This is a genomic window from Flavobacterium cheongpyeongense (genome assembly GCF_003202435.1).
GTDB lineage: Bacteria > Bacteroidota > Bacteroidia > Flavobacteriales > Flavobacteriaceae > Flavobacterium > Flavobacterium cheongpyeongense.
Genome location: NZ_QJHK01000001.1, coordinates 403,701 through 461,371, shown reverse-complemented (window position 1 = coordinate 461,371; position 57,671 = coordinate 403,701). Strand labels below are relative to the sequence as shown.

The 57,671-nt window shown below is 34.5% G+C and carries 45 protein-coding genes, 1 tRNA gene and 1 other RNA gene (2 of these 47 cut by a window edge); 22 read left to right on the top strand and 25 right to left on the bottom strand.

Annotated elements, in window-relative coordinates; genetic code table 11:
• The 4 genes from DMB65_RS01960 to DMB65_RS01945 form a co-directional block, all read right to left on the bottom strand.
• Window positions 1-1,052 carry the 5' portion of a glycoside hydrolase family 30 protein gene (locus DMB65_RS01960; protein WP_110305054.1) on the bottom strand. It extends 427 nt beyond the left edge of the window, so only the first 1,052 of its 1,479 coding nucleotides appear in the window; its start codon is at window positions 1,050-1,052; its stop codon lies beyond the left edge, outside the window.
• Window positions 1,053-1,593: 541 nt separating this feature from the next.
• Window positions 1,594-4,698, bottom strand: coding sequence for an efflux RND transporter permease subunit (locus DMB65_RS01955; protein ID WP_110305053.1), 3,105 nt, complete (start codon window positions 4,696-4,698; stop codon window positions 1,594-1,596).
• A 10-nt stretch (window positions 4,699-4,708) separates the two neighbouring features.
• Window positions 4,709-5,704: an efflux RND transporter periplasmic adaptor subunit gene (locus DMB65_RS01950; RefSeq protein WP_230470573.1), complete on the bottom strand. Its 996-nt coding sequence runs from the start codon at window positions 5,702-5,704 to the stop codon at window positions 4,709-4,711.
• A 69-nt stretch (window positions 5,705-5,773) separates the two neighbouring features.
• Window positions 5,774-7,099 carry a TolC family protein gene (locus DMB65_RS01945; protein ID WP_110304978.1) on the bottom strand — a complete coding sequence of 442 codons (1,326 nt, stop codon included), beginning with the start codon at window positions 7,097-7,099 and terminating at the stop codon, window positions 5,774-5,776.
• A 153-nt stretch (window positions 7,100-7,252) separates the two neighbouring features.
• Here DMB65_RS01945 and DMB65_RS22570 point away from each other — a divergent pair, with 153 nt between their 5' ends.
• Window positions 7,253-7,381, top strand: a complete 129-nt coding sequence (locus DMB65_RS22570; RefSeq protein ID WP_262511955.1) for a hypothetical protein — start codon at window positions 7,253-7,255, stop codon at window positions 7,379-7,381.
• Between the two features lie 603 nt (window positions 7,382-7,984).
• On the opposite strand, the gene ssrA is transcribed toward DMB65_RS22570, so the two are convergent.
• Both ssrA and DMB65_RS01935 read right to left on the bottom strand, forming a co-directional pair.
• Window positions 7,985-8,381: a transfer-messenger RNA gene (ssrA, locus tag DMB65_RS01940) on the bottom strand.
• Window positions 8,382-8,584: 203 nt separating this feature from the next.
• Window positions 8,585-9,787, bottom strand: coding sequence for a serine hydrolase domain-containing protein (locus DMB65_RS01935; protein ID WP_110304977.1), 1,203 nt, complete (start codon window positions 9,785-9,787; stop codon window positions 8,585-8,587).
• Window positions 9,788-10,027: 240 nt separating this feature from the next.
• Here DMB65_RS01935 and DMB65_RS01930 point away from each other — a divergent pair, with 240 nt between their 5' ends.
• Entirely contained in the window at window positions 10,028-11,230 is a 1,203-nt protein-coding gene (locus DMB65_RS01930) for an NAD(P)-dependent oxidoreductase (RefSeq protein WP_110304976.1), read from the top strand.
• A gap of 145 nt (window positions 11,231-11,375) precedes the next feature.
• Here DMB65_RS01930 and fumC read toward each other — a convergent pair whose 3' ends face one another.
• From fumC to mnmD, 3 genes are all read right to left on the bottom strand, one after another.
• On the bottom strand, window positions 11,376-12,761 hold the full coding sequence (gene fumC / locus DMB65_RS01925; RefSeq protein WP_110304975.1) for a class II fumarate hydratase: 1,386 nt from the start codon (window positions 12,759-12,761) through the stop codon (window positions 11,376-11,378).
• Between the two features lie 763 nt (window positions 12,762-13,524).
• The gene (locus tag DMB65_RS01915) at window positions 13,525-13,722 is read right to left on the bottom strand and encodes a hypothetical protein (RefSeq protein ID WP_031457182.1); all 198 of its coding nucleotides are present in this window, start codon (window positions 13,720-13,722) and stop codon (window positions 13,525-13,527) included.
• A 153-nt stretch (window positions 13,723-13,875) separates the two neighbouring features.
• Window positions 13,876-14,556, bottom strand: a complete 681-nt coding sequence (gene mnmD, locus DMB65_RS01910; RefSeq protein WP_110304973.1) for a tRNA (5-methylaminomethyl-2-thiouridine)(34)-methyltransferase MnmD — start codon at window positions 14,554-14,556, stop codon at window positions 13,876-13,878.
• Window positions 14,557-14,862: 306 nt separating this feature from the next.
• Between mnmD and DMB65_RS01905 the strand changes: the two genes are divergently transcribed.
• On the top strand, window positions 14,863-15,933 hold the full coding sequence (locus DMB65_RS01905) for a branched-chain amino acid aminotransferase (protein WP_110304972.1): 1,071 nt from the start codon (window positions 14,863-14,865) through the stop codon (window positions 15,931-15,933).
• A gap of 48 nt (window positions 15,934-15,981) precedes the next feature.
• Here the strand turns inward: DMB65_RS01905 and DMB65_RS01900 are convergent, their stop codons facing one another.
• Window positions 15,982-16,362, bottom strand: a complete 381-nt coding sequence (locus DMB65_RS01900) for a pyrophosphohydrolase domain-containing protein (protein ID WP_110304971.1) — start codon at window positions 16,360-16,362, stop codon at window positions 15,982-15,984.
• An 81-nt stretch (window positions 16,363-16,443) separates the two neighbouring features.
• Here DMB65_RS01900 and DMB65_RS22345 point away from each other — a divergent pair, with 81 nt between their 5' ends.
• The 5 genes from DMB65_RS22345 (at window position 16,444) to DMB65_RS01875 (ending at window position 19,474) form a co-directional block, all read left to right on the top strand.
• Window positions 16,444-16,632 (top strand): hypothetical protein, encoded by a 189-nt coding sequence (locus tag DMB65_RS22345; protein ID WP_110304970.1) that lies wholly within the window; start codon window positions 16,444-16,446, stop codon window positions 16,630-16,632.
• A 144-nt stretch (window positions 16,633-16,776) separates the two neighbouring features.
• The gene (locus tag DMB65_RS01890; protein ID WP_230470572.1) at window positions 16,777-17,943 is read left to right on the top strand and encodes an SRPBCC family protein; all 1,167 of its coding nucleotides are present in this window, start codon (window positions 16,777-16,779) and stop codon (window positions 17,941-17,943) included.
• A 67-nt stretch (window positions 17,944-18,010) separates the two neighbouring features.
• Window positions 18,011-18,553, top strand: coding sequence for an RNA polymerase sigma factor (locus tag DMB65_RS01885; protein ID WP_110304969.1), 543 nt, complete (start codon window positions 18,011-18,013; stop codon window positions 18,551-18,553).
• 33 nt (window positions 18,554-18,586) lie between these two features.
• Entirely contained in the window at window positions 18,587-18,997 is a 411-nt protein-coding gene (locus DMB65_RS01880) for a hypothetical protein (RefSeq protein WP_110304968.1), read from the top strand.
• Window positions 18,998-19,015: 18 nt separating this feature from the next.
• Window positions 19,016-19,474 (top strand): sensor of ECF-type sigma factor, encoded by a 459-nt coding sequence (locus tag DMB65_RS01875; protein ID WP_110304967.1) that lies wholly within the window; start codon window positions 19,016-19,018, stop codon window positions 19,472-19,474.
• Between the two features lie 108 nt (window positions 19,475-19,582).
• Here DMB65_RS01875 and DMB65_RS01870 read toward each other — a convergent pair whose 3' ends face one another.
• Window positions 19,583-20,641 carry a WD40/YVTN/BNR-like repeat-containing protein gene (locus DMB65_RS01870; protein WP_110304966.1) on the bottom strand — a complete coding sequence of 353 codons (1,059 nt, stop codon included), beginning with the start codon at window positions 20,639-20,641 and terminating at the stop codon, window positions 19,583-19,585.
• A gap of 119 nt (window positions 20,642-20,760) precedes the next feature.
• Between DMB65_RS01870 and DMB65_RS01865 the strand changes: the two genes are divergently transcribed.
• The 3 genes from DMB65_RS01865 to DMB65_RS01855 all read left to right on the top strand — a co-directional run bounded on the left by DMB65_RS01865 (window position 20,761) and on the right by DMB65_RS01855 (window position 25,461).
• The gene (locus DMB65_RS01865) at window positions 20,761-22,011 is read left to right on the top strand and encodes a hypothetical protein (RefSeq protein ID WP_110304965.1); all 1,251 of its coding nucleotides are present in this window, start codon (window positions 20,761-20,763) and stop codon (window positions 22,009-22,011) included.
• A gap of 124 nt (window positions 22,012-22,135) precedes the next feature.
• Window positions 22,136-24,100 carry a KUP/HAK/KT family potassium transporter gene (locus tag DMB65_RS01860; RefSeq protein ID WP_110304964.1) on the top strand — a complete coding sequence of 655 codons (1,965 nt, stop codon included), beginning with the start codon at window positions 22,136-22,138 and terminating at the stop codon, window positions 24,098-24,100.
• Window positions 24,101-24,246: 146 nt separating this feature from the next.
• Window positions 24,247-25,461, top strand: coding sequence for an RsmB/NOP family class I SAM-dependent RNA methyltransferase (locus DMB65_RS01855; protein ID WP_110304963.1), 1,215 nt, complete (start codon window positions 24,247-24,249; stop codon window positions 25,459-25,461).
• Window positions 25,462-25,540: 79 nt separating this feature from the next.
• On the opposite strand, the gene DMB65_RS01850 is transcribed toward DMB65_RS01855, so the two are convergent.
• Window positions 25,541-26,581, bottom strand: a complete 1,041-nt coding sequence (locus DMB65_RS01850; RefSeq protein WP_110304962.1) for an AMP-binding protein — start codon at window positions 26,579-26,581, stop codon at window positions 25,541-25,543.
• A gap of 1 nt (window position 26,582) precedes the next feature.
• The gene (locus DMB65_RS01845; protein ID WP_110304961.1) at window positions 26,583-27,515 is read right to left on the bottom strand and encodes a CPBP family intramembrane glutamic endopeptidase; all 933 of its coding nucleotides are present in this window, start codon (window positions 27,513-27,515) and stop codon (window positions 26,583-26,585) included.
• 118 nt (window positions 27,516-27,633) lie between these two features.
• On the opposite strand from DMB65_RS01845, the gene DMB65_RS01840 reads away from it, so the two are divergent.
• A complete protein-coding gene (locus DMB65_RS01840) occupies window positions 27,634-27,978 on the top strand; it encodes an arsenate reductase family protein (protein ID WP_110304960.1) in 345 nt (114 codons plus the stop codon).
• 93 nt (window positions 27,979-28,071) lie between these two features.
• Entirely contained in the window at window positions 28,072-30,600 is a 2,529-nt protein-coding gene (locus DMB65_RS01835) for an outer membrane beta-barrel family protein (protein WP_110305052.1), read from the top strand.
• A 353-nt stretch (window positions 30,601-30,953) separates the two neighbouring features.
• On the opposite strand, the gene DMB65_RS01830 is transcribed toward DMB65_RS01835, so the two are convergent.
• The 4 genes from DMB65_RS01830 to DMB65_RS01810 form a co-directional block, all read right to left on the bottom strand.
• Window positions 30,954-31,027 (bottom strand) — tRNA-His (locus DMB65_RS01830).
• Between the two features lie 88 nt (window positions 31,028-31,115).
• The gene (gene bshB1, locus DMB65_RS01825) at window positions 31,116-31,832 is read right to left on the bottom strand and encodes a bacillithiol biosynthesis deacetylase BshB1 (RefSeq protein ID WP_110304959.1); all 717 of its coding nucleotides are present in this window, start codon (window positions 31,830-31,832) and stop codon (window positions 31,116-31,118) included.
• A gap of 183 nt (window positions 31,833-32,015) precedes the next feature.
• Window positions 32,016-33,092, bottom strand: coding sequence for a chorismate-binding protein (locus tag DMB65_RS01815; protein ID WP_110305051.1), 1,077 nt, complete (start codon window positions 33,090-33,092; stop codon window positions 32,016-32,018).
• Window positions 33,093-33,097: 5 nt separating this feature from the next.
• On the bottom strand, window positions 33,098-33,529 hold the full coding sequence (locus DMB65_RS01810; RefSeq protein WP_110304958.1) for a PaaI family thioesterase: 432 nt from the start codon (window positions 33,527-33,529) through the stop codon (window positions 33,098-33,100).
• A gap of 126 nt (window positions 33,530-33,655) precedes the next feature.
• Between DMB65_RS01810 and DMB65_RS01805 the strand changes: the two genes are divergently transcribed.
• From DMB65_RS01805 to DMB65_RS01790, 4 genes are all read left to right on the top strand, one after another.
• Complete coding sequence (locus DMB65_RS01805; protein WP_110304957.1) at window positions 33,656-35,167, top strand: hypothetical protein; 1,512 nt, start codon at window positions 33,656-33,658, stop codon at window positions 35,165-35,167.
• A 365-nt stretch (window positions 35,168-35,532) separates the two neighbouring features.
• Window positions 35,533-37,377, top strand: coding sequence for an endonuclease (locus tag DMB65_RS01800; protein ID WP_110304956.1), 1,845 nt, complete (start codon window positions 35,533-35,535; stop codon window positions 37,375-37,377).
• A gap of 306 nt (window positions 37,378-37,683) precedes the next feature.
• Complete coding sequence (gene purL / locus DMB65_RS01795; RefSeq protein WP_110304955.1) at window positions 37,684-41,337, top strand: phosphoribosylformylglycinamidine synthase; 3,654 nt, start codon at window positions 37,684-37,686, stop codon at window positions 41,335-41,337.
• 214 nt (window positions 41,338-41,551) lie between these two features.
• Window positions 41,552-41,983, top strand: a complete 432-nt coding sequence (locus tag DMB65_RS01790) for a hypothetical protein (RefSeq protein ID WP_110304954.1) — start codon at window positions 41,552-41,554, stop codon at window positions 41,981-41,983.
• Between the two features lie 180 nt (window positions 41,984-42,163).
• Here the strand turns inward: DMB65_RS01790 and DMB65_RS01785 are convergent, their stop codons facing one another.
• The 5 genes from DMB65_RS01785 to DMB65_RS01765 form a co-directional block, all read right to left on the bottom strand.
• Window positions 42,164-42,430 (bottom strand): hypothetical protein, encoded by a 267-nt coding sequence (locus DMB65_RS01785; RefSeq protein ID WP_110304953.1) that lies wholly within the window; start codon window positions 42,428-42,430, stop codon window positions 42,164-42,166.
• A gap of 12 nt (window positions 42,431-42,442) precedes the next feature.
• Window positions 42,443-49,072 carry an RHS repeat-associated core domain-containing protein gene (locus DMB65_RS01780; RefSeq protein ID WP_110304952.1) on the bottom strand — a complete coding sequence of 2,210 codons (6,630 nt, stop codon included), beginning with the start codon at window positions 49,070-49,072 and terminating at the stop codon, window positions 42,443-42,445.
• 9 nt (window positions 49,073-49,081) lie between these two features.
• The gene (locus DMB65_RS01775) at window positions 49,082-49,534 is read right to left on the bottom strand and encodes a T9SS type A sorting domain-containing protein (protein ID WP_110304951.1); all 453 of its coding nucleotides are present in this window, start codon (window positions 49,532-49,534) and stop codon (window positions 49,082-49,084) included.
• 252 nt (window positions 49,535-49,786) lie between these two features.
• Window positions 49,787-50,266 (bottom strand): hypothetical protein, encoded by a 480-nt coding sequence (locus tag DMB65_RS01770; protein WP_110305050.1) that lies wholly within the window; start codon window positions 50,264-50,266, stop codon window positions 49,787-49,789.
• 106 nt (window positions 50,267-50,372) lie between these two features.
• A complete protein-coding gene (locus DMB65_RS01765) occupies window positions 50,373-51,635 on the bottom strand; it encodes an aminotransferase class I/II-fold pyridoxal phosphate-dependent enzyme (RefSeq protein ID WP_110304950.1) in 1,263 nt (420 codons plus the stop codon).
• 284 nt (window positions 51,636-51,919) lie between these two features.
• On the opposite strand from DMB65_RS01765, the gene DMB65_RS01760 reads away from it, so the two are divergent.
• Window positions 51,920-52,717 (top strand): NYN domain-containing protein, encoded by a 798-nt coding sequence (locus DMB65_RS01760; RefSeq protein ID WP_110304949.1) that lies wholly within the window; start codon window positions 51,920-51,922, stop codon window positions 52,715-52,717.
• Window positions 52,718-52,752: 35 nt separating this feature from the next.
• Window positions 52,753-54,264, top strand: a complete 1,512-nt coding sequence (locus DMB65_RS01755; protein ID WP_110304948.1) for an FMN-binding glutamate synthase family protein — start codon at window positions 52,753-52,755, stop codon at window positions 54,262-54,264.
• Between the two features lie 67 nt (window positions 54,265-54,331).
• On the opposite strand, the gene DMB65_RS01750 is transcribed toward DMB65_RS01755, so the two are convergent.
• The 3 genes from DMB65_RS01750 to DMB65_RS01740 form a co-directional block, all read right to left on the bottom strand.
• Complete coding sequence (locus tag DMB65_RS01750; protein WP_110304947.1) at window positions 54,332-54,769, bottom strand: hypothetical protein; 438 nt, start codon at window positions 54,767-54,769, stop codon at window positions 54,332-54,334.
• A 231-nt stretch (window positions 54,770-55,000) separates the two neighbouring features.
• Window positions 55,001-55,402, bottom strand: coding sequence for a hypothetical protein (locus DMB65_RS01745; protein ID WP_110304946.1), 402 nt, complete (start codon window positions 55,400-55,402; stop codon window positions 55,001-55,003).
• Window positions 55,403-55,440: 38 nt separating this feature from the next.
• The gene (locus tag DMB65_RS01740) at window positions 55,441-55,890 is read right to left on the bottom strand and encodes a YhcH/YjgK/YiaL family protein (protein WP_110304945.1); all 450 of its coding nucleotides are present in this window, start codon (window positions 55,888-55,890) and stop codon (window positions 55,441-55,443) included.
• A gap of 145 nt (window positions 55,891-56,035) precedes the next feature.
• Between DMB65_RS01740 and DMB65_RS01735 the strand changes: the two genes are divergently transcribed.
• From DMB65_RS01735 to DMB65_RS01725, 3 genes are all read left to right on the top strand, one after another.
• Window positions 56,036-56,440 carry a ribosomal maturation YjgA family protein gene (locus DMB65_RS01735; protein ID WP_110304944.1) on the top strand — a complete coding sequence of 135 codons (405 nt, stop codon included), beginning with the start codon at window positions 56,036-56,038 and terminating at the stop codon, window positions 56,438-56,440.
• Window positions 56,406-56,984: a non-canonical purine NTP diphosphatase gene (locus tag DMB65_RS01730; protein WP_110304943.1), complete on the top strand. Its 579-nt coding sequence runs from the start codon at window positions 56,406-56,408 to the stop codon at window positions 56,982-56,984. Before DMB65_RS01735 ends, DMB65_RS01730 begins: the two co-directional genes overlap by 35 nt.
• A gap of 194 nt (window positions 56,985-57,178) precedes the next feature.
• A protein-coding gene (locus tag DMB65_RS01725) for a DEAD/DEAH box helicase (protein WP_110304942.1) crosses the window boundary here: on the top strand, window positions 57,179-57,671 show its 5' portion. It continues 1,406 nt past the right edge of the window; 493 of the gene's 1,899 nt are visible here — the first part of the coding sequence; its start codon is at window positions 57,179-57,181; its stop codon lies off the right edge, out of view.

The following is a 57,671-nucleotide window of genomic DNA, read 5'->3' as shown; positions in this document are numbered from 1 at the left end:
CCCCAGCCGCACTCGCTTTCTGTCTGCACATAATTGTACTGGGGATACTTTTCCCGAATGCGAGGAAGTATATTTCCACCTTCCCATTGGAAACCAATCCCTTTTATTGTTTTAGACATTCGCGGGTCAGAAAGAATTTCATCAATCACGTCATATCTATCGGTATTAATTGTTCCAAGATAGAGAGAAACTTCTGGATGCTTCTCTTTTAACGCAGGTGCAAGATATTCGGTATTAAAACGGATAGTCCCTTCTGCTGTCCATGCACAGCCTGGATAAACAGTATAGCTGTAAGCTTCGTTTTGGTACATTACCGTATTGATTGGAATCTTTTGCTCACGGTAAGCATCAATAAACTTACAGAAATAATCAGCATAAGCTTTTAAGTATCTGGGATCTTGTATAAAATAATCATTTACAGTGAACTGATTAGGAAAAACCTTTACGTCTTTTTCCTTATTATCTTCATAAAGTGCAACATCCGAGAGAGGTGACATAGTATTGAATTGCTTATCGCTGCGAACGGAATAGTAATGGTTTATTTTCATCCAAGATGGAGGAGACCATGGTGAAATCCAGAAAGTCATGTTTGGATTATAATTTTGAGCTGCTTTGATATAGGGAATCAGGGTAGTCTTGTCCCGGTCAATATTAAAGTTTTTGAGTTGAAAATCACCGTCTACCTCATCTGAACTGTACCAGTTTCGTGAATAGTCATTAGCATTCATCGAGAAGCGCCCCAAATTGAATCGAAGATCACCATCTTGGGAAAAAAGCTGTTTTAAAACCGATTCTCTTTGTGATTGTGGAAGCAGATTAAGCGCATCCCAGCCCAACTCATTGAAACAGGTTCCCCATGCCTTAAAAGTAAGGAGTTCTTTTTCGCTTTCAACCACAATATCTGGTTTACCTTCAGTCTTTTTTTTTAATGCTATTTTTTTCTCCTGCCAATAATTTCCTTCATTACTTTTAATCCATTTCACCGTTTGGGAATATGATGCATTACTTAAGGTAAAAAATAAGCCAATTATTAAATTTTGATATGTTTTCATAGTTCTTTTTAGCTGAAATGGTTTTTCATAATAATCATAAAACAAATAATAAGTGTCAAATCTACAATTATTTTTTAATTTTCAAATTTAATTCTCCATAAATTGTAGCTAATTATTTATAAATCGAATTATTCTAATATTTCTTTCACTATTTGTTACATAAATATTTCTTCCTGTTTTTTGAAAATTTATTTCGTTGGTTTCTGTGATGATGTCGAAAAGTTTTTTTCAATTCCCAATTTTTGAAAATTCACTGTTCAGTTTTTTTATTTATCCTTTCATATACAAATTCAGTATAGCAAATTTTATTTAGAATGTCGTTTTTATAGTTCTTCATTAAAGGTTATCCAATATTTTTGTATGATTTCAAAATTGTCAGTTTGAGAGCCAGTCAATTCTGTCACAAGTCCACAAGTTTGTATTTTTTGTTCTATTATTGTCATTCAGGTTCGTCTTGTTGCAATGACCGCTAAAAATATAGTATGACGAACATAATGTTTAGTTTTTTACAATACAAAAACAAATTTGTGAGATTTTAAGTTTAGACATTCTTTTTTCTATTTCCAGTTGTCTTCATCAAAAGGCTATCAATAATAAGATACATGCTGGGCACTACAAACAGTGTTAGAATCATAGAACTTGTTAATCCTCCAATAATTACCCACGCCATTCCGTTTTTAATTTCAGATGCAGCTCCACCTGCAATTGCAATGGGCAGCATACCTAAGATCATAGCGAGAGTAGTCATCAATATAGGACGAAGCCTTTCCTTACCTGCTGCTACTAGTGCTTCTATAACACTGTGCCCTTCCGCTTTAAGATTATTGGTAAAATCTACGATAAGTATCGCATTTTTTGAAACCAAACCTAAGAGCATAATCATCCCAATAATAGTAAAGATATTCAGGGTTTCCATCGTAAGTGCGAGTGCCAAAAATGCCCCAACCAATGCTACAGGTATCGAAAAGAGCACTACAAATGGATATACTGCGTTTTCATATAATGCAACCATAATCAGGTACACCAACAGGATAGCCGTAATAAGTGCCAGTCCGAGACTGCCGAAAGCATCTCCCTGATTTTTTGAGTCACCAAGATATTCTATGCTAATGCCTTCAGGAATCTTAATAGATTTTGTTCTTTCCTTGATTTCATCCGTGACGGTTCCGGTCGGACGACCAGCTACATTGGCTTGTACAGTAATAGCCCCCATACGATCAATACGCTGCAGCGTGGTTTCCCCAAGACTTTCGATAACATCAGCAAACTGGCTCAGCACTATTGTCTGTCCTTCAGAATTTATAAAAGATAAATTCTTTACATTTTTAATATCCGAACGATTAAATTTATCCAAACCAACTAGAATATTATACTCATTACCTTCCTGCTTAAATTGGTTTTTATCGCTTCCATTAAATGAGTTTTGAAGTGCAGCTCCTATCATACTGGCGTTCAATCCAAGTAAACTCATCTTTTCCCTGTTTAGTTTAATGTCCACTTCAGGTTTTTTGTCCTTAACGGATAGTTTTACGAATTGTGTTCCCGGTATTTCAGCCACTACTTTTTTATAAGCTTCTGAGACCTGGCGAACATCATTAAGATTCAACCCTTTAACAGCTATTTGTATTGGAGCGCTACTGACATTTCCGGTAATAGATGTAGAGGAAGTAGAAAACTTAGCACCGGTAATGGCAGTACTTAGCTTTCCCTGGATGAACGTTCCATATTCTTCGGCAGTCATATTTCTTTTTTTCTTATCTACCAATGTCACTGTCAATTCAGCCAGATTGGAATTACTATTAGTTCCCGATACACTACCGCTTACAAACCCGATACTTGAAAATACTTTTTCAACTTCCGGCTGATTTAAAAGAATCTTTTCAGCCTGTTGTACCAGTAAATTGGTCTTATAGACAGTTGCCGTAGGCTCCAGTTCCATATTCAGTATCAAATCACTCTGATCTGCTTTTGGAATAAATGCTGCGCCGATAAATCCTGTCGGAACCAAAGCAATTGCTCCGATAATCAAAAAGATAGTCAGGGACAACAGCCATCTTTTTTTATGAAGTACCTTTTGCAGCATTTTTCCATAATCTTCTTTCATGGTATCAATAAATTTCTCAAATCCGAGGTTAATTTTCCCCCAAAGTGAATCTCCTTTTAAATGTTCCAGTTTACCAAAACGACTTGCCAATAAAGGAGTGACAGTAAAGGATACAAAAAGGCTCATAAGGGTTGATATAACTACCACAAGTGAGAACTCCCGAAGTATAGAACCTATCATTCCGCCGGCCAATGCTAGTGGAAGGAAAACCACCACATCTACTAATGTAATTGAAAGTGCAGTAAAACCAATTTCGTTACGTCCTTCAAGAGCTGCCTTGCGTTTGTCAGAACCCATTTCCATGTGACGGTATATATTTTCCAAAACCACAATGGAGTCATCTACCAATATACCAACTACTAATGATAGCGCCATCAGTGTCATTAGGTTTAATGAGAACCCAAGCAGATACATGGCAATGAAAGTAGGTATAATAGATGCAGGCAGCGCTACCAATACAAACATAGAACTCCTGAAACTATGCAGGAATGCCAGCATAACTATTCCAACAATAATAATAGCAAGCATTAAATCAAACATTACGGAATTAGCTGCATGAAGGGTATATAAACTCTGGTCAGTAGATATATTGAATTTTAGGTTGTTTGTTTTGTACTGGTCTTCGATGTTTTGAAATACTTTTTTTACTTGTTTACTTACATCAACAGCATTCGCATCACTTTGTTTGATAATCTGTACCCCAATGGATGGAATACCGTCAATATGATTAATAGCTGTTGTCTTTGCTGTTGCATCTACCACTTCGGCAATATCCTTCAAATAGATAACACCCTGTTCCGGATTTTGAAATATTATAAGATTACGCAGCTGATCCAATGACTTTACATTAGCATCATAGCGAATGGAAAGCCGTTGGTTTTGTGTTTCGATACTTCCCGCTGGAAAGGAAAGATTAGCATTATTGATTGCCTGGGTAATTTGTGTAATGGAAAAATTGTAAGCAAATAGTTTGTCCTGATTGATGTTGATATGTATTTCACGTTCGTCACCACCAATAATATACACCTGACCAACACCAGCAACATTCTGCAATATTGGCTTTAGCTGTTTATCGACAAGATCGTACAGATTTCGAGGGGCCATATTAGCTGTCAAGCCTGCTTTGATTACTGGGGTTTCCTCTAAGTTTATCTTGTTTACCATAGGCTTTTCTACATCTTCAGGAAGCATGTTCTGTCCTTGGTCGGCTTTACGCTGTACATCGCGTTCTGCTTTGTCAATATCAGTGCCACTCTTAAAGGCTATTGTAATAATAGAAACTCCTTCCTGAGAAGTAGAATTGATTTTATCCAGTCCTTCTACAGAAGAAAAAAGATCTTCCAATTTCTTGGTTACCGTAGTTTGTACTTCTGCTGCCGAAGCTCCGGGATATATGGTACTCACGGAAACAGTAGGGACTTCGATTTTTGGGAGTAAGTTATAGTTCAGGCTTAAGTAGGACTGAATCCCGAAAAGAATCAGTACGGTAAATATAACTATAAGTAATAATGGTCTTTTTATGGCTATCCCTGTTATTGACATATTCTGTTCTTTATTTTGAAACATTAATTAAAGTACCATCCTTCAAATTGATCTGTCCGGATGTAATGACCACATTTCCTGCTTGTAAACCTTCTGTCACTTGTATATTTTTACCGTACTCCTTACCAACCTTTATGCTTCGTAATAAAGCTTTGTCTTTCTGAACCATATATACAGAAGCATTCTGGGTACTTTCGTTCAGTGCCTCACGTGGAATCAGAAGGATTTTTTGAGCTGTTTTTCTTGAAAAATTGGCATAAACGAAGGTGCCCGAACGTAAAGGTGCATCCTTTTCATTGGCGGCCGTAATCTCTACCTGATAATTATGGGCCTGATTTGCCTGAGGGCTGATAAATGTAACTGTACCGAGAATTGATTTATCGGGATACACATCAGTTGTCAGCTTAATTTTTTGACCAAGAGCAATCTGATACACTTCTGCTTCTGTAAAATATACCTGTACTTTTAATTGAGAAAGATTTACGATGGAAGCAATTTCCCCTCCGGCAGTAACATACATACCTTCTTCAATCGCTTTAGTTCCAATAATGCCGCTTGTCGGTGCTTTGATACTGGCGTCAGCTATCTGTCTTCTTAATTGCTGAGAAAGATTCACAGCATCATTATAGTTCTGACGAATCTCATTGACTTTTTCTTGTGTGGCTGCATTGCCTTCAAGCAGATCAGTGTAGGTCTGAAGGTCACGTTTGAGTTTTGAAGCATTAGACTCCGATTTTTGCAGATCGAGCTTTATTAATCGCGTATCGATTATGGCTAATGTCTGCCCTTGATAAACATGATCTCCAAGATTAAACAGCAAACGTTGTACATTTCCGCTGCTTGTCGATACAATTTTTGCTTCTTTAAATGGAGCCAGTTTACCGGTTTTAATCAGTCCTGCCTCTTGTATTTCTTCCTTAACTATGGCTGCCGTTACAGGTATATGAATATTTTCAATCTGTGCCGGTTGATTCTTCTGATCAATCTTCTCTTTGTTTGCTGCCAATTTAAAGGTAATTAAACCTATGATGCCAATACAAACCAGGGTTATTATATATTTTTTTTTCATTGCTGTTTAAAGTGAATTATAAAAGGTTTTCAATGTACCCGCTGCTTTTTCTAGATCAATTCGGGCTTGGTAATAATTGTATAATGAGTTGAGATAACTGCTTTGAGCCTCTTTGAGCGAGTTCTGTGTATTGAGCCAGTCAGTAAGATTTGTGATTCCTTTCTGGAATTGCAGATCAGTAATATTAAGTACAGATTCTGCTAATGTTACATTCCTTTTATCGTTCTCTACATTGATTTGTGCCTGTAAAACTTTGGTATTGGCATTTTCATAATCTACCTTATACCGAGCTTCCATTATTTTCAAATTTTCCTCGGCGTTGATCCTGCTGATTTTTGCCTGTTTATACTGTGCATTTCGTTTATAGAAATCGAGTATCGGAATACTTAGCTTTAAACCCACAGCCGAATATGGCAGTAACTCCTCATAAGCCCCATTTAGATTATCTCCAAAACCAACAGCACCATAGCGGAAATATCCGGTAAGTTTGGGATATGCTTCAGCCCTGATACGTGACTGATTAATCTCAAGGACTTTTATATTAAGCTCAGAAAGTTTGTAGTTTATCTTTGAGGCAGGTGTAAATGTATCTGAATTATCTTTGATTGTGGGTGATGCCATTTCGGTAGAAATATCTACTGCAAGAGGATCGCTAATGGGATAACCCATTTCATATTTAAGTTCATTTTCTGCTAATTGCAGATTACTTCTCGCAACCCTTATTTGTGAAATAGTATTGTTGTAGTCCACACTTACCTTGTCCAGATCCTTTTGAAGTACGACCCCCTTGCTAACCTGTAAACTGTATATATTTATTTGCTTTTCATAAGTTACTTTGTTGTACTCCAATACTTCCAGTTGCTGGTTATAAACAAATATCTGGAAGTAATCCATGCTGATATTGTAAATAATTGCTTCCTGACTTTGTTCTATATTGAGCTCTGCCTGCTGTTTGTTGTACTTATTAGCTTTTAATCCCGTTATGAGCGAATGGTCATAGATTACCTGATCCAATTGTCCTACGAAATTGGAATTGTATTTCTGTGTCAAGGATACCCTCATTTCATCAGGTCCAAAAATCCCGGCAGGAATTACACTTTGTTGTAATTTCAGGTTATTATCAAGTGTTGAAGTCAGGCTGACACGTGGCAAATAATCGGCAAGTACTTCTTTGGCCCTGGCATCAGCAGCCAGTTTTTCGTTGGTATAGATTGTATTATTACGATTATTTTTTAAACCATATTCTATACACTGTTTTAATGTCCAATTTTCCTGAGCATTAGTTTTTAACCAAAAGCTAAAAAGGAATAGTATAACGATCTTTTTACCCATATAAAATTTGATTACTTATTAACTTCCTGAATGGAAACTATATATTATATTGGGCTAAAGTAGCCCATAGGGTAATTGTTGTTTTTTTTATTATACAAACTCCACTGGTTTTTATACAAAACGCAGGACAAAAACTAAGAATGCGTTTGTAAAATGTATAAATTTGTAAGTATTAAAGACAATCCAATGAATGAAATAGGATCCCTAACGGCTGTAGAACCTTTACTTGATTACTTCAAAAAAAGAGGTTATGCATTAAATGACAGAAGTTATATACTTTAATGTACCATTTAGAAATTTCATAATTAAGTCTTATAAATATTTAATTGCCATTGATTTTAGTTAGTAATTTTAAGTTGAAAAAAGAAATTCAAATGCTTTTTACAGCAGGTACATTCAAGTATATAATTATCTAAATGACAACTAACTAATTATTTATTTAATGATTCTTAATTTAAAAATGATCTTTCTTTAACTACCAATTTAACAAGTAAATAATTTCAATTTGATTCAACACGACTGTTATGAAATCAAAACCTGGAAAATCTTCAAAAAAGAAGGGCAAAAAAAATGACTGCAACTGAAAAGGAAAAGGCTCTTTGCTTTGATTGTTCGAATTATTGTCGAAAATACTCTAAAAGAAGTATATGGAGAGAAGCAAGAAAATAAAAATGATAATCGAACTTAATTTTATTTAATAATAACTGCATGAATTTCAGTATGTTGAAGTGTTCGATTCTCACTGACTATTAACTTTTTTAATAAAATTTGAATGCTTTTTTTTATAAAAATGCATCAAAATTTTGAATCACAAAAAAAAACATAAATCAATGACTATCAATATATTAATAAATAAAAAAGGAAGATGTTTGACACCTTCCTTTTTTGTGGAGTCGCCGGGAATCGAACCCGGGTCCAAACAAGCAACTAAAGAGCTTTCTACACGTTTATTCCCTGATTGGGTTTTCGATGTTAAGCCAGGTCAGGAACAACCACTCAACACTTATCTTCTTAATTTTCAAAATCCACCCGAAGCTCATGGAAATCTAGGTTTATTTTTACGGTTCCCCTAAACTGAACGCCACAAACCAAGGCTTTCAAGGAGAATCCAGCTTCCCTACCTTGTAGGGACGTGGCTAATCGTACTATAATTCAGATTATGCAGCTAAAGCGTAGTTATTTTCGCCGTGTAAAAGTGTGAGATCTTATATTTACGAGCAAGGTCTCAATGCTCGACGTGCTTACTTTTCAATTCGACTTGCTGTCAAAACCAGTCGACCCCAAAAATTAGTTTGCAAATTTATACTATTTACAGTTAGTTTTAATTAAAATTTTCAGAAAAATTAGAAAGCCAAAAGTCGAAAGTTGTAAAGTTTTTAAAGTCAAACGGTTGCTTCTTTTTGTTTTCCGCAATTGGTATATTTAAAAGGAACAAAGTCAATATTTACAATTTCTTTATGACTTTCGACTTTGTGACTTATTAAATTACTCTTCATCTTTAAACTGAAATGGATAGTCTCCAAAAATCGGAGCCAGTTTGCGGACTGCATATGTATTTCTTGTCATTTTGTTTGATAAAGCAATTATTGTCACCCCTTCTTTCATAAGTGTGATATAAGACGATGTGTTTCCATGCCACCAACCGTTATGAAAATAAAAATTTTGTCCGGTTTCCCAATTGACCATCCTGATTCCAAGACCATAATTTTTAGTACCTTTTCGCTCATTGCTCTGTCCGGTATAAACCTCTTTTAATAAAGCAGGCTTTAAAAAATCAGGTGCATTTCTGGCTCTGTCAAATTTTAAAAGATCCCGAACTGTTGAAAAAATATTTTTATCTCCATAAACGTTATCCAGATAATCAAAACCAATTTCTACACCATTCCTTTTATAAGAAGGAACAATCTTCTTCCTGTCTTTATCATCATCAAAAACATAGGTATGAGTCATGCCAAGAGGTTTGAAAATCATTTGAGACATTGCCTCTTTGTAGGATAGTCCGGTTATTTTTTCAATAATAAGCGCCAACATCGCATAATTGGTATTGCAATAAGCAAAGCGGGTACCTACCCTTGACTCCAAACCTACATTTTTAGTAGCCAGAATATCTAAAATATCTTGGTTTGTAAGCTGATTGTGCCTGTCCCAAACCGATTTATCCCTGTCTGTAAAATAAGCATAATTTCGCATTCCGCTTCGATGGCACAATAACATTCGAACCGTACATTCTTCGTATGGAAAAGTTTTTAAAATAGTATTTACTTTTTGATCCAGACCAATCTTACCTAAATTGATTAATTTTAAAACTGCAGTTGCAGTCAGTACTTTGCTTACAGAAGCAATTTGCACAGGGGTATCAGCCGTAATTTTGGTGTCTTTATTTTTATTAGCAAAACCACTATACCTTTCAAAAATAACCTGTCCGTTTTTGGCAACCAGAAAACTTCCGTTCATGCTGTTATTGGACCAGTTTTTATTGTAAAAATGATTGATTCTGCCTTTCACAGAATTAACATAGGCTGTTGTTATTTTTTTTTCAGGTCCCATCGGAATCATTCTTCCCAATGTATCTTTTTCTTTTACAACATCATCCTGACTGTTCTTTTTATCTTTTCCACAGGAACTTAAAACTAAAATTGAGAAAAGTATTTGTGGTATATTTGTTTTTTTAAGGAAACTCATTTTCATTTATTCTTTAAAAACAAATATATAGAATTCAAGATTTATGGCTGAATATTTTTTCGAAGAAAATTCTTAGCATCAACATCTGATTGACATTTTTTTTTGCCAGCTTATTGTACATCAGAGCTTAACGATTACTAATCTTTAAAATTAAGAAAACAGCAAGAAAAATTTAACTATATTTGTTATATTTAAAACAAAATACATTAAAAAAGTTATATTAAAAAGTACTAAAAATCCATTATAATGAAGTTCGGAATTATCAAAGAAAGAAAAAATCCCCCTGACAGACGTGTTGTCTTTGCCCCTGATGCATTAGCAAAACTCAAACAACTCCACCCTGAAGCCTATATAAGTGTTGAAAGTTCAGATATTAGAATTTTTTCTGACCAGCAATACAAAAGCATCGGTATCAGTGTTACTGATGATATTTCGGACTGTGATGTCTTCTTTGGGGTAAAAGAAGTTCCAGTTGCTGATTTGCTTCCGGACAAGTCTTATTTCTTTTTTTCGCATACGATAAAAAAACAGCCTCACAACAGAGAACTTTTACAGGCCATTTTAGAAAAAAACATCACTTTATATGATCATGAAACCATAGTTGATGAACATAACCGGAGGTTAATCGGGTTTGGGAAATATGCCGGAATGGTTGGGGTTTATAACGGAATTCGCGCTTTCGGAATAAAATTCGAGTTATTTAAACTTCCAAAAGCAGAAACTCTATCAGGAAAAGATGCCCTGATCATGCATTTGAAAAGAATAACACTGCCTCCTTTAAAATTTGTAATTACCGGAACCGGAAAAGTCGGCAGCGGTGCTCAGGAAATTTTAAAAGCGATCAAAGTAAAAGAAATCACAATTGAAAATTACCTGACTAAAAATTATACTCAATCAGTTTACGTGCAACTGGATGCTTTAGAATATAATAAAAGAATTGATGGTCAAATTCTTGATTTTACAGATTTCACTCAACATCCTGAAGACTATACCTCTGATTTTGAAAAATTTACTAAAGTCAGCGACATTTATATTGCCGGACATTTTTACGCAAATAATGCCCCTATGATTCTTACACAGCAAATGCTGAATGCTAAAGATTGTAAAATAAGGGTTGTAGCGGATATTTCATGTGATATAAACGGACCAATTGCAAGTACACTGCGTTCCTCAACTATTGCAGAGCCTATTTATGGTTACCTGCCATCAGAAAATAAAGAAGTTGACATTTTTCACCCAGCTGCAATTGTAGTAATGGCAGTTGACAATTTGCCTTGTGAAATTCCAAAAGATGCCAGCGAAGGATTTGGAGAACAATTTATAGAACATGTAATTCCTGCCTTCTTCAACAAAGATAAAGACGGAATCCTGCAACGTGCTAAGATTACCGAAGATGGAAAATTAACCGAGCGTTTTAGCTATTTACAGGAGTATGTCGATGGAAAATAATTTTAAGCTGAACTGTAAGCCAAACAATGAATCCTGCAATCTAAGCTCGCCGGATTCATTGTTTGGTAAGATAAAGAAGTATACATTTTTGAGACTTCATACCAATTTAAACTAACTTCCTAACTTATACCATTTATATCCATAATCAAACCATTTCTTCAGGCTTAACCCATGCATCAAAATCTTCTGCTGTGACATAACCTAAACGAGCAGCCTCCTCTTTTAAAGTCGTACCGTTCTTGTGGGCCTTTTGAGCAATTTCAGCCGCTTTATAATATCCTATTTTGGTATTTAAAGCTGTTACCAGCATCAATGAATTATCTACCAATTCTTTGATTCGTTTGTAATTGGGTTCGATTCCTTTAGCACAATGTTCGTCAAACGAAACGCAGGCATCCCCCAATAACCTTGCAGATTGTAAAAAGTTGGCAGCCATAACTGGTTTAAAAACATTTAATTCATAATGTCCCTGCATTCCTCCTACCGCAATTGCCACATCGTTTCCTATTACCTGAGCACAAACCATTGTTAAGGCTTCACATTGCGTTGGATTTACTTTTCCGGGCATGATAGAAGAACCCGGTTCATTTTCGGGAATATGAATTTCTCCAATTCCCGAGCGGGGTCCTGATGCCAACATTCTAACATCGTTGGCAATTTTATTTAGAGAAACAGCCAATTGTTTTAAAGCGCCATGTGATTCGACAATCGCATCATGAGCTGCTAGTGCTTCAAATTTATTTTCAGCAGTTACAAAAGGATGATTGGTAAATTGGGCAATATATTCAGCAACTTTTACATCATAGCCTTTTGGGGTGTTTAGCCCCGTACCCACTGCAGTTCCTCCTAAAGCGATTTCAGATAAATGAGGTAATGTGTTTTTTAGTGCTTTTAATCCATACGCTAATTGAGCCGCATATCCTGAAATTTCCTGTCCTAATGTTAAAGGCGTAGCATCCATAAGATGTGTACGTCCAATTTTTACAACGTCTTTAAATTCGGTTGCCTTCACTGATAAAGTTGCATATAGGTTTTCAATTCCGGGAATGGTAGTTTCGACAACCATTTTGTAAGCCGCAATATGCATTCCGGTTGGGAAGGTATCGTTTGATGATTGTGATTTGTTGACATCGTCATTGGCTTTGATAAATTGCTCGCCTTCTCCAATTTTAAAACCTTTAAGAACCTGTGCGCGATTGGCAATAACTTCGTTTACGTTCATATTGCTTTGTGTACCAGAGCCTGTCTGCCAGATTACTAGCGGAAACTGATCGTTTAATTTCCCTTCTAAGATTTCGTCACAAACTGCTGCAATCGCATCCCGTTTTTCGATTGGCAAAACACCTAAATCATGATTGGCATAAGCAGCGGCCTTTTTTAGATAGGCAAAACCTTCAATAATTTCTTTTGGCATCGAACCAGAATCCCCTATTTTGAAGTTATTTCTGGAACGTTCTGTTTGTGCGCCCCAATATTTATCGGCCGGTACCTGGACTTCTCCCATAGTATCTTTCTCTATTCTGTATTTCATTTCCTTAGCGATTAGTTCTTGATCCTTAGTTATAAACATTTAAGCATAGTACTGATAATTATGCTATTATTTTTCTGTGTTATTTTTCTGTGTTATTTTTCTGTGTTCTATATTTTTTTGAAAATGAATGCCCTAGCCCTGATCGAAGCGGCATCCTTTTTTTTCTCGTTTTTTTAACGAGACAAAAAAGATATAGCGGAGAGCAGGAAATAGCTCCTTAAAAAACTCATTTTCTTTTATTTGAATGACAACCTTTTTTATAAAGATGGCCACGATCAAAAAAAAGCATTATTTAAAATGAGTATAAATATAAAGATAATCGACCTTTTATGAAAATTGATTTAGTTTTTATTGGCAACGAAAAATATAAAACCTACATTTGTACTTACATTCAAAAATTCCGGAAAACATGTTTGAATTTTCACAGTACTTAGGTTTTTTACTTTTCTTGACCATACTAACTATAGGGTTTTGGTTGATGTTTTTCTTAGTTGGTTTCGTATCATATTGGGTTACGGGTGCTAGCTGGGAAATGTTCAAAGAGAAAAGAGCAAAGAAAAGACAAGAACAACAATCAATTTAATTGTAGATTGATTTTATAAAAGGACCCGTGAAAACGAGTCCTTTTTTTTTTTGGTAAAAATGTACCATATGTTAATTGTAATAAAAAATCCTTTTCTCACTATTGAGATTTCTTTTAATAGTGAAACTAAAAACATTGTTAGAAAAAAAAGCTGCCCTTTTAGGACAGCCTCTTCACTTTTTATACTTTAACTAATAGTAAACATTCTTTTAATTCAGGTTTTTCGACTATGAAGTTTAATAACCATTCCTGTAATTGTTCCATTTCGTAAGGTAACAGTGTTTTAATAGCTTTTTCTAATTCTTTACAAAAAAGCACCGGATCGAAACTTACTCTTTCAAGTATTGATTTCGTGTAATCAAACATCATTTTAGACATAATAAAATAAGATTTTGGGGGGTTATCTCTATTTTTGAACTCATGTCAAATTTAAACAAATATCGCATATAAAAGACCTTTTTAACTTATTTTTTTTAAAATATTAGCAACGAATACGTTTTCTTAATACACAAAAGCCAATATAGATTTATTCTAAATAGATTGTTGTGTGATTTCTTTTACAGCTCTGAACATTTCTCTTTTACCTGGAGGACCTGCTAGTTTTTCAACTTTAAATCCAACTTCAATCATGCTTCTTTTAACGACTCCTCTTGCGGCATAAGTTACTAAAACACCATTTGTTTTTAAACTGTTGTACATTTTCTGAAAAATTTCGGTACTCCATAACTCAGGTTGAACCCTATATCCAAAGGCATCAAAGTAAATCAAATCAAAAACTTCAAAATCATCTATTTCATCAAAAAATTGTTTTCTCTTGGTTAACGAAAAATTAGAACTGATTTCAGTTTTTTGGTTCCATTCGCATTCATGCATTTTTTTAAAGATATTTTCAAATGCATGAGCCTCTAACTCTGCTACGTAATTCATAGCTAGTACTTCTTGCGGATGAACAGGGTAGGCTTCTACGCCGGCGTAGTCAATATATTGTTGTTTTTGATTTGCTTCAAGGAAAGTTATAAAGGCATTTAAACCGGTTCCAAAACCAATTTCGAGAATGCTTACGGGACTGTCTTTAAATAAAGAAAGACCGTTTTTTATAAAAACGTGTTTTGCTTCCTGAATTGCACCGTGTTTTGAATGATAGCACTCATTCCATTCCTGCAAATGAATAGTAGTTGATCCGTCTGACGTTTTAATAATTTCTCTTTTCATTGAATTTTGAATTTTGCAATGTGTTTTACCCTTTTCTGAGGATGTTGCATGCCAAATTTAATCAAAACAAATGCGTAAAGCCTTAAAAAGTCAAGGTTTTTTCATAAAATCCATATAAAAACAAGTCAAAATTTTAAGTTTATTGTAAGATAAATAAATCGCAGTTAAATGTACTAATTAATGCTTTTTTGATAAGGAAATTATATAAAATTGCTTAATTTTGCATTCAATAAATTCTATTTTATATCATATTATCACTTTAAGAATCTTCTTTTAGGATGAAAATTAAGTAAAACTTACATTATTATGAGTACAACTCAAGCAGGCAAAATTGAAATCAGAAAGGCCACTTCTTCTAAAATAAGCAGTGTAGACTTTGAAAACTTAAGCTTTGGTGCTGTATTTACAGACCATTTATTTGAATGTGATTTTAAAAATGGGGAATGGCAAACACCGGTCATTAAGCCGTATGCACCTATTTTAATGGATCCTTCGTCTAAAGTCTTTCATTATGGTCAGGCAATTTTTGAAGGAATGAAAGCTTACAAAGACGATAATAATGATGTTTGGCTATTCAGACCTGATGAAAACTACAAGCGGTTCAATAATTCGGCTGTACGTATGGCAATGCCTGAAGTACCTGAAGCAATTTTTATGGATGGTTTGAATGAATTATTGAAAATTGATAAAGACTGGATTCAAAGAGGAAACGGCAGCAGTATGTATATTCGTCCTTTTATGATTGCCACGGGGCCTGGAGTTGTGGCTAATCCATCTGATGAGTATAAATTCATGATTTTACTTTCTCCTGCAAAATCTTATTATGCCGGTGAGGTAAAAGTTATTATAGCAGAGCATTATAGCAGGGCAGCAAACGGAGGAATCGGGGCTGCAAAAGCGGCAGGAAATTATGCAGCACAGTTTTACCCTACGAATCTGGCTAACAAAGAAGGTTTCCAGCAGATAATCTGGACTGATGATGCAACGCACACAAAACTTGAAGAAGCCGGAACAATGAACGTATTCTTTAGAATTAACGATACATTGTTGACGGCGCCAACAAGCGAAAGAATTTTAGACGGTATTACCAGGAAAAGTTTGATTGCTATGGCTGAAAAAGAAGGTTTAAAAGTTGAAGTTCGTCCAGTTATTGTTTCTGAATTGGTAGAAGCTGCTAAAAACGGATCTTTAAAAGAAATTTTTGGTGCAGGAACTGCTGCAGTTATAAGTGTTATCAAAGGTTTTTCTTATCAGGACGTTTATTATGAAATGACTCCGGTTGAAAATTCATATGCGTCTCTTTTAAAAGAAAAACTAACAAATCTTCAAAATAAACTTGCAGAAGATACTTTTGGATGGACAGTAAAAGTTCAATAAATCAAAGTTTTAAATAAAAAAACCCGGCATTTTGTCGGGTTTTGCCTTTTATAAGAGTTTAGAAAAATCCGGTTTGAAATAATTAGGACCTTTCATTACCTTTCCGTCTTCACGATAAATAGGTTGTCCGTCTTCACCTAATTTACTCATATTACTGCGTTGAATTTCATCAAAAACAGCTTCAATTTTATCCTGCAGGCCGTGTTCGATAATAGTGCCACATAAAATGTACATCATATCACCAAGTGCATCGGCAATTTCTACTAAATCATTGTTTTGTACTGCTTCAAGATACTCTTCATTTTCTTCTTTCATTAAATTATAACGCAGCTGTTTTTTGGTTTCGCCCAGATCTGCAATAGGAGTTTCACTATAGCCTATTTTAAAAGCAGTATGAAATTCTTTTACTGCATTAATTTGTTTCTTCATTTTTTATTTGATTAAATGGAGTGCCAAATTAGCAACTATTCGTATACAATTCTCTAAATTTGTCAAAAATAATTTTTAACTATGTTTAGTCAGGGACAATTAATATTCGCCGTTTGTTTTTTTATTGCATTTGTAATCGTAATGATTTTTGCTTATCGAAAAGATCTTGCTTTACACAAAATCTTCTACAAAGGGAATTATAAGGTTTTGATTAGTTTCCTTCTTTTTATTGTTATTTTATTTTTGATAAAATTCTTTTTTAAAAGATAAGTAAAAATTAGGCTTTAAACTTTTAAAAAACATTTTTTATATGTTTTTTGAATATGAGTCGACTAAAAAGAAGCCGTTTTATTTTTTTGATATTCATAACACCGTAATAAATTTATAACTTTACGACACAAAACAACCTGCACAATGAAAATTCTAAAATATCTTTTTCTTTTACTGTTATTAAGTTTTATTGCCTTAAGTGTTTTTGTAGCTACTCAGAAAGGTTTTTTTACTGTTGAGAGAAGTAAGGTGATCAATTCTCCTAAAACAACAGTATATCATTATATAAATGATTTTAGGAATTTTGAAGATTTTGAATCATGGGCCATAGAAGATCCAACAATAAAAATGTCATTTCCGGAAAAAACTGTTGGAAACGGAGCTTCATTTTCATGGAAAAATAACGATGGCAAAGGAAGCGGAATTACATTGCAGGCAAAAGAAGGGGTAAGTATTCATCAAAAAATGGATTTTGACGGGACTGAGGCTGACGTTCACTGGATTTTTAAGGATACTCTTAACGGAAAAACAAAAGTTACCTGGAAGGCAAAAGGTGAAATGAGTTTTTTATTCAAAATTTATACTGTTTTAAATGGGGGGTCCGATAAGATAATAGGAACAATGTATGAAAAAACCCTTGTAAATATTGATAAAAATCTGGACTACGAAACCAAGACCTATGCGGTAAAAGTAAATGGTGTGGTAAAAAAAACGGAAAGTTTTTATATAAAGCAGACTTTTACAAGTGAAATTCAGAAAGTAAATAAAAATGCCCGTATCGTAATTCCGAAATTGATAGAATTTAGCAAGACAAATAATTTATATACAAGTGGAAAGCCTTTTATCATATATCATACTTATGATACAAAAAACAATTTGGCAAAAATTTCAATCTGTTTACCAATAAGTAAAGAAATTTCGACAAGTGCTGGAAGTGATATTTTATCTGGAAAATTAAACAGTTTTGACGCAGTGAAAACGACTTTGAAAGGAGATTATTCACATACTAATGAAGCTATTTCAAAAACAATAGCCTATATAAATAATGAAAAGATTGTTCAGGATTTAAGCTGGTCACATCTTGAAATTTTAACTGCCGGTAAATTGGATGTCAAAAGTTCGTCTAAATTAATTACTGAAATTTATTATCCAGTTACTCTGGCGGTAAAACCTGTTCTTGAACAAGCTCCTGTATACAAATCCGAAACTGATCCGGTGGCTAAAAAAACTACCGATGATCCTGGAGTTAAAAAAACTGTAGCAACACCTCCGATTAAAACTACTACACCGGAAGAAGATTCAGAGTTTTAAAAAAAAATACAATAGTGATTAAACCTTTTGTACCAAATTCATTCAAATAAACAAGATAGCAAAAAACTTGACGAACGAGAAGGAATTTATAGCACAATTATTAAATCCAAAAACGCAAAATGCTGCGTTTCAGACACTCTTGTCGCAATATCAAAAACCTTTATATTCACATATCCGAAATATTGTTTTGAATCACGACGATGCTGATGATGTTTTACAAAATACCTTTGTTAAAGTATTTCGGTATTTGAAAAATTTTAAAGGCGAAAGCAAACTTTTTTCATGGATGTACCGAATCGCAACGAATGAAGCTTTGACTTTTTTGAGCCAGAAGGCAAAATCAAATGGCTTAACATCAGAAGCTTTGCAAAATAAAACCATTGAGAATTTAAAAGCAGATACTTATTTTGATGGTGATGAAATTCAAATAAAACTGCAAAAGGCTCTTGTTACATTGCCAGAAAAACAACAATTGGTTTTTAAAATGAAATATTTTGAAGAATTAAAATACGAAGAAATCTCCGAAATACTAGGAACTTCAATAGGGGCATTGAAGGCTTCTTATCATCATGCAGTAAAAAAAATTGAATTATATGTTACATCAAATTAAACCTTTTGTTATAAAACATATCTTATAAGCATTATGAAAACATTTAAATTAGAAAACGAACCGAAAATAAAAACCGGGTTTAAAAGTCCGGATCATTATTTTGATGATTTTTCGGCAAAGGTTTTTCAGCAAATTAATGAAAGAGATGCGAAAGTTATTCCGATTTACAAACGTAAACAGTTAATGACAATGATTGCTGCTGCAGTAATTGTTATTGCATTAATGATTCCGATAGTAAATAATTACAATAAATCAAGAGAACTTGACGAAGCTACTTTAGAAACGTATTTAACCTATCAGTCTAATATAAATCAATATGATTTAATTCGGGAATTAGATACTAAAGATATCGAAGCGATAAATAAAAATGTTGTGCTTGAACAGGAAACCCTTGAAGATGTTTTGTCTTCAAGTCCAAATATTGAAAATTTAATTTCAGAATAAAAATCAAAAACTATAAAGATGAAAATCAAAAATATACTACCTATACTACTGTTTTTAGTTAGTTTTTCATTTTATGCGCAAAGTGAAAAAACAAATGAAAAACGCGAAAAGATCAAAGCTTATAAGGTCTCTTTTTTGACCACAGAATTAGAACTTACATCGAATGAAGCTGAGAAATTCTGGCCAATTTATAATGCTTTTGATGATAAGCAATTTGAATTGCGTCATGAAAAAATGAAAACCTATTTGCGAAAGCTGAATGACGATAATGTTAATTCACTTTCAGAAAAGGAAGCGGCTACACTTTTATCACAAATTGAAAGTACAGATAAGGAGTTGTATTTTTTAAGAGAAAAATATATGAACAATCTTCGCAAAGTGCTTACAGCAAAAAAAATACTGAAATTAAAAAAATCAGAAGACGATTTTAACCGAAAATTATTAAGACAATATAAGGAAAAAGCAGGTAAAAATTAAGAAATTTAGTATCTGAACCATAATACCACAAGAGGCACAAGGATCAAAATAACAACAGTGAAAACCCCTTATAATAATACTTACTTTATTATTAGGGGTTTTGTTTTTTTATTTAAAACGAAGTCTGACCACTTTGTTGTAACCAGCAGCAATTGCTGTATTGCGGTTCATAAAACGAATTGTGAAAAGCTTTGAATCAGTAGATAATTGTGTCCAGTTTTCACCTCCGTTTTGAGAATATAGAATCCCTTCAGAACCAACGCAAATAATTTCTTTACCATTGCCTCCAGGAACATATTGCACGCATGATGCATATCCAAACCCCATTCCCTGTCCTATTAATTCCCATGTTTTGCCACCATCTGTCGTAAAAGCTTTATTGTCGTTTTTTTGGTTTGGAAGTTCGTAATCCCCTCCGGCAATGAATCCATGTTTGGAATCATAAAAATCAGCTGTAAAGATACCTGTCATTGTTTTGCCCTGAACAATGGGAGTTTCAGTAACTTTCCACGTTTTGCCCTTATCCGGAGAATAAAAAACACGTGATTTTTTACCTCCTGAAAAAACCCAGGTATCATCTCCTTTTATGACAATACTTGAATTGCTGGCTGCAAAAGCTGTTTCGCCTTTAGCATTTGTTGGTAATTTATCTGATAATAATTTTGTCCAGGTTTCACCGCCATCTCTGGTTATGATAACCGAAAAAGTATCTTCTGTTGGGTCGCCAATAGCTATGCCTTCTTTGTCATTCCAAAACTGCATACTATCGTAAAAAACTCTCTCATTGATTTCTTTATAAACTAATTTTACTTTTTGTGTTTTTTTAGAAACAGAATAAAGTAATGCCGGATTTCCAACACTCAATAAAAAAATATCTTTAGAGGTTTGCGCTATGCTTCTGAACTCTAATTTTAACGTATCACGGTAAATATGTTCTTCAAATTTTTCTTTTTTATCTAGATCATAGTATCCAAAACGTGAATTATCAGCACCATACCAAAGCTTATTTTTATCAATTGAAATAGCTCTGATACTAATTTTGTCCTGAAATAATGTATCTGTTTGCATTGATGTGAAACCGCCGTAACAAGCTGTTTCTGCTGTATTCAATGGCTTTAAAGATATAAATAAAACAAAAACTCCACAAAAAAATAGTACTTTTTTCATATAGATTAAGATTTAGTTGTTGCTAAAATACGATTATTTATAAGATTTGAAATATATTTCGTTATTTTTCTGGCACAGTAATTGGATACTTTGAAATATTAATCTTAATATGATTTGCCATGAAAACCAAAATACTTTTTTTAGCTTTAATGACTATAGGTTTTAGTTCTTGTGCGGTTCAAAGCCAAACTACTGTTTATGCAAAAAACTCTGATATTAGTGATAATTTAGATTTAAGAGCTGTTGCTTCAATTTTTGGGGAATCAGCAAATCTTCAGGATTTTGAAAGAAGATTAAATGATCCAAAATATCAAATATCAAATCTTGACTTGAATAATGATGAACAGGTTGATTATTTACGTGTTATTGAAACTGTTGAAGGAAGAACTCACGTAGTGATAATCCAGTCTGTCCTTGATCGAGATGTATACCAGGATATTGCGACCATAGATGTAGAAAGAGATAACTATAATAAAGTAAGTGTGCAGATTGTAGGTAATAGTTATATCTATGGCGACAACTATATTTATGAGCCTGTTTATAATGTATCTCCGGTTATTTACTCCTCATTCTGGGTTTCGAACTACCGACCTTACTACTCTGCATGGACCTGGAATTTTTTCCCTACCTATTATGTAGCCTGGAGACCTTGTCCAATTTATAGATATAGAAGCAATATCAATGTTTGCATCAATGTAAATAATCGTTATAATTATGTGAATTTCAGAAGAAGTTACAGAGCTCCAGTGCTATATGAAACAAGACGTTGTTATGGCTACGAAAGACGATACCCTAACCGTAGTTTTTCTCACAGATACGCAAACGTTAATAATAGATATGATTTGGATCAAAGACGTCTAGCAAGCAGGGATTATAACAGGAATCAGAATGTTTATAGCAATAACAGTTCAAATTGGGGAAGATCTTCAGGCAGAGAATACGGTTATTCAAACAAAAATTATGCAGAAAGCAGAAATTCAACATCTAATAGAGTTTATAATTCGGATCGTCCTGCAACTGACAGGGGGAATGCAGCTCGAGGAAATAACTCTGTCAGAGTTGAAAATAATTCCAGAAGAGAATCAAGAGAGTACTCAAATGAAGGCAGAGCGAATACTTCTTTAGGCAATTCTGAAAATAAAATGAATCAAAACAGAACCGTTTCAGTTTCAAGAACAGAATCTTCAGGAAACCAGTCTTCAAGGGGTTATAATCAAGACAGATCTACTTCAGAAAACAGATCAGGTGCAGCGAGATCGCAAAACACACAGCGTTCTGAGTCTCGAGATGTCAGTCAGGAATCCAGAGCTAATGGTCAGACGCAAAGACAAAATAATTCAGAATCCAGAGGTGGAGGAAGAAGAGGGTAGTTTCAAATGAAAGTTTTTTATGAAAAAAGACACAATCTAACGATTGTGTTTTTTTTGTTGTTTATAATTGAGGCTAATTTGTTTTAAAACAGTAAATTTGCAACCGTCTTTTATAAAAATATACATGAGCGCATCGCATAAAAGCTTACACAGTAAGTTGTCTATTGGGGGGTTATTGATCACATTAGGAATTATTTATGGAGATATTGGTACCTCTCCGTTATATGTAATGAAGGCCATACTTGGCGAACATATAATTGATACCAGTATTGTTTTAGGAGGTATTTCCTGTGTCTTCTGGACTTTAACTCTCCAAACTACGATTAAATACGTAATTATAACATTAAGTGCAGACAATCATGGCGAAGGAGGGATCTTTGCTTTGTACGCCCTTGTCAAGAAAACAAAAATACAATGGCTTATAGTGCCTGCAATTATTGGAGGTAGTGCTCTTCTTGCCGACGGTATTATAACACCACCTATTTCGGTTTCCTCTGCAGTAGAAGGGATAAAAACGTATTATCCTGAAATAAACACAATTCCTATTGTTATTGGAATCCTCTTCGTTTTATTCACTATTCAGCAGTTTGGAACTAAATTAGTTGGTAAATTTTTTGCCCCAATGATGCTAATTTGGTTCGCAATGTTGGGAACTTTAGGAGGTATTCAGATTTTGGATCATCCGGAAGTCATTAAAGCCATTAATCCTTATTATGCTTACCATTTGTTGTCTATACATCCTGATGGATTTTTTGTATTAGGATTTGTTTTTTTATGTACTACAGGAGCAGAAGCATTGTACTCTGATATGGGGCATTGTGGAAGAAAAAATATTAGAATTAGCTGGGTTTTTGTAAAACTGACTTTAGTACTGAACTATTTTGGACAGGCTGCTTATCTAATTCATCATGAAGGTTCGACATTACAGGAATTAGGCGGCGAAAATGGGAATCCTTTCTATTTAATTATGCCGGACTGGTTTCAACCAGCAGGAATTGTAATTGCGACTTTAGCGGCTGTAATTGCATCTCAGGCATTGATTAGTGGTTCGTTTACTTTGATAAATGAAGCTATGCGATTAAATTTCTGGCCAAAGGTAAGAATCAAATATCCTACCGAAGTAAAAGGACAATTATATATTCCGTCCATCAACTGGCTTTTATTTTTTGGTTGTGTCGGAATCGTTTTGCACTTTGAAAAGTCAAGTAATATGGAACACGCTTATGGTTTGGCAATTGTACTTTGTATGATTATGACCACCATTTTACTGAATTATTACTTAATTATGAAAAGGGTAAAACTATATTTTATGGTTCCTCTAATAACAATTTATTTAATAATTGAAGGTTGTTTTTTAATTGCTAATATTACCAAATTCGCAGAAGGTGGTTATGTAACCCTTATTATTGCTATTTTATTGATTTCGGTAATGACGGTATGGTATGTGGCTAAGAAAATTAATAAAAGCTATACTCAAATTGTCAAAATTGACGATTACAAAAAAGTCTTAATGGAATTGAGCGAAGATTTGTCAATTCCAAAATATGCAACCCATTTAGTTTATATGACCAATGCAAACCGCATCGATGAATTAGAGCAAAAAGTGATGTATTCTATTTTGCAAAAACGCCCAAAAAGAGCTGATATTTATTGGTTTGTACATGTAAATATTTTAACGGAGCCTTATAAAACACAATACAAAGTAACTGAAATTGCCAAAGATGATATTTATAGAATTGACTTTAATTTAGGTTTCAGGGAACCAACCAAAATCAATTTAATGTTTAGAGAAGTTATTCGTGATATGGTGAAAAATGGCGAGGTTGATATTACAAGCCGCTACGAATCATTAAATAAAAACAATATTGTTGGAGATTTTAAATTTGTATTATCCGAAAAGTTCCTGTCTAATGACTCCGATTTATTATGGCATGAAAAAATAATTATGAACTCCTATTTTTTAATTAAAAAATTAAGTTTGTCTGAAGAAAGTGCTTTTGGTCTGGACAGCAGTTCTGTTAAAATAGAGAAATTTCCAATGGTGCTTCATGCTCCTGATAATATTGGTTTAACGAGGATTGTAAAATAAGTCATTTTTCAAATAACATTCAAAAACACTCTTTTATGATTTATTAGAGTGTTTTTTTCTTTTTTAATAAAACTCAGAATAACAATCAAAATTAAAAATTTAACTTTCAATCAATTAATAGTACCTTTGCAACTCAAATAATTAAAATGAGATTACACAGAAATTTAGTTTATACTACCATCGATTCTCTGAATGCTATTTTCAATGAAGGAGAATATGCAGATAAAATGGTAGCTAGAGCCTTAAAAAAAGACAAACGTTGGGGAAGTTCTGACAGGAAGTTTGTTGCTGAAACGATATACGAAATAGTTCGTTGGAAACGATTATATGCTGAAATTGCAGAAGTTAAAGAACCTTTTGACAGAGATAACTTATGGAGGATGTTTGCAGTTTGGGCTGTTTTAAGAGGTTATCCAATTCCGGATTGGAGACAATTGGAAGGAACACCTGAAAGAAAAATAAAAGGACGCTTTGATGAACTTTCAAAAACCAGGGCTTTAAAAGAATCTATTCCTGACTGGATTGACGAATTGGGAGTAAAAGAGTTAGGAGAAGCTGTTTGGTCTAAAGAAATTACAGCTCAGAACCAGCCGGCAAAAGTTATTTTAAGAACTAATACACTTAAAGGAACCAAAGAAAGCTTGAGAAATACTTTGATGGATTTGAATATTGAAACAGAGTATTTAAAAGATCAGCCTGAAGCTTTGGTTTTAAAAGAAAGAGCCAATGTGTTTTTGACAGATGCTTTCAAACAGGGACTTTTTGAAGTTCAGGATGCAAATTCGCAATTGGTAGCTGGTTTTCTGGATGTAAAACCCGGAATGCGCGTTGTGGATACTTGTGCCGGAGCTGGAGGAAAAACATTACATATTGCTTCTTTAATGGAAAATAAAGGACAATTGATTGCGATGGATTTATACGAAAGTAAGCTGAAGCAATTAAAATTAAGAGCGAAAAGAAACGGCGCTTTTAATATTGAATATCGCATTATTGACACAACCAAAGTGATTAAAAAACTGCATGAAAAAGCAGATCGTGTTTTAATTGATGCACCTTGTAGCGGTTTAGGCGTTTTAAAAAGAAATCCTGATGCAAAATGGAAATTACAGCCTGAATTTATTGATAATATTCGTAAAGTACAGTCGGAAGTTTTAGAAAGTTATTCTAAAATTGTAAAACCGGGAGGTAAATTAGTATATGCAACTTGTTCTGTTTTGCCATCTGAAAACCAGGAGCAGGTAGAAAAGTTCCTGAAAACTGAAATTGGAAAACAATTTAAGTTTATAAAGGATCGAAAAATACTGGCTTCAGAATCTGGTTTTGACGGATTCTATATGGCATTATTAGAACGCAAAGTATAGTTTTTTAAACATTCTATTTTAATTCCAAATTCCAATTTTATATAGATTGGAATTTGGAATTTTTTATTTTGAGAGTTTATTAAAGTAAGCTTGGTTTACGTAACAGTTTTCCGTTTTCATTTTCTTTAAATTTAGGAATAAAAACGATTTCCTTTGGTTTTTCATATTTATCAAGGTTATGAAAAAAATCAGATGGAAAAACCTGTTTTTCCCCCTCAATAACCAAAATTAATTTTTCTCCTAAAAAAGCATCGGGAATTCCTATTACAAAAAATCTGGAATTGATTTTTCCAATTAGTTTTGCTTCAATCTGTTCCGGAATTAACTTTACACCTCCGCTATTAATTACATTATCGATTCTGCCTAAAAAAGTAAATTGTTTTTCCCGTATTAATTCAATTAAATCATTAGTAATAATTGGTTCTTTGGAAATAGCAGGGATATCAATTACTAAACATCCCCGATCGTCTTTACTGATTTTTATATTGGGCAGAACAGTAAAAACTTTTTCACCAATCCTTCTCGCAGCTATATGAGTGATTGTTTCGGTCATACCATAAGTTTCATAAACAGCTGTTTTTAAATGCAAAAGTTTTTCTTCTAATACAGTGCTCATTTTTGCTCCGCCTACAATAAGTTTTTTAACTTTTTTTAAATCCTTAACCGAATTTTGTACTTGTAAAGGTACCATTGCCACAAAATCATAAGTAGACTTATTGAATGCTAAAGGCGTTGTACTGGGTTCTGTAATAGCTAAATCAAGACCTAGGATTAAGCTCCTTACCAGCATCATTTTTCCTGCGATAAATTTTACTGGTAAGCAAAGTAATGCTTTGTCTCCTGGTTTTAAATCGAAGAAATCCCCGGTTGCTAACGCAGATTGAATCATGGATTGCTTTTGTAACCGGACTAGTTTAGGAAGACCTGTAGTTCCGGATGTTTTTATTTCGATATACTCCTTTTGATCCAACCAGTCTAATAAAAATTCGCCAATAGCCTGTTCGTTAGAATCACCTTCTTTGATATAACTATAGGCTGCATTACTGAGTTCATCTCCATTAAGGTGGTATCCATTTATTTTAAAATAATTATGAACGTTTTTATGAGTTAATTGCATCATTTTAATTTATTATTTCTGTAACAGTTATGTCCCCTGTTAATTTTTCTCTCCAATTTTTCCAGTTGTATTTTTTACTAAAAATAAATAGCAAAATAGGGTATATAATCACAACCGGAAAAATAACATCGAAACCTGCTGAGGGTTCAGATAAATCAATGAAAATAGAATAGGTTTGAAAAACCGACCAATTAGAGGTTACCAACAAAGCACCAATCAGGTTATTTGCAGCGTGAAAACCAAGTGCCAGTTCCATTCCTTCATCCATTAATGTAAGGATCCCTAAAAATAAACCGGTACCTATATAATAAACCATAATGATGGGTCCCATTTTAGTTACTTCCGGATTAAACCAATGCATCGAACCAAATATAAGAGAAGTCATTAATAAAGGAAACCATCTGTTTCGTGCTAAATTGGCAAAACCCTGCATAAGATAACCCCTGAAAATATACTCCTCAGTGCTGGTTTGTATCGGAATTAAAAGTGTTCCGATAGCTACCAGAATCAGAAAAGGAATGGGTTTGAAATTCAAAATAAATTGCTCAGGTGATTGTAAATATACAAGCAAAAAGCTTAGTATGGAAAATCCTGCCCACAAAAAAAATGAAAATAAAATACGCTTGGTATCTACTGTTTTTCGTGAGGTTGTAAGGGATAAAACACTTTGATTATGGAAATGTCTGGCAACATAAAAAACAGCTCCTAATGCGAAAGCAAAAGAAATCATAACCAAAAATAAAGTCAGATTGGAATCGAACATTTTCATTAACATCGTATCATTTGTCGGGTAAGGCTTTTTGTTTAAAAAAACATCAAACAAAACTACTCCTGCAAATGGAATTTGACCAACAAACGAAGCTATAATTATTATGACAGAGCCTAAAATATACTTTACAAAAGTATTTTCAGGCTTAATTCCTTGTTGTAAAAACATGTATTAAAAATTTTAAAATTCTAAATTAAGTATAATAAGTAAGTAAACCTTACTTTTGGCATTGCTAAAATACTTTTTTTAAATCCAATTATTTATTAGCACTTTCAAAAAAAATACTATGATACAAATTTACCATAATCCACGGTGCGGAAAATCCAGAAATTGCCTGGCTTTTATAGATGAAGCAAATCTAAGTTATGAAATAATCCCTTATCTTACTGTAACTCCTACTTTTGATGAATTAAAAAGTTTAATCGAAAAATTGAATCTGAAACCAATTGAATTAGTAAGGATTAAAGAAAAAATCTGGATTGATGAATTTAAAGAAAAAGCATTAACAGATTCTGAAGTCATTCAGGCAATGACAGACAACCCAATTTTGATTGAAAGGCCAATCGTCGTAAGAGACGGGAAGGCTATTATTGGGCGTGATTTGGATAAAGTAGCTTCTTTTCTGGAATAATTCAGAATCCTCAATTAACATTTTTTTGTGATTCCTTGCTTTAAACCCAGAGTTATATTTGTGGTCTAAAAGAAAATGATAACAAAAAAAATAATGAAAAAAATCAAATTTGCAATATTAATCATGTTTCTGTTCTCAGGGATGTATAATTTTGCACAAGAAAGATCTACAAGCCAAAATAAAGTAAAAATCACAGGAAAAGTTTTAGAAAAAGTAACAAAACAACCATTGGAGTATGCCACTATTTCTGTTACTCCGGTTAATCAGACTAAAGTTATAGCAGGAGGAATTACCAATCCAAAAGGAGAGTTTGATGTGGTTGTTGCACCTGGTATTTATGATATCAAAATTGAATTTATTTCGTTTAAGTCCACTGAAATAAAAGGGAAAAATATATCGGCTGATACAAATTTGGGAGATGTAAATCTTGCTGAAGATGCCGCACAATTAAATGAAGTGTTAGTTCGCGCTGAAAAATCGACGGTTGAAATAAAGCTTGACAAAAAAGTTTACAATGTTGGTCAGGATATGATGGTAAAAGGTGGAACAGTGAGTGACGTTTTAGACAATGTTCCATCAGTTTCTGTCGATACAGAAGGAAATGTAAGCTTAAGAGGAAGCGATAATATCCGAATTTTAATAGACGGAAGACCTTCAAACGCAATTAATATTGCCGAAGCTCTTCGCCAATTACCCGCAGATGCAATTGATAAAGTTGAAGTGATTACCAATCCATCAGCACGTTATGATGCAGAAGGTGGTTCTGGTTTGATTAATATTATTCTTAAAAAAGGAAAAAATCAAGGTTTCAACGGAACTTTTATTGCCTCAACAGGACTTCCTGAAACGTATGGACTTAGTGCCAATCTGAATTATAAAACGGAAAAATTAAATTATTTTACTACAGCCGGATATAATTACAGAACAAATGAAGGAGAAGGTTTAACCAATACAAAATACTTTAATGAGGATGGTTCTCCTAAATCATACTTAGATGAAACCCGTGACACTAAAAGAACCAGAGACGGATTTAATGGAAGGGCCGGAATAGAATGGTCAATTACGCCAACGACTTTCTGGACAAATGCGATCAATTATCAAAAAAATACAGGAGAAGACAGAGATCTGATCAATTATTATAATTATGATGCTAATCGTGTTGCTACAGGAAATTCATCCAGATTAAATAATGGAGATACTGGAGGGGAAAATGTAGAATATACATCCAATTTAATTAAAAATTTCAACGATAAAGGGCATAAACTTACAGCCGATTTATCGATTTCACGAAACACAGACGACAGTAACAGCGTAATTACAGCAGAGCCTACTTTCAATAGAACGTTAAATAATCAGGTTCAGAAACAAATTCAGTTACAGGCAGACTATGTTTTGCCATTAGGAAAAGGAAGCCAGTTTGAAGCAGGATACAAAGGAAGCTTTGGCGATTTAAATAATGTATACTATGTTGCCAATCTTGTCAATGGGATGTATGAAAAAGATGAAAATTTATCCAATACTTTAGAGTACAAAGAAAATATAAATGCATTGTATACTTCATACGGTTTTAAAGTAAATAAATTTTCTTATTTATTTGGATTGCGTTGGGAAGACACCAATATTGAAGTAAATCTTTTAGATACAAATAAATTTAATACTAAGAATTACAATAATTTATTTCCAAGTGCTTTTATAAGCTATGAAATATCAACTCAGAGTAATTTTAATGCAAGTTACAGTAAGCGTTTATCAAGACCAAGAGGACGTTTTATGAACCCGGCGGTAAACTATGCCAGCAATATCAATATATTTCAGGGGAATCCTGATTTAAATCCTTCCCTAACAGATAAGTATGATATTGGGTATCTCAAACGTTGGGATAAGGTAACTTTTAGCACTTCGGCTTATTTTGAAGATACAAAAGATGTTTTTAGTTTTGTAAGATTTCCTACAGGCGATGTTGTAACTCCTGATGGTAATGTTGTAACTCCTGCACCTGGTGAAACAGTTGATGGAATTCCGGTTATTAAAAATTCACCAATTAACGTAGGAAAAGAACAAAAAATTGGTTTTGAATTTACATTAAATTATACCCCATTCAAATGGTGGAAATTAAATAGTAACTTCAATTTTTATAATGTAAAAACAACAGGAGAAAATAGCTACGAAGATAATAATGGGAACGTGATTGTACAAAACCTGAATAATCAGGCTACTACATGGTTTTCCAGAATTAGTTCAAAAGTAACCCTGCCATATAAAATTGACTGGCAGTTAAGTGGCAATTACAATGGGGAGCAAAAAACAGCGCAAGGTAAAAATCTTGGACAATTCGGTTTAAATACCGCTTTCAGTAAAGATGTCTTAAAAGACAAAGCAACCATTGCATTCAATATCAGTGATATTTTCAATTCAAGAAAAATGAGGTCATATACCAACTTTTACGATGATGATAATAAGGATTTAATGACTCAAACAGCTTATAGTGAATTTCAGTTCCGCAAACGTCAGTTCAATTTATCGTTTACTTATCGTTTCAACAAGTCTAAAAATGATAGAGAAAAGAACGGAGTGCCTAGAAATGAAGGTGGAGGAGATAACGGAGGAGAATTTCCAGGATAATATACCTTAAACCTCAAAAAAGAAATTAAGAGGCTGTCCGAAAAGTAAAACGCTGAAAATCATCAATAATTTTCAGCGTTTTTTATTAACTCTATTTTAGTAAAAGCTCTTTTGATGAGATAATGTTTGATTAAATAATCATCGAAATAGAGAAATGTAACAATTGATTTTACATTTCGGACTACTTCTTTTAGTTTTGATCCTTATTTAGAAATATAGACTTCTTTTTATCCAGATTATATAATCTTTTTGCCTAATCCCCAACTTTTGCACCTGATCCTCCATTTATCGGGTTATCCGTAAATTTAATCCACAAAAAAAGCCCTGAATCATTTCAAGGCTTTAAATTTCTGGGTGGCTGACCGGGTTCGAACCGGCGACCCGCGGCACCACAAACCGCTACTCTAACCAACTGAGCTACAACCACCATTTTAGCTAAGCTTTCTCTTAGCGGTTGCAAATATATGACAAAGGTTTACTTCTACAAAGAAAAAATTAAAAAAAAATCCATCTTTTTATATCAAATCTCCTAAGCTATTGACAGCCAAATACCTTTCAACTGTAAAACCTTCAGCAAAATCTTTTCCAACCAGCCTTCCTAAGTCCTGCGCCCTGTAATTTAAGCTTTCCAGAAAATTTTTACTTGTAATAGGTGTTGCCGGCTCTTTGGAATCGGGATCATAAAATTGCGTTTTATAAGCCAGTATTGCTTCCGTTTTCTTTTCTTCAAATCCTGTAATATCTACAACGAAATCGGGTTCGATATTTTTCCACTGAATATAATGATAGACTACTTTGGGTCTCCAGGCATCCTGTTTTTTTCCGTCAAATGAAGTTTCAATTTTCATCAATCCCGACAAAAAACAAGAGTCAGAAACCAACTTACTACCTTTACCGTGATCGATGTGGCGATCGTCTATTGCATTGCATAAAACAATTTCGGGTTTATATTTCCGAATCATTTTAATAATTTCCGTCTGATGCTTTTCGTCATTTATAAAGAAACCATCTCGCATAGCCAGATTTTCACGAACTAAAACCCCTAGAATTTTCGCTGCTGCTCTCGCTTCTTTATCCCTGATCTCTGCTGTTCCCCGGGTTCCTAACTCACCTCGGGTCAAATCAACAATACCTACTTTTTTACCTAGCGATATTTCCTTTAAAATGGTTCCGGCACATCCTAATTCTACATCATCCGGATGTGCACCAAATGCTAATATATCTAATTTCATAATTTATCAAATTCAATGGCAAAAATCAATAACAATGGCAAGTTCAAAAATCAATTCAATCTCAATTTTGAAAACTAAAATTGTTTTTAACAACATTCTTTATTCTTTATTCTTTATTCTTTATTCTTTATTCTTTATTCTTTATTCTTTATTCTTTATTCTTTATTCTTTATTCTTTATTCTTTATTCTTTATTCTTTATTCTCAAGACTCTCTTCATCGTCATCGATTTATTGACACTTTCCTCCCACTCTTTTTCAGGAATGCTTTCTTTTGTAATTCCGCAGCCCATATACAAAACAGCTTTGTTCTCACGGATCTGCATGCTCCGTAAATTTACAAATAAATCAGAATTTATTTCATTTCCAGAGAAACTGCTGTTTAATTCGCCTAAGAAACCCGTGTAAAAAGTACGGTCATAATTTTCGTTTTCTAAAATAAAAGCTTTTGCTTTTTTCTTTGGCAAACCACAAACTGCCGGTGTTGGATGAAGGGTATCGATAACTTCTTCTAAAGTCGAATTATCATTCAAAACTCCCGAAATATCTGTTTTAATATGCCAGATTGCCCCCGCTTTAATACTGTAGGGTTCTGTAACCACAACTGAATTTGCAACTTCCCGTAAACGTTTTACAATAAAATCAGTTACATATTGCTGTTCGTCTTTTTCTTTTTGTTCCCAACGTATTTCAGTTTCTAAATTTGCTTTTTGTGTCCCGGCCAAAGCGGTTGTTTCAAAAACATTTCCTTTTGCTTTTAGCAATTGCTCTGGTGTTGCTCCTATCCAAAGTCCTATTTTTGGATGAAAAAAGCAATATGTAAAAGTGGTAGGATATAATTGAACCAAATGCTGAAATGTCGCAATAAAATCAAATTCCGCTAAATCTACAATTTCGCTTCTCGATAAAACGACTTTCTTGAATTCGTCATTTTTGATTGCTTTAATTCCTTTTACGACTAAATCTTCATAATCTTTTTTTTCTTCAGAATTAAAATTCCAATCATCAGTTTCAATCGATGAAAATTCTATTATTTCTTTATCAATACTGATAATTTCTGATGCATTTTTTGGAATTAAAATCAGTTGTTTTTCATCAAATGAGGCAAATACAAATCCTTTTTCGCTGTAATTCGAAACTTTATATAAAGTATCATTTTGCTGCAAAAAAACAATGAGGTTTTTAGAATTTGGCTTTGAATAAAGTACAAAAGGTAAGTTTTGTGCTTTATGTAATTTTATCTTCGAAAAGAAATTATTCATTTTCATTATTCAGCTTTCTTTTTCTCCAGAACGATGTTTGTCAATTTACAAAGCGAAATCAAGTTCCCCGCTTCATCAGTAATTTTAATTTCCCAAAGATGAAGGCTTCTGCCTTTATGAATGATACGGGCTGTCCCGAAAACAATACCCTCACGGATACTTTTTAAATGGTTAGCCGAAATTTCTATACCTCGTACTTCCTGTTCTTTTACATTGATAAAAAAATGAGATGCAGCACTACCCACACTCTCTGCCAAGGCCACCGAAGCACCTCCATGCAAAAGCCCCATTGGCTGATGAACTGAAGGATTTACAGGCATTTTGGCAACTAAAAAATCTTCACCTGCATCTATATATTCTATTTTTAGCGTTTCCATCAAAGTGTTTTTCGAAAACTCATTGCAAAACGCTATAATCTGCTCTTTTGTATGATTCATTAAAATAAGCTTTAAAATCGTAAAATTAAAGAAAGATAAGATACAAATCTGAAAAAGCAATTCTAAAATTAAAAATCCGTTTACAACCTATAAGATTTTTGTTATTTTTACAGAAAATCAATTCAAATGCGTCATTTTTTTGTGCTCCTTATTTTCGGAATCCTTTTAGCTGCCAGTTCATGCCGAACCGATTTTGACACAGTTGCCAGTTCCGGGGATTTAAAATTTTCAAAAGACACGGTTTATTTAGATACCGTTTTTAAAAACATAGGATCAAGCACTTATAACCTAAAAGTCTACAACCGCAGTAAAGAAGACATTAATATTCCGATTATTCAGCTAAAAAACGGTTTGACCTCAAAATACAGAATGACTGTTGACGGAATGAACGGCAATAATGGCAAGGTTTTCAACAATGTTACGCTTTTGTCCAAAGACAGTTTGTACATTTTTATTGAAACTACAGCAGATATAACCGATGCTAATCCAACTGATTTTTTATATACAGATGAAATTCAGTTTGACAGTGGCTCAAATCTTCAAAAAGTAGCCTTGGTTACCTTAATTCAGGATGCTGTTTTTTTATATCCGAAGCAAAATCCTGACGGAACCAAAGAAAAAATTGAGATTGACGGAAAAGAAGTCGACGGATTTTATCTGGACGACAACGATGAAACCAACGGAAACGAGTTGATTTTTACCAAACAAAAACCTTATGTTATTTACGGATATGCAGGGGTTCCTGAAAACAAAACCATAACTTTTGAAGCCGGATCAAGGGTTCATTTTCACGATAAATCAGGACTTTTTATAAGCAATAAAGCTTCTCTTCAAATTAATGGAGCTATTTCAACAACTAAGAATTTAGATAACGAAGTGGTTTTTGAAGGCGATCGTCTGGAACCTGAATATTCTGATGTTCCCGGACAATGGAATTCAGTTATTTTCGCTGACGGAAGCACTAATCATTCTATAAATCACCTTACTTTAAAAAACGCCATAGTTGGTCTGGACATCAGAAATCAGGACGGCACAACTTTTCAGATTACAAACACACAGATTTATGATTGTTCTAATTACGGGATTCTGGCACAAAATGCTAAAATTAACGGAGAAAATATCGTTATCAATTATGCCGGTTTAGCAGCTCTGTCTTGCGTTTACGGAGGCGATTATAAATTTACACATTGCACATTTAACAACACTTGGTCCGGCGGACAACAGTTTGCAGTACATTTAAGCAACAAACTTACAGGAGCCATACCTGAAAACAATCCACTGACTCAGGCCACTTTTAACAATTGTATTATTTATGGTTCAAATGCTAATGAATTCAATTTAGACAAAAATACTGCTGCTGCTTTCGTTTATCAGTTAAATAATTGTTTACTGAAATTCGGCAGTACTTCAAATCCCGATTATCAATTCAGTACAGATACAGCACATTATAACGCTATTATTTTAAACGAAAACCCGACGTTTTTCAATACAAACCTGAATAAACTTAACATTGATAAAACTTCTGCCGCTTTCGCAAAAGGGAATCAGGCCTATATTATTCCGTTAGATATTTTAGGAAATACCAGAACTTCTCCACCTGATTTAGGAGCTTATCAGAGTAAAGATTTTCCGAAGTAATTTTTTGAAACAGAAAATTTAAAAAATAACATTATAAAAAACAGTGTGTTTTCTTATAAAAACAACTTGGGTTTTAGAAAATTAAAATAACAAAGCCCACGATTATAAAATTGAGACAATCGACGACAGAAGCATCAGAGCTGAAAAAGAATATCAAAAAGCAATAAAAAAATTCATTACCCAAATAAATCTTTTGTAATTGCCCTCTTCATGCGGAAAAAACATCAGTAAGAAAATACACTTAAAATTAAACGTCGCTTAACGTATCCTATTCATAAAAGTAATAGATTTGCTGTGTATCTATTTTAAAACTCTAAACATCAGATTCTTAAAATAGTATTTCACAAAACCTAAAAAACTTATTTATGAAAAAAAATTACTTATTACTGTTATTAGTGTGCGTTACAGCGGGCTTTGCACAAATTCCGTCAGGCTATTACAACACCGCAACCGGAACCGGATACACATTAAAAACTCAATTGTATAACATTATTAAGGATCATACGAATAATGGTTATGCAGGACTTTATACCACCTATTTAACTTCAGACGTTGATAATTTCTACGAAAACGACGGAACTATTTTAGACATGTATTCTGAAAATCCATCAGGGACAGATCCTTACAATTATAGCACAGGAAGTACGCAACGATGCGGGAACTATTCTGTTGAAGGTGATTGTTACAATAGGGAACATATAATCCCACAATCTGTTTTTAATGAACAATCCCCAATGGTCGCTGATGCTCATTTTATAACGCCAACAGACGGAAAAGTTAATGGAATACGTTCTAATTACCCACACGGAACAGTAAGTTCAGCAACATATACTTCTCAAAACGGAAGCAAATTAGGATCAAGTGCAGTTTCCGGATATTCAGGGACTGTTTTTGAACCCATTAACGCTTTTAAAGGTGACATTGCCCGAATGTATTTTTACTTTGCCACACGTTATGAAAATACGGTTGGCGGATATTCATACGCCATGTTTAATGGTACAAGCAACCAGGTATTTACAACTGCTTTCCTAAATATACTTTTGACCTGGAATGCACAAGATCCTGTAAGCGCAAGAGAAATTGCCCGAAATAATGCAATTTATGCACGCCAAAATAATCGAAATCCGTTTATCGATCATCCTGAATATGTAAATCAGATTTGGGGCGGCACGTCAGGATCCGGCGATACCACAGCTCCGACTGCCCCAACAAGTGTAGCCTCTACAACCAAAACCGCAACGTCGATCTCTTTAAGCTGGACCGCTTCTACAGATAATGTAGGTGTTACTAGTTACGATGTTTATGCAAACAGCGTTTTAAAAACGAATGTTTCAGGAACAACAGCAACAATAACAGGTTTAACTGCTTCTACAAGTTATTCTATTTATGTAAAAGCCAAAGATGCTGCAGGAAACACTTCGGCGTCGAGTAATACAATTTCTGTAACAACCAACAGCAGCGGAACAGGAACGGCTACAGACCTGCTTTTCTCTGAATATATTGAAGGGTCTTCAAACAATAAAGCTTTAGAAATAGCCAATAATACCGGCAGTTCGGTTAACATGTCTGTTTATACCATAAAAAAACAGACAAATGGCGCCGGAGCATGGAGTACAGGCTTAACTTTGAGCGGAACACTAACAACAGGAAGCAAATATGTAATTGTTAACAACTTGATTTCTTCAGCCTGCTTTTTAACGGGTACCGCCAATATTTCGACAGCTGCAACAGAACTTACTTTTAACGGAAATGATGCGGTTGGTTTATTTAAAAACGGCGTTTTGATTGATATCATCGGTACTTTTAACGGTGGAACAGCCAACTTTGCAGCCGATGTAACTTTGAGACGAAAATCGACTGTTACTGCTCCAACAACTACTTTTAATTTGAGTTCTCAATGGGATTCTTATGCTACAGATACTTGTAACAATTTAGCAAGTAAACCAACAAAAGAAGCGAATGAAGAAATTGTTGAAACTCCTGAAGCTATTTTAATTTACCCAAATCCTTCTAACGGAAACTTTACGATAAGCTACAGTGATTCGATATCGTATTCAATAGAAATTATTTCATTTACAGGTCAAAAAGTATTTGAAAAACAAAATACTTCAGATAATGCTGTATCAGTAAGTCATCTTCCTAAAGGGATTTACATGGTTAAAGTTACCACAGCAGAAAAAACTGTAGTCAAAAAGTTAGTCATCAACTAATTAAAAATTAGTCATTTTAAATTAAAAGCAGCATTTTTTGCTGCTTTTTTGTTTTTATTTTTCCCGCAGATTTAAGGAATTCTTTTATGAATAAATGATTTAAACAGTTTACATAATTCAAAAATTGATCTGCTTAATCTTCAAAATCTTCGTGAAACTATTTTTTTTCTCTTCGTACAACTGAAAAAATCCTCGAAATCTGCAGTAAAAAAGCATCTTCAACTTTTTTTTAAAGAGAGGGTTCCAAATTTGCGCTTACTATTTATTTACACTAAATTTGCACCTTCAATACAACAAACTACACAAATGATCCATTTCTTTGAAAACCAAAGCAAAACTGTTTTTGCCGTACAAACGCAAAACGAAATTTCAGCTCAAGACATTTCAAAATTAAACTGGCTTTTTGCCGATGCAAATAAGATCGATAAATCCGTACTGACGGGTTTTTTTGTTGGTCCTCGTGCCACTATGATCACACCCTGGAGTACTAATGCTGTAGAAATCACTCAAAACATGGGGATTCCGGGCATTATCAGAATTGAAGAATTTCATCCTGCAACGGAATATTTTACTGATTTCGATCCGATGCTTTCTCAGAAATTCAATGAATTAGATCAGGAGATTTTCACTATTAACATTCAGCCGGAATCAATTCTGGAAATAGATGATATTGCAACATATAATAAAGTGGAAGGTTTGGCTTTAAGCCAGGAAGAAGTAGATTACTTAGATAATCTTGCTGTAAAATTAGGAAGAAAGTTAACCGATTCTGAAATATTTGCTTTCTCACAAGCGAATTCAGAACACTGTCGTCACAAAATTTTCAACGGAACTTTTGTAATTGATGGCGAAGAAAAAGAAACTTCTCTTTTTAAATTAATCAAAAAAACATCACAGGAAAATCCTAACGATATCGTGTCTGCTTACAAAGACAACGTTGCTTTTGTAAAAGGGCCAAAATTACAGCAATTTGCACCAAAATCTGCTGACAAACCTGATTTTTACGAGATAAAAGAATTTGACTCGGTTATCTCATTAAAAGCAGAAACACACAATTTCCCAACTACTGTAGAGCCTTTCAACGGAGCCGCAACAGGATCTGGAGGAGAAATCCGTGACCGTCTTGCAGGAGGTCAAGGTTCATTGCCATTGGCTGGAACTGCAGTTTATATGACTTCTTATTCTCGTTTGAACGACGACAGAAAATGGGAGAATGCTCTTGAAGAAAGAAAATGGCTGTACCAAACTCCAATGGATATTTTAATCAAAGCTTCAAACGGAGCATCTGATTTTGGAAATAAATTCGGGCAACCGCTTATTACAGGTTCTGTTTTAACTTTCGAACACGAAGAAAACAACCGCAAAATAGGTTACGATAAAGTAATCATGCAGGCGGGTGGAATTGGTTACGGAAAGCTAGATCAATCAATTAAGAAAAAACCACAAGAAGGCGATAAAATCGTAATTCTTGGAGGAGAAAATTACAGAATCGGAATGGGTGGTGCTGCAGTTTCATCTGCAGATACAGGTGCTTTTGGTTCAGGAATTGAGTTAAACGCGATTCAGCGTTCTAACCCTGAGATGCAAAAACGTGCTGCAAACGCCATTCGTGGTTTGGTAGAAAGTGATCATAATCCAATTGTTTCAATTCACGATCACGGTGCAGGTGGACACTTAAACTGTCTTTCTGAACTGGTAGAAGAAACCGGAGGTTTAATCGATTTAGACAAACTGCCTGTTGGAGACCCGACACTTTCTGCTAAAGAAATTATCGGTAACGAGTCTCAGGAAAGAATGGGATTGGTTATCGGTCAAAAAGATATTGATACGTTACAAAGAATTGCCGACAGAGAGCGTTCGCCAATGTATCAGGTTGGAGATGTAACGGGAGATCATCGTTTTACTTTCCAGTCACATTCAAATGGTTCAAAACCGATGGATTATGCTTTGGAAGATTTCTTCGGAAGTTCTCCAAAAACGGTTATGACTGATAAAACTATCGACAGAAAATATGCTGATGTTTCGTATTCGTCAAATGATTTTGAAAGTTATTTAAAAGACGTTTTGCGTTTAGAAGCTGTAGCTTCAAAAGACTGGTTAACCAATAAAGTGGATCGTTGTGTTGGTGGAAGAGTGGCTAAACAGCAATGTGCAGGACCTTTGCAATTACCTTTGAATAATGTTGGTGTGATGGCATTGGATTATTTAGGAAAAGAAGGAATCGCAACTTCTATCGGGCACGCTCCTATTGCGGCTTTGATTGATCCGGTTGCGGGATCCAGAAATGCTATTGCAGAATCGTTATCTAACATTATCTGGGCTCCGATTAAAGACGGAATAAAAGGAATTTCACTTTCTGCCAACTGGATGTGGGCTTGTAAAAACGAAGGTGAAGACGCTCGTTTGTATGCTGCAGTTGAAGGTTGTTCTGAATTTGCAATCGAATTGGGAATCAATATTCCGACAGGAAAAGATTCACTTTCGATGAAACAAAAATATCCAAACGACGAAGTAATCGCACCGGGAACGGTAATTATTTCGGCTGGAGGGAATTGTACAGACATTAGAAAAGTAGTTGAACCTGTTTTACAAAAAGACGGAGATTCTATTTATTATATCAATTTGTCTCAGGATGATTTCAAATTAGGAGGTTCTTCTTTTGCACAAATCAGAAATACAATCGGAAACGAAACTTCTACCATTAAAGACGCTTCTTTCTTCAAAAATGCTTTTAATACCATTCAGGAATTAATCGGCGAAAACCAAATTTTAGCGGGTCACGATATCGGAAGCGGTGGTTTGATTACTACTTTATTAGAAATGTGTTTTGCTGATGTGAATTTGGGAGCAAAAATTGATTTCAGCGCTTTCGCGGAAAAAGACTTATTGAAAATCCTTTTCGCTGAAAACATCGGAATCGTTTTTCAGGCTAAATCTGATGAAGCGGTTGAAGTTAAATTAAACGCTAACAATATCGAGTTTTTCAAATTAGGAAAAGCGACAACTACTGAGACTTTAGACCTTGGACTTTGGACTTTAGACATAAAAGCTTACAGACACGTTTGGTTCGAAACTTCCTATTTATTAGATCAAAAACAATCTAAAAACGGAACAGCTAAAGCACGTTTTGAAAACTATAAAAATCAGGCTTTAAATTATACTTTCCCTGCACATTTTACTGGAAAAGCGCCTGTAATTGACGCTTCTAAACCAAGACCAAAAGCAGCTATTATTCGCGAAAAAGGAAGTAATTCTGAACGTGAAATGGCAAATGCTATGTACTTAGCCGGATTTGACGTAAAAGATGTTCACATGACGGATTTAATTTCGGGTCGTGAAACACTTGAAGATATTCAATTTATTGGAGCTGTCGGCGGATTCTCTAATTCAGATGTTTTAGGTTCTGCTAAAGGCTGGGCCGGAGCGTTCTTATACAACGAAAAAGCAAAAACAGCTTTAGATAATTTCTTTAAAAGAGAAGATACTTTATCTGTCGGAATCTGTAACGGATGCCAGTTGTTTATGGAATTAGAAGTTATTAATCCAGAGCATGAAGTTCACGGAAAAATGCACCACAACGAAAGCCAGAAACACGAAAGTATCTTTACTTCTGTAACGGTTCAGGAAAATAACTCTGTTATGTTATCGACTTTGGCAGGAAGCACTTTAGGAGTTTGGGTTTCTCACGGAGAAGGTAAATTCAAATTGCCTTACGCGGAAGATCAGTATAACATTGTTTCTAAATATGCTTACGAAGGATATCCTGCAAACCCGAACGGTTCTGATTATAACACCGCAATGCTATGCGACAAAACCGGAAGACATTTGGTTATGATGCCTCATATTGAGCGTTCTACTTTTCAATGGAACTGGGCACATTATCCAAAAGACAGAAACGACGAGGTTTCTCCCTGGCATGAAGCTTTTGTGAACGCCAGAAAATGGATTGAGAAAAACTAAATTTAGTTTGCATTATAGAGACGGTCTCAGCAATATGTATTGCTGAGGCTTTTTTTTAAAAAGAATTATTTTATTTTTTGCTTATTTTTTTTCAAATATTTTTTTTGGGTTAATTAAAAATAAACCGTTATTTTCTTTCAAAAATTAAAGTATATTAGCTAAATAAATGCTCCCCCTCTTTAAAATAAGTTCCAAAACGTAAAACCTAAGTAAAATGAAAACGCTCAAAACATTCCTTTTTATCTTATTTTTTGTTACTATCAAATTACATTCGCAAGTTCAGGTTGATCAAATCGTATACAAATCAAAAGAACATTATATTACCACTAGCCTTCCTTATCATATTACCGGTACATTCTTGCCTCCGGACAAAAAAGAGCCAAGTACAGTTTTAAACGATGACGGAACCGGAGTGATACAATATGATGATATGACCAAGAAAAAAATAAACTGGGGCATAGAATGCAATTGGGAAGGTACCGCCATACTGAAGGAAGGCTACAACAGTGCTTCCTATACATTTTGGTACAGAACAGAAGACAGCGACGAATGGATGTACAGCCAGTTTTCTATTCATTTTGCCAAGAAAAAAATGTTTTTGATGGGCGAAAGAATAAAAATTTATGAGGATTACAACGTACAATAACGGCTTTCACCACTTAAAATAACTATAGGATTATTCGCTTTTTTAATTGTTGGTAATTCCTAATTTAAGTTACTAGTCACAGACTAGCTCTAGTGGGTTTGTCTACTTACAACTGTTGATCTTTCTTGTCCGAAAAGTATGGACAGCGTCTTTTTTGCTTTGTAATTATGATTAGGACACCTAATTATTTCTTTTAAAAATTTTGATAATTTGATGATATTTTAAATTAAAAACAACAATTAAAATCAATATGAATGAAATAAAAATTAAACTTCTATTTTTACTCTCATTAATATTTATTCTTTTCTCATTTGCCTTAAAAATGTCTTCTTTGGTGCCTAATCCTTCTAATTGTGTCTCATATTTTTCAGATAAGAAATTATCTATTAGACCATTGAATATAAATATTAAACACCCAAATAATAATATATTTACTATCTTCTTCATTTGACTTAATTATTATTTAAAAAATATATTTCCACCATTAAAATAGCGGTTTACATCTGCTGGAGCTTGCCAAGAACCAACATTTCCTCCTCCTGCATTTAAAGCTTTATATGAAATTGTCGCACAATTGTTTCCTCCTGGACCAACTAGATTATATGTGTCAATTGCCCTGCCAAATTTATAAAAGCCTTGTTTACCTGTTAATGCAGTCCCCGAATTATATAATTTATCATAATATGCTTTTGTACTTGCTGCATTGACTTTAACCGAATATTTATTTGTTGGATATTTTTGAGTTCTCTCTGCTATAAAATTAGTAGCATTTTCTCCTTCTAGTTTTAACAAAACACCATCTCCTAAAGGACCTAAACTACCCGAGGCAGGAGAATAACTACCGTTGTATCTCCCATAAGAATAAACTGTTCCATCAACTTCAACATACACGTGACCAACTCCATCATTCTCTACATAAACATTTGCTTTGGTCATTTTTGGCTTTGGTTCTCCTATCTTATGCATTGCATGATTCAATCCACTAACAACTAATCCCGTAACAGCCCCCTGCCAAAAATTACCACCAGTTAGTGCCGCACCAGCACCACCAGAAACTGTACCAAAAGCAATCATACCTGCAACATTATTAGCTCCTAAAGGTCCACTTATTCCCTGATGTGCATAAGTAGAGGTTACAAAATGTCCTTCGGTCAAACTACTATTGGTTTCAAAATTTGTTTCAGTTGTACTACCTCCACTCCAGGCACTAGCTGCAATACTACTCAAAGCACCAGCCGCAAAACCACTCCAGAATTTACCTCCTGAAATAGCTGTCATACTACCCTGAAAAGTTCCATGAGCCACTGCACTAAATGCCGCCTGCGAATAGAAATTGGTAAATAAACTAGTTGACGCACTACCAATACCATATGTAACAGCTGAACTCGCTGCACCTATAAACGTAGCTTTAGCCAAACCGCCAACACTAAACGGCACATCGGCCAGCAAAGCGGTTACTGTATAGGTCAATGCTGCTATAGTTGCGCCAATTATCACAGCACCAGCAAAACCAATAACTACTTCCCCACTAGGATCCGTATACATCAACGGATTATTCAGCACATAGGAATACCTGTTGTAATTCTGGGTATTCTCAGGCTGTTGTATAAAATTGTCCGGCATTAAAAAAGAACGTAAAACAGGATCGTACAAACGGCCGTTCATGTGTATCAGACCAACCTCTGCCAGATGCTCGTGGCTGGTGTAACCACGGTCGAGCATCATCAGCGCTGCCCCTGTACCGTTTGTTGGCAGGGTGATGGCAACGCCATTTTTCTGCAATTTGGCCAGATTCCCCCACGCATCAAACTGGCGTCTTTCTACCGCTGTACCTGTGTTGTCTGAAATAGCGATAATGCTTCCCAGATAATCCCTGTGAAGATAATACTTTTTGTCTGTAATGACGCCTGTCGCTATTGTTTTTGTCTTTTCTGTATATAAAGGCGCTCCATAGGCATCACCTCCTACATAAGTTCGTATGGTAATTTCTGTAGGGGTTTTGATGATCTCTACCGTGCCATCATCGGTATAATTCTTGGTTTTGGTATATACACCAACTGCTCCCGGTGTGGGGATCTGGTAGCCAAATTTCATCGCCTGTCTTGACAGATGCGAATTGTAGGTAAAGGCTGTACTGCCCTTGTCGCTTTCGTTGATTGATATCGGGCTTTTGAACATGTTATAAGTTACCAGTTGTTTCGGCAGCTCATTGTAATAGGCAGCTCCCTCTGTTGTCAGTTCTATTTCTTTCTTCTGGTAAATCCCGGTATTGAAATTACCGTTGTAGGTAACTGCCCCCAGTTTGTTGTTATTGGTGATCCTTCCCCTGTCATCATAGGTATTCGAATCGACAATACCTGTCAACGGGTTGGTCCAGTTGGTCAGTCGGTCTAAAGCATCATAGGTAAACGTTTCTGATGTTCCTAAAGCCACATTCTGACGGTTGCTCAATGTTCCTTTTATGGCATTAAAACTATAGGTATTGTTTACAATATTAATACTGTTTTTGGTATGTGTCTGGGAAGTATAATACCCATGCACATCATACGCATTGGTTATGGCCACTCCGTTCCCCAAGGTTTGGGTTAACGGCTGCATCTTCTCGTTGGCTGTATTGAGCTGCCATAAAACGGCATCATTGCCATCTGTCAGTTTATCCATCATACCGTTGTAGGCATTGTACACGTTTTTTGTGGTAACAGATTCGCTTACCCCCGATGTCAGATCCTGTGTTGCATTGGTCGCTGTAACTGGTCTTCCGTAGCTATCGTAGGTTATGGTTTTTGTTTGTGTAAAAGCGGCATTGGTCTCTGTATTGGTTATAGCTCTGTGGTATTCATCATAGGTATACCCAAAACTATCTATGTTTGCTCCCAAACTATTTTTGCTGACCTCACCTGTAAGCTGAGCAAAAGAGTTATAGGTATATTCTGTCTCGATATCTGCCCCATCGCCTGACACTTTTCTTTTGGTTACCTTTCCAAAATCATCATAAAAAGTATCTGTTTGCCCTTTTGGCGTCGTTTCTGTGATTAATTGTCCAAAGGCATCGTAACTGTAGGTATAGATTCCCGCATTAGGGTCGGTCATGGCGGTTTTATTGCCCCAGCCGTCGATGGTAATGTTTACTTTGTGCCCGCCATAATTTGATTCTTTCAACTGACCATTGGCATAATAAGAAAAAGCGATGGTGCCTCCCGGATCTGTCGTCTGTGTTTTATTGCCCAATGCATCTACCGTTGCTGTTGTTGTTTTTCCGTCATCAACGCTTGTGGTAGTCAGACCTGAATAGGACAGCGTTTGTATCCTGCCCGTTGGCTGTGTTATTTTGGTCGGACGCATCAGATAGTCATATTCATATTCTACCCATCGGCTTGGAGATGAAAAATAAGGTTCGCTCTCTTTTGTCTTTCTTCCCAGACCGTCATAAACCACCTGTTTTGAAATCGTCGAATTAACTGCCAGTCCTTTTGTTGTTGTGATAACTTCTCTTCCCAACACATCATATTGCGTGATGCTTTTGGCATTATCGCCTACTGTATTCTGGCTGGTAACAGTGTAGCCTCCATCTGATAATTTAGCATAGGTAATGGTAGTTTCCAATGGTACGGCAGATACACCGGTCGTTTTGGTTTTGGTCAGTTTTCCCCAATTATCAAATGTATAATCGCTTACTACTCCAAAAGGACTTGTTGATTGTGTTACCTGCCCTAGTCTGTTGTAAACAAAATTAGTTACAAAGTTCTGATGATCTGTTTTTTTGACCACGAAACGTTTGGTGGCATCGTACTCATCTGTTATTTTTCGGGCTGTCGATGCCCGCAATGCATTAGGGGCAGAAACCGTTTTGGTCAGCAGATTCCCTACTGCATCATAAGTCATGTCTTCGATAATGGCATAGGTATTGTGCCCTTTTTTCTCTGTTCGGGTCAGGTTTGTTCCTGTGTAAGTATGTATTTCTTCAGATGTTCGGGTATCACCGGAAGCAACATTGTTGGTTGAAGTATTTACTTTTTTAGGCCTTCCGATGTAATATGAGCTTCCCGCTCCTGATGGATTACTGTCATATTCTGTATCGACTGTTGTACTTCCCTGCTCTGTTGAACCACTGTATTTTTTTGTAACTGCTTTTCTTTCCAAACCGTAATAACTTGTCGAATTGACAAAACCATCATAGGTGTAGATGTTTTCGGTTTTTACTCCTGACAAAGCATCCAGGGTGGTCTGCGAATCCAAGAGTACATTATATACTTTTGACGTCGGGTTGGTATAAGTTGAAAAAACATTCGTTTTAGTACTTAATAATCCGCCTGGTGTAGCATCAAAAACGGTTGTACCATTAGTACTTGACCAGGTTATCGTATTTGCACCTCTTAGGTTAACATCATTGTACTGGGTAGTCCATAATTTGGTATCGGATTCCGATAAATACCAGCTGCTTCTTGTGGTTCTGGTAAAACCAACTGTACCATAATTAAAATTGGATACATAGCCACGGTACCTGAAATCCTGGTATTTGGAAACTCCATTGATGGTAGCGGTTAATTTGGAAACCAAATAACTTCCTGAGTTTCTGACAATCTCAATATTGGGATAGTTTACAGCATCTGCCGAAGAATAAAAATCAGTGCTGCTATTGCCAAATTTGCCGTCTGTGGCTTCCATTGCTTTATAATCAATGGTCTGAATGATTTTCCCATTGGCTTCTGTGACTGATTTTAATCGATTGTCCTTATCAAAATCTTTATTGAATTGGTAATATTCGATTTTGTTAGAATGTCCACGAACAATAACCAAATCAGTATTGGCACCATCGTATTTGTAATTGGAAACTAAAGGAATTGGGATATCAGGAGAACCTGAAAAGGAAACACCAGAATCATAAGTCATAGGAAACTTATTAGTACTTGCAGTATTTCCTATATTATTAGTATAGCCTTTAACCCACCATTCTGTATTATGGTTATTAATAGTCCATTTTGGCTTGTAATACCTTCTCCATACCCGCACAATATCGGATTTACCATCTTTGTTGATATCAATAGCATAATAATTGCTAAAATGGGTTTGAGAATCAAAATGTGTACCTGTATTAGGCCAGTATTCTACGATATTGTCGTGAGTTTCTTTTACGAAAAATTCTCCTCCGGTCGGTTTTGGATTACTGTAATAAATATGCCATTTCACCTGTCCTTCTCCACCTTCTCCATCAGGAAGCATGACATCCGTTTTTCCATCTCCGTTGTAATCGCCTAATAACAATTGCTTTGTAGTTGAATATTTATCCAGAACGCCCATTCCAATAACTTCAACTTCACTCCAGGGAGCCGTAGAAAGTTGCTTAAAAGTTATAATTTTATAATCTTTATTATCCTTAATTGTCAAAATATCTGATTTCCCATCCCCATTAAAATCAGCAACAAATTTTTTACTAAAGCTTGCAGCCCCATTTGCAACATTTACTCCGTAACTAATATTTACAGCATTGCTAATTTTGTGAAACCCCTGAGTGTTTATTACACTAGAAGCATTGGAATTTAAATCTAAAAGATAATATGAAATTCCTGAGTAACTATATTCCTGCCTACAGGTTTGACAATTACCCTGAGGCGTATTTATATATGTATTGTTACTAATATTTGACTCATTATCAAAATGCTCTATTAATACTTCGCTAATTCCATCACCATTAAAATCTCCTTCCGTATAGTTAAATGAAAAACCCGGATTTAAGTAGGCACAATTATTTTCTACTCCACAAACGTAATAAGGATCTTCGTCTAAATATTGTTCTGTGTAAGTATCTGTGTTTGTAACTGAATTATTAATTGATATTGTTTTAGTATAATCATTAATCATATTGCCTCCTGACATCTTATAAAACTTAAAATCTATTCGATCATTATAGGCTTGAGTTTTGATTATGGAATTAAATTGATTTAGCTTATCGTTAGAAAGAACAGTAGCTGTGAAATCTTGTGTTTTATTGTAAACATTAATTTCAAATGGCAAATTAATCCCTGCATTCCCTGAATCGTTTTTGAATAAATCAGTAAACACCTTATTATCTGCCACAAAATCTAACTGACCATCTCCATCAAAATCACCAGCTAAACTTGTTTCACTAAAATTCAAATTATTTGTATATACTTTCTCTGTTTTTGTAGTTGTAGTGGGTATACCATCACCATGATATGCAAAAACTACAGGATTAGATTCTTCGCTTTGCGCATTGATTTCCTTTATATTTGTTACTCTTTCATATCCTGAATCATCAGTCGCATGCGTTAATTGATACTTTCTGAAAATAGCATTGTTTGCATATACCTCTATGAATTTTAAGATTTTAGTGGCATAGATTACACCCCCTTTCATAAAATCTCTTTCTACCCTTTTTGCATTATCGTATTTAAAAGCAATTTTATCCTGAGCCGCAATTCCTGCTATTGTGTTGCCGCTAAAAACAATCGTATCAATATAGAGCTGGCTGGTACTGTTATAGGTAACCGTTTGATAGGTATAATCGATAAAATTTCCATACGTATCTTCAAAACGCACAATATACCAGGAATTGACCGATACCGAATTTTGCAGCGTCCCATCTCCTTTTGAGCCGTACCAGCTTCTGGAACCATCCGGTGCCGTGACTATAAAATACGTTACAGTGCCTTCGATTTTCAATTCTATTTTGGTATTGCTTTTATATTCGGTTTCGTAGGTAGAACCGTGTGCCCAATACGTACCTGTTTTTATTAATAAGCGCTGGCCATCCAAAGACAGCTTGTCATTATCATCAAAATCAACTCCGTCTACAAAACCGTCAATATCACGACGCGTAGCTATACGACTGATTGCCGAAATACTGTTGATACTCCATCCCTGTCCTGCAATTCCTCCTCTTACACCACTGCTATAGGTAAGATTGATAATAGGTGCCACATTTTTTATACTGGGCGGCATCGCTATTGGCAAAGTATAGGTAGCAGTACCTGAAGCTGCTATTTGTAATTCTCCTTTAGTATCTGTGAAATTTTGAGAAAAAGAAAAAGAGGAGAATAAAACTATAATGAAAAAGTAAAATTGTTTCATGTCTAAATCTTATTGCTTAATAATTTTAATTGTTTTTGGATCACCTGATTTGTAGTTAACTAAAACAACATACACGCCCGACGGATATGACTGAAACAATATGTTTTGACTGTTATTCTTTTTAGTTTCCCGAAATGTATTTAAAACCTGCCCCGCCAATGAAATCAACTGAATTGAAGTTACATAATTGTCATCCGTAAGCTCCCACTTGAGATACAACTCTTCTTTTACTGGATTCGGGTAATAGGAAATCATTTCCTCTCCTTCGATTTTTTCAAGGTCTTCTTCAACAATGGCTTCTATTTCCTTGACTTGTTTGCCTGTTTCCGGCGGGCAGTTAACACATAATGTTCTACTAATCTGATTCCCGGCATTATCATAACTAAACTTAATCTTCGTTTGGTTTTGGGCATTGGACAATAGCGAAAAGCTTAAAAAGAATAGAAGTAAATAGCTGTTCATTGTAGTATAAGATTATATTTTTTTTTAATCAATTTAAAGACTTTTATTTTTTTTTTGAAAGATTTTTTTTGCGCAAAAAAAAGCATAAACAAATTAACTAACAATATTATTGTAAGATTTAACATTCGAATTATTGTTTTAATAATTTTTCTCATTATTATTTCCTTTCTTCTAGAATTTACCTACAAATATCTTCATGACTCGTCCTAAAATAGGTTGACTATTTTAGGACGAGTCAGATGTAAAACTATTTTATTCCGTACAATCAACTTTAAGTAATGTACTTTTTCCATCAAATTTTAAAGTCTTCTTATTTGTAAAACTTACTTTGCCATTTGCCTCAGTTGTTGGTCCGTATCCCTCTATAAAGGTTCCGCTTTTTTGAAGGAAAGCTACTTCCATAACCGAAGAAACACCTTCTGATGTAAAAGTATAATCAGCAATTAAGGTATCGCCTTTCATATTACCAATCAAAGTTCCTTCACTTTTATCTTTTCCGTATAAATTATAGCTCAGTTTTCCGTTTACTTCCTGATGTGAGTTTACATTAAAACTCAATTTTACAGTACTGTTGTTAGCTGATGAAACATAACACTGATCACCTGCTGGTTCTATAATCTCAGCTTCTTGAGGAGCGCTTGGGGTTATCTGAGGCGAAGGGATTGTTGTTTCTTTTTTACAGGAAACAAAAATACCCAACATAATAATTACTATTACTGATACTTTTTTCATGTTTTTTTTTATTTTTACTGTTATCCCTATAAAATTAATTGAATAAAAAAAAATCCATTCGTAATACGAATGGATTCTTTTATATAATTCCCACACCAAAAACATGCTAGGCGTCCAGATCGACTGTTGTTCTGCTGGCAATTTCTTTGTATGTACCATTTACTAATTTTTCACGAATTGCTTCAAAAGCAGTTAGTGTTTCAGCAATATCTTCTAATGTATGTGAAGCGGTAGGAATAACACGTAATAAAATCATTCCTTTTGGAATAACCGGATAAATTACAATAGACAAGAAAATACCGTAATTTTCTCTCAAGTCATTTACCATCACCATTGCTTCCGGTACGCTTCCTTCTAAATAAACTGGCGTAACACAAGTATTGGTGTCTCCAATATTAAATCCTTTACTTCTCAATCCATTTTGCAAAGTATTTACGTTTTCCCATAATTTGTCTTTCAGTCCCGGGTTATCACGCAACAATTGCAAACGTTTCAACGAACCAATAGTCTGGATCATTGGCAATGCTTTTGCAAACATTTGAGAACGTAAATTATATTTTAAATAATCAATGATGTCTTTATCAGCTGCAACAAAAGCACCAATATTCGCCATTGATTTAGCAAATGTCGAAAAATAAACATCGATTCCGTCCTGACATCCCTGCTCCTCACCTGCTCCGGCACCTGTTTTTCCTAGCGTTCCAAAACCGTGTGCGTCATCAACCAAAAGACGGAAATTGTATTTCTTTTTCATTTCTACAATCTCTTTCAGCTTTCCCTGCTGTCCACGCATTCCAAAAACACCTTCTGTAATAAAAAGAATTCCTCCACCTGTTTCTGTAGCTATTTTGGTAGCACGCTGCAGGTTTTTCTCCATACTTTCGATATCATTGTGCTTGTAAGTAAAACGTTTTCCGCTGTGCAAACGAACACCGTCAATAATACAGGCATGTCCATCTACATCATAAACAATTACATCATTTCTTGTTACCAAAGCATCTATGATAGAAACCATTCCCTGATACCCAAAATTCAACAAATAAGCCGATTCTTTCATTACAAAAGCAGCCAGTTCATTTTCTAATTGTTCGTGATAATTCGTATGTCCACTCATCATACGGGCACCCATTGGGGCAGCAGCACCAAATTGCAACGCTGCATCTGCATCTGCTTTACGAACTTCCGGATGGTTTGCAAGACCTAAATAATCGTTCAGACTCCAGTTCAAAACCTCTTTTCCCTGAAATTTCATTCTTGGTCCAAGATCTCCTTCTAATTTTGGAAATACAAAATAACCTTCTGCCTGTGAAGCCCATTTTCCTAATGGCCCTTTATTGTTCTGAATTCTTTCGAATAAATCTTTTACCATAATATAATAGTGTAGTAATAATTTTAATTTAATCAGCGAGCAAAAATAAATATTTATTCTATGGTATCATAATAATTTAAAAATGATTCGGATTCAAAATCGTTGTTTAATAAACTTTTAGGGTAAAATATACAGACTTGAAATAAAATTCCTTATAAAATATAAGTTTCATTTAAAACAGATTACAATTTAAAGCTGTTATATTTTTTTACAAACACTCCAAATTGTTTTATTTTTCACTAATTTTAAAACGCTTTTTACAAAAAATCTTAATCACTGATATAATGGCTTTAACGAATACTAAAGACCTAAAACTAGCTGTCCTTATTGATGCCGACAACGTTCCCTACAGCAACGTAAAAGGTATGATGGAAGAAATTACTAAATTTGGAACCCCTACAACAAAAAGAATCTATGCAGACTGGACCAAGCCAAATTCCAACGGATGGAAAGCCGTTTTACTGGAACACGCTATAACACCTATACAGCAATACAGCTATACCGTTGGAAAAAATTCATCTGATTCGGCATTAATTATTGACGCTATGGATTTGCTTTATTCAGGTAAATTAGATGGTTTTTGTATTGTTTCAAGTGATAGTGATTTTACGAGATTGGCGATTCGTCTTAGAGAATCGGGCATGAAAGTGATTGGCATTGGAGAGAAGAAAACACCAAACTCTTTTATTGTGGCCTGCGACCGTTTTATTTACATTGAGGTTTTAGATGGTGCAATCCAAAAGAAAAAACCAAAACCTACTACTACCAACACAACTACAACGACCGATTCTAAAAAACCTGTCGAAAAGCCAACAACAAAAGCTTTAGCTAAAATTGATACTGCAACAATTGATTTGATAGAAGCAACAATCGAAGACATTGAAGATGATGATGGCTGGGCATTCCTGGGGGATGTTGGCAACTTAATCGTAAAGAAAAAACCAGAATTCGACCCTCGGAATTATGGTTTTTCAAAACTAACCCCGATGCTTAAATCGCTAACTGATATTCTCGAAATAGATGAAAGAGACTCAGACAAAAAAGGGATAAAGCACGTTTATGTGCGATTAAAGTTCAACTAATACCAAATTATTACATTTTTAAAGTTTTTATAAACATGAGAAAAAAATTCTTTATCTACGGCTTCTTGTTGTTTCTAATTGTTGCCGCCATATATTATTATTTCAAGCTTGGTTTCTTACTGCTAATTATTTTACCCATTTTGTTGGTTATCGGAATTTTTAATTCTATTCAGAAAAAACATGCTATTTTAAGAAACTTCCCTGTTCTGGGATATTTCAGATATTTATTTGAAATGATTGCACCCGAAATTCAGCAATATTTTATCGAAAGATCTACAGATGGAAAACCTTTTTCAAGAAATCAGCGCTCATTAGTCTATCAAAGAGCTAAAAATATTGATTCAAATACACCCTTCGGAACACAATTAAATCTTAATGTCAGAAGTTATGAAGGTATCAAGCATTCTATTTTTCCAGCAAAAGTAAATGAAGAACTGCCGAGGGTATTGGTTGGAGGACCCGATTGCAAACAGCCATATCTGGCTTCCTTACTGAATGTTTCGGCAATGAGTTTTGGATCACTTAGCGAAAACGCTGTACGTGCATTGAATATTGGTGCTCAAAAAGGAAAATTCTATCAAAATACAGGAGAAGGCGGACTTACTGATTATCATCTAGAAGGCGGTGGCGATATTACCTGGCAAATTGGAACCGGTTATTTTGGGTGCCGGGATGCTAACGGAAATTTTAATCCTGAAAAATTTAAAGAAAAAGCAAATCTCCCAAATGTAAAAATGATTGAAATTAAACTCTCGCAAGGAGCAAAACCAGGTCATGGCGGGGTACTTCCGGCTGCAAAAAACACATTGCAAATTGCAAAAATAAGAGGTATTGAACCTCATACTTTGATCCTTTCACCTCCAAGTCATAGTGCCTTTTCTGATGCAAAAGGACTGGTTCATTTTATAGCCAAATTGCGCGAATTATCTAACGGTAAACCTATAGGTTTTAAATTGTGTATTGGAAACACCTCAGAGTTTGAAGCCATTTGTCATGAAATGATTGCCGAAAACTGTTTTCCGGATTTTATTACAGTTGACGGGGCAGAAGGCGGAACCGGAGCTGCTCCTTTGGAGTTTGCTGATGGTGTTGGAATGCCTTTTGAACCTGCCTTAATATTTGTAAACAAAACATTATCCGGATTGAATATAAGAGACAAAATAAGAATTATCGGAAGCGGAAAAATTATTTCAGGTTACTCCATCCTTCATGCGATTGCTTTGGGTGCAGATATGTGCAACAGTGCAAGAGGTTTTATGTTTTCATTAGGATGTATTCAGGCATTACGCTGTCACAATAATGAATGTCCGACAGGTGTTGCCACACAAAATAAAATGCTGATGAAAGGTTTGGTCGTAACCGATAAATCCGATCGTGTATATCATTTCCATAAAAACACACTACATGCTGCCAATGAGCTTTTGGCCGCTGCCGGAAAATCGAGTTTTGCTGATGTAGATAGTAATATTTTTATGAGAGGTGATGAATTTACAAGTTTATCCGATTCATATTTTCCAGACAACTTATCCAATATAACCAATTATTAAAAGCAAAAGCCTCCTTGTTAAATTACAAAGAGGCTTTGTTTTATTTATTTTAGCTGTCTGAACGAGATTAAAGTTTTGCTGTCACTTTTTTTTGTGCTCCATCACCAGAACCAGTTAAAGCAGCCAATTCTTCCTGACCAATTAATCGTTGTGCTAAAATAGAGTTATTATAAGCTAAAAAATAAACATCAAACTTTACACCTTCGCCAATCAAGTCTTTAGAAATCTGATCATTCCCGATCATCCCTTTCAATAAATCAGGAAACGATTCGCTGTAAGTAAGCTTATTTTCTTCCGTTTCCTCCAGATTAGTTTCAATTCTTATTTCAATTTTATTTTCATTTAAAAATGCTTTAGCACTGGTACTTGTAATATTTGCCCCTTTTATAGAACTAGAAGTATTATAGGTTATCACATGTTCCTGAATTTTTTGCTTGGTATTTTTGCAGCTTACAAGCATTAATACAGTGGCAAAAACAAATACGATTTGAGTAATTTTAATCATAATTATCTGGTTTTTAGGTTAATTTGTCTTGTTTTTTAACTCAAACATAATGAAATATTAACACAAAAGCAACATTAAAACAGAATCATTTTTCTATTATTCAATTGATAACAAACCAATTATACATGAATAAGATCAATAAAATAAAGATGGTGAAAAAAAACAGCCCCAATAATACCAATTAAAGAGGCTGTTTTTTTTTAAAACTATGTTTTATATTTATAAAAAAAATCACAAAAATTTATTTATTTCTTCTCTATTAATAACCTCTTTGATAAAAACTGTATTATCATCAGCCAAAAAGTAAGTATCAAATACCACTCCCTCTTCAACTAATTCCTTCGGGATCTGATTTTTCTTCAGCATCTCCTTCAGTAAAAGAGGAAAACGCTCCTGAGCTGTTTTTTTATTTGAAGCATTCTGTTTTAAATCGGTTTCAAATCTTAACTCAATTTTACTATCGTTTATATAACCCCTGGCGGTAGTAAGCGTTACATTTTCACTTTTAAATTTTACGGCTTCAATATTGTAAGCGACAACATATTCCTGTAATTTTTGCTTCGTATTTTTACAGCTAATCATTGACATTACAACAAGAAGAGTAAATGCGCTTTTAGTTATTTTCTTAATCATATCTTTTGATTTAGATTTCAAAATTATTTCAAAGAAAGTTATATTTCAACCTTAATAACTATTTTATTAAGCATTCCGTCTGTTATCATAGGTGCATGAACATCTTCGGGAAAAAGAATCACAAACTGGTTTTGTTTTAACTGAAAAAACATATCCGGTGTATCGTTAAAAAAACGTACATCTTTTTCGTCATTATATTCTCCGTTTGGAGTTTTACAATTTGCTCTTGGTTTCCACGCAAAAGTTTCGGTTTCACTTATACAAAACTGAATATCAATATTCCTGTCATGACACTCAAAAGTTGCAAGACTCTCTTCTATTGTTTTCCCTTTACCCTGAAATCCAAAAAATTTAACGCCTTCAGTTTCATGTTTAAAATCAGCCGGAAGATTTTGCAGGTCGTTTCCACGCAAATAATCAAAAGCTTTTTTGAAGGATGGATGTAAGACTTCGTATTTAAATGCATTCTCTAATGAATCGATAATCATAATATTATTAATTTGAGTTGGTTTTTTTGTGTAAAAATAGCATATAATTTATTTCAATCTCTAATAAATTATAGGGATTCATAAATCCATAACAACTTCTTTGTAACTTTGTTTCAGACAAATTTTCTTTAAAACAAACATCCTTTTGAAAAATCCCCGAATCCGTTATTCCATTCTATTGATTCTTGTGATTTTTCTTGGAATTATTTCACGAAAAACAAATTACGTTCCTTTGTCTTTTGGTGATTTCCTCTATGCGGTTATGATTTATATTTTGACCAGAACCTTCCTGATTAAACATAAACCGATTCAAATCGCAATTATATCGTTAGTTATCTGTTACAATGTCGAATTCTTTCAGTTGTATCAGACAGACTGGATTATCGCAGTTAGAAAAACTCTTTTAGGAAAGTATGTACTGGGGCAAGGATTTTTATGGACAGATCTTGCAGCTTATACCTTTGGCGTTGCTTTCGCCTTTATCAGTGAAAAAATTATTTTAAAAAACTCCAAATATGAAACTCGTTTTCGCATCAAACAACAAAAATAAAATTAAAGAAATCCAAAGTATCCTCAACGGATCAATACAATTATTAAGCCTTTCCGAAATTGGATGCCATGAAGAAATTCCTGAAACTGCAGCCACTATTGAAGGGAACGCCATCTTAAAAGCCAACTATGTAACCGAAAAATACGGTTATGATTGTTTTGCAGATGATACCGGTTTAGAAGTGAACGCTTTAAACGGAGAACCGGGAGTTTATTCGGCAAGATATGCCGGAAAACAGAAAGATTCTAATGACAATATGAACAAGCTTCTAGAGGCATTAAAAAATCAATCAGACAGAAGTGCCCAGTTCAAGACCGTTATTGCATTAAATTTAAAGGGTACACAATACCTATTTACCGGTATCGTTAAAGGAACTATTACTTTAGATAAAACCGGAAATCAAGGTTTTGGATATGACCCCGTTTTTCAGCCGGAAAATTATACCGAAACTTTTGCTGAATTGACTTCTGAAATAAAGAATAAAATTAGTCACCGCGCAAAAGCAACCCGGCAACTAATTGATTTTCTGAATTCAACAAAATAATTGTTTAAAATACAACATTTAAATAGGTAAAATTTATATTTTCAGACGTGTTTTTTTTAATTTCCTGTCAAAACGTTTTTTACTACAAACATAACTTTTTGATAATCAAATCATAACAAAAACACAAATCTTAAAATTGCATTAGTTTATCTGAATAATTAACAGTAATTTTGCACCCTATTTTAAAAATACATATGAATAAATTTGAACAATTAGGATTGAATGAATCGTTACTGAAGGCGATTTTAGATCTAGGATTTGAGAATCCGTCAGAAGTACAGGAGAAAGCGATTCCCCTATTATTGGAAAAAGATACAGATATGGTTGCGTTGGCTCAGACAGGGACAGGGAAAACGGCAGCTTTCGGTTTTCCGCTAATTCAAAAAATTGATGCTGACAACAGAAATACACAGGCATTAGTTTTATCGCCAACACGAGAACTTTGTTTACAGATTACCAACGAACTTAAAAACTACTCAAAATACGAAAAAGGTATTAATGTGGTAGCAGTTTACGGCGGAGCTAGTATTACAGAGCAAGCCAGAGAAATTAAAAGAGGAGCACAAATTATTGTAGCTACTCCTGGGAGAATGCAGGACATGATTAACAGAGGTTTAGTAAACATTAAAAACATAGATTACTGTGTTCTTGATGAGGCTGACGAAATGCTGAACATGGGTTTTTATG

Bases quoted from the DNA above. Each gene is read 5' to 3' on its own strand.
- DMB65_RS01860 (WP_110304964.1), top strand. From the start codon at position 22,136: ATGAGCGCATCGCATAAAAGCTTACACAGTAAGTTGTCTATTGGGGGG.
- mnmD (WP_110304973.1), bottom strand. From the start codon at position 14,556: ATGAAAAGAGAAATTATTAAAACGTCAGACGGATCAACTACTATTCAT.
- DMB65_RS01870 (WP_110304966.1), bottom strand. From the start codon at position 20,641: ATGAAAAAAGTACTATTTTTTTGTGGAGTTTTTGTTTTATTTATATCT.
- DMB65_RS01745 (WP_110304946.1), bottom strand. From the start codon at position 55,402: ATGATTAAGAAAATAACTAAAAGCGCATTTACTCTTCTTGTTGTAATG.
- DMB65_RS01955 (WP_110305053.1), bottom strand. From the start codon at position 4,698: ATGTCAATAACAGGGATAGCCATAAAAAGACCATTATTACTTATAGTT.
- DMB65_RS01915 (WP_031457182.1), bottom strand. From the start codon at position 13,722: ATGTCTAAAATGATGTTTGATTACACGAAATCAATACTTGAAAGAGTA.
- DMB65_RS01765 (WP_110304950.1), bottom strand. From the start codon at position 51,635: ATGGTAAAAGATTTATTCGAAAGAATTCAGAACAATAAAGGGCCATTA.
- DMB65_RS22345 (WP_110304970.1), top strand. From the start codon at position 16,444: ATGTTTAGTCAGGGACAATTAATATTCGCCGTTTGTTTTTTTATTGCA.
- DMB65_RS01865 (WP_110304965.1), top strand. From the start codon at position 20,761: ATGAAAACCAAAATACTTTTTTTAGCTTTAATGACTATAGGTTTTAGT.
- DMB65_RS01855 (WP_110304963.1), top strand. From the start codon at position 24,247: ATGAGATTACACAGAAATTTAGTTTATACTACCATCGATTCTCTGAAT.
- fumC (WP_110304975.1), bottom strand. From the start codon at position 12,761: ATGAAATACAGAATAGAGAAAGATACTATGGGAGAAGTCCAGGTACCG.
- DMB65_RS01750 (WP_110304947.1), bottom strand. From the start codon at position 54,769: ATGATTAAAATTACTCAAATCGTATTTGTTTTTGCCACTGTATTAATG.
- purL (WP_110304955.1), top strand. From the start codon at position 37,684: ATGATCCATTTCTTTGAAAACCAAAGCAAAACTGTTTTTGCCGTACAA.
- bshB1 (WP_110304959.1), bottom strand. From the start codon at position 31,832: ATGAAATTAGATATATTAGCATTTGGTGCACATCCGGATGATGTAGAA.
- DMB65_RS01890 (WP_230470572.1), top strand. From the start codon at position 16,777: ATGAAAATTCTAAAATATCTTTTTCTTTTACTGTTATTAAGTTTTATT.
- DMB65_RS22570 (WP_262511955.1), top strand. From the start codon at position 7,253: ATGTATAAATTTGTAAGTATTAAAGACAATCCAATGAATGAAATAGGA.
- DMB65_RS01845 (WP_110304961.1), bottom strand. From the start codon at position 27,515: ATGTTTTTACAACAAGGAATTAAGCCTGAAAATACTTTTGTAAAGTAT.
- DMB65_RS01755 (WP_110304948.1), top strand. From the start codon at position 52,753: ATGAGAAAAAAATTCTTTATCTACGGCTTCTTGTTGTTTCTAATTGTT.
- DMB65_RS01875 (WP_110304967.1), top strand. From the start codon at position 19,016: ATGAAAATCAAAAATATACTACCTATACTACTGTTTTTAGTTAGTTTT.
- DMB65_RS01880 (WP_110304968.1), top strand. From the start codon at position 18,587: ATGAAAACATTTAAATTAGAAAACGAACCGAAAATAAAAACCGGGTTT.
- DMB65_RS01935 (WP_110304977.1), bottom strand. From the start codon at position 9,787: ATGAAAATGAGTTTCCTTAAAAAAACAAATATACCACAAATACTTTTC.
- DMB65_RS01815 (WP_110305051.1), bottom strand. From the start codon at position 33,092: ATGAATAATTTCTTTTCGAAGATAAAATTACATAAAGCACAAAACTTA.
- DMB65_RS01790 (WP_110304954.1), top strand. From the start codon at position 41,552: ATGAAAACGCTCAAAACATTCCTTTTTATCTTATTTTTTGTTACTATC.
- DMB65_RS01770 (WP_110305050.1), bottom strand. From the start codon at position 50,266: ATGAAAAAAGTATCAGTAATAGTAATTATTATGTTGGGTATTTTTGTT.
- DMB65_RS01800 (WP_110304956.1), top strand. From the start codon at position 35,533: ATGAAAAAAAATTACTTATTACTGTTATTAGTGTGCGTTACAGCGGGC.
- DMB65_RS01760 (WP_110304949.1), top strand. From the start codon at position 51,920: ATGGCTTTAACGAATACTAAAGACCTAAAACTAGCTGTCCTTATTGAT.
- DMB65_RS01850 (WP_110304962.1), bottom strand. From the start codon at position 26,581: ATGATGCAATTAACTCATAAAAACGTTCATAATTATTTTAAAATAAAT.
- DMB65_RS01775 (WP_110304951.1), bottom strand. From the start codon at position 49,534: ATGAACAGCTATTTACTTCTATTCTTTTTAAGCTTTTCGCTATTGTCC.
- DMB65_RS01835 (WP_110305052.1), top strand. From the start codon at position 28,072: ATGAAAAAAATCAAATTTGCAATATTAATCATGTTTCTGTTCTCAGGG.
- DMB65_RS01730 (WP_110304943.1), top strand. From the start codon at position 56,406: ATGAAACTCGTTTTCGCATCAAACAACAAAAATAAAATTAAAGAAATC.
- DMB65_RS01905 (WP_110304972.1), top strand. From the start codon at position 14,863: ATGAGTACAACTCAAGCAGGCAAAATTGAAATCAGAAAGGCCACTTCT.
- DMB65_RS01900 (WP_110304971.1), bottom strand. From the start codon at position 16,362: ATGAAGAAACAAATTAATGCAGTAAAAGAATTTCATACTGCTTTTAAA.
- DMB65_RS01945 (WP_110304978.1), bottom strand. From the start codon at position 7,099: ATGGGTAAAAAGATCGTTATACTATTCCTTTTTAGCTTTTGGTTAAAA.
- DMB65_RS01805 (WP_110304957.1), top strand. From the start codon at position 33,656: ATGCGTCATTTTTTTGTGCTCCTTATTTTCGGAATCCTTTTAGCTGCC.
- DMB65_RS01840 (WP_110304960.1), top strand. From the start codon at position 27,634: ATGATACAAATTTACCATAATCCACGGTGCGGAAAATCCAGAAATTGC.
- DMB65_RS01785 (WP_110304953.1), bottom strand. From the start codon at position 42,430: ATGAAGAAGATAGTAAATATATTATTATTTGGGTGTTTAATATTTATA.
- DMB65_RS01810 (WP_110304958.1), bottom strand. From the start codon at position 33,529: ATGAATCATACAAAAGAGCAGATTATAGCGTTTTGCAATGAGTTTTCG.
- DMB65_RS01930 (WP_110304976.1), top strand. From the start codon at position 10,028: ATGAAGTTCGGAATTATCAAAGAAAGAAAAAATCCCCCTGACAGACGT.
- DMB65_RS01780 (WP_110304952.1), bottom strand. From the start codon at position 49,072: ATGAAACAATTTTACTTTTTCATTATAGTTTTATTCTCCTCTTTTTCT.
- DMB65_RS01740 (WP_110304945.1), bottom strand. From the start codon at position 55,890: ATGATTATCGATTCATTAGAGAATGCATTTAAATACGAAGTCTTACAT.